Source organism: Flavobacterium sp. S87F.05.LMB.W.Kidney.N (assembly GCF_004366435.1).
GTDB lineage: Bacteria > Bacteroidota > Bacteroidia > Flavobacteriales > Flavobacteriaceae > Flavobacterium.
This window is the reverse complement of sequence record NZ_SODX01000004.1, coordinates 461,372-519,042: the sequence shown is the minus strand read 5'-3', so window position 1 is coordinate 519,042 and position 57,671 is coordinate 461,372. Positions and strand designations below refer to the sequence as shown.

Here is a 57,671-nt window from a genome sequence, read left to right as displayed (position 1 = left end):
GATTTCCTCTTGTAATACCGCTCACTCCTAAATCTGCATAAGAACCATCAGCGTTGTAAACTGCAAGAGTTGGTAAATAGGCAAAACTAGCAAAAATGTTTGGAGCATCTTTTTGTACATAACTTGGGTTTAACATCAAATTTGCACTCCATTTGCCAGAATTGAAACCTAAATTAATACCTGCATTTAATTGTTTGGTATCGTTACCCAATTGCGGCTCATCAATTTTTGTATAACTTACGTTTGTACGGTATGAAAATTTTGAAGTAGCACCAGAAACATTAAAATTATACTTGTTATAGATTCCAGATCTGTTTAAAACCTCAAACCAATCTGTGTTTATACCATTGTAGGCAACAGGAACATAACCTGTTGTGGTGTTTTTCATGTATTCGTTTCTAAGCTCGGTAAATTGCTCACCATTTAGATACTTAATTCGGTTAATAGCCGATGAAACTCCAAGCTGATTAGAGAAACCAAATTGTGTTTTTCCTTTTCTTCCTTTTTTAGTAGTGATTAAAATAACACCATTTGCTCCGTCAGCACCATAAATACCAACTGCCGCAGCATCTTTTAAAACCGATATTGTTTCGATATTTTCTGGAGCAATTTTCATCAGCGGATTGGCTAAATTTTCTGCAGTATCGCCACTTCCATCAAAAAAAGAACTATCAATACCGTACTCTTCGCTCATTACCACACCATCTACAATTATTAAAGGCTGAGTAGAAGTTCCCGTTTTTGCTCCTGTTAAAGATGATAATGTTCCCTGACCACGAATATTAATTTTTACCGGACCACCAACACCAGAAGTATTTTCAACCATTACCCCGGCAATTTGCCCTGTAATCATTTTATCGATGCTTTCTGAAGCTTGTTCTACCGCAATATCTTTGGCATTTAAAGTCGAAATACTTCCTACAATTTCCTCTTTTAATTTTGTAGTTCCATAAGATGAAGTAATAACAACAGGATTTAATTCGTCTGTAGTTTCCTGAAGATAGAAAACAAAATCTTTATTATTTCCTGCTATTTTTGACTGAGATTCCATTCCTAAAAAACCAACTTCAAGTATAAGATTCTGGATGTTATTTCCTTTTAACTGATAAACAAATTTCCCGTTAAAGTCAGTTATAGCACCCATTCCAGTTCCTTTTATACGTATAGTTGCGCCTGGAAGCGGTTGTTTGTCTGTGGCATTATAAACCGTTCCGCTGATGAATCGTTCGGTTTCCTGCGGTGTGCCAGAATCATTTGTAGAACTTGCACTGGTCAGTAAGACCTGCTTTTTCTGAATGTAAAAAGAGATATTTTTTCCGTTAAATAGCTTTGTTAAAGTGGTTTCCAATGATGCGTTATCAACATTAATATCAGCTAATTGTTCCACATCAATTTTTCGGGCATTGTAAATAATCCTATAATCGGTCTGCTGTTCAATCGATTTGATAATTAGGCTTATAGGTTTGTTTTTTACATGTAATGTAATAGTTTTATTTTGAGAAAAAGCTGAAAAACAGGATAATAGGAAGCCTAAGAAAAATAGAATTTTTCTTAAATTGGAATGTATCGTAGATGTCATGTTTTATTTAGTTATGGGAAATTGGTGTTATGGTTATGGTGTTTTGTTTAATAGAATAATTGAATGGCGTGTCACGTTTTAGGAGTTCTAAAATATTGGCGACACTAGACTCACTAATTTTTATTGAACCTGTAAAATTCTGTCTGGCCAAAACAGTATTTTCGTTGATAATTTCAACGTCATAAGTACGTTCAATAATTTTTGCAATAGTAGAAAATGGGGTATTTTGAAATACAAGTTCGCCTTGAGTCCAAGCTTCATAAACAGCTGTGTCAACTGTTTGTGTTACGATTTTTTTTGACTCATTCTGCCAGACTGCCATTTGGGACGGTTTAAGCAAAACGGCGTTCAAAGGATTGTCTTTTTCAGACATTTGGATACTTCCTTCAACCAAAACACTACTCACAGTTTTGTCTTCGGGATATGCAGTCACATTAAATTTTGTTCCGAGAACCTCAATATCAATTTTATCAGAATGTACAATAAACGGATGCTGTTTATCTTTGGCAACTTCAAAAAAGGCTTCACCAGTTAAATAAACATTCCTTTTTCCGTTTATTCCAAATTGCTCTGGATAGCGTAGAGTAGTTCCAGAATTTAAACTTACAAAGGTACCATCTGAAAGTGTAAGCTTAAATCTTTTTCCATACGGCACTGTCAGAGTATGGTAAGAAACTTCTTTATCGAGAACTTTTCCGAAATAAACAATTCGGTCTGAAAATTTTCGGGCGATTAATTCGCCTTTACTATTGACTAAATTATTCTCATTTTTCTGCGTGAAATATTCAAAACTTCCATCGCTTAATTCCAGAACAATTTCTTTAGAAGCTGTTGTTCTTTCATTAAAATAAAAAGCGAGCCCTGCTAAACCAATTAAAACCACAAGAACGGCCGCGTAACTAAAATACTTTCTTGCATTGTTTTTTGGTTTCAATGCCATTACGGAAGCAGTATTAGGTGAAATAGTTCCACTAATTGCTGTTAAAGTCCAAGTCTTTTTTAAAGTTATAAATTGACTTTTGTTTTCTTCTGAAGCATCAATCCAATCAAAAAGTTCTTGAACTTCTTGTTCTGAAGCTTCATTAGATAAGTATTTATAAATTAGTTCCGATGTCATAAATGCGTTTTTAAACTTGTCGCTATAGTTAGTACACCTCAGAATTAAAATACCCTACCTTTTATTCTTAATTATTATAAATAAGGATAAAAATTAGAAATAAATAGTCGGATAATTTTGTTTTTAAAATCTTCAAAGCCTTTGTCATATGGGCTTCTACAGCTTTTAAGCTAACATTCATTTCTTCGGCTATTTCTGCATTTTTTTTATTCTCAAAGCGTTTTTTTATAAAAACTTCGCGGGTTTTGGGCGGTAATTCGTTAATCGATTCCTGAATAATACGCTCCAATTCTGTTAATTCTAGTGTGTCGAACTGAATTGAATTTAAAACCTCAATATCCAATTCTCGTTCTTTGTGGTTAAGCAGGTCATTCTTAAATTTGTCCTTCACTTTATTGTGGCGGATTAAATTCAGACATTTTGATTTGGCGTAGGTAAATAAGAAAGCTTGAATACCGTTAATAGATTCTACGTTTTCTCTATTTTGCCATAAGTGTAGTAAGGCTTCTTGAGCAAGGTTTTCAGCTTCGTCCTGATCGTAAATAAACTGAACGTTGAAAGATTGGATTCTCCTAAAATATTTATCGTAAAAAAACTTAAATGCAGTTTCGTCTCCTTCCTTAAAGGATTTGAAGAGATTTAATTCGAAACTGTTATTGTGGTTCATGAAACGAAATTTACTTAGGATAAGCAATATTAAGTAAATTTTAAAAACTACTCAGATTTGCTCAGAAAGCGGCAAATATAAAAGTTTATTTATATTAGTTCTAAATAAAATAAAATTATTAATTGTTTGCAGAAATTTTATTCAGAATAGGTTTAGAAACAAGAATTTGCTTGTGTTTTTCTAATGCAAAATTGTTTGATAGGCTGATATTTTTAACGCAATCCCGAAGCCTCAGGACGCAAAGGTTTTTTGATAGACTTGATATTTTTAACGCAAAGAGTGCAAAGATTTTTTGACATGCTGAGTTTTATAAAAACACAAAGTTCGCAAAGCTTTGTAAGAACTTTGCGAACTCTGTGTAAAACCTCTGTTTTCTCTGTGGTTAAAAACGTTTTACCTATCCAAAGCTAAAAACTTAGCGTCCCGAGGCTTCGGGATTGCGTAAATCTTAGCGTTCTTTGCGGTGAAATTATGCGGTTAAAAAATTAAATTGCTTCACGTTTAAAATTCCTCCATCCAAAACCAATCATAACTAAATTGAAAAGCAGTAATGGTAAAAATGCTTTTGCAAAACTTATTTGTGTTGGATCATTAAACGTTTCGACTTTAAACTTATCCCATTTTTCTGCATTTACGGGAGCTTCTGAGAATATTTTTGGATAAAAATACAATCTCATTTTTTCATGAAAATGCTTCGTTTCTTTCAAAAATAAAAGCTGATTTCCTAAATCGGCGTGGGCGATTTCGTTTAGTTGCAGCTGCGTATGAAGCGTGGGTATAAATTGTGCAATTCTCTGACTGGCAACGTTTCGCTGCTGTAATTTGGTTTCCAATTCGCGGGATTCTGCTGCCGACTCATCGTCGCCCATTTGCTGCATCGCGTAATACCAAAGCCAGCTGAATTCTTTTTCTGGTAAAACATAACTTTTAAACTGCGGGTAGTGTTTGTAAAATTTCTCCACAGTCTCATTTTTATCCATGTCCCATTTTTCGTGATACGCATTTCGCTGTTTCAAAGTCAGTTCTAAAGCTTCTGGAACTTTGTATTGATTAACGATGTAAGCATTAATTCCGGCAGGAACAACGATTATTAAAAACAACCAGACCGTCAATAATAGAACAGCATTAAAATTAGAATGTTTTTGAAGTGAAACAATAAAAAAGCATACCGAAAACCAAAACAAAATATACAGAATCCCTAGTCCGTAAAAGAGGATAAAAGTCTGATCCAGTGGAATATTCAAGAATAAAACAGCTGTCAAAAGTAAAATAGTAAACAATGCGATTAAACTCAAAATTCTAACGTAAAATAACTGTAGAATGTAAATGAAGGTATTCTGACTTTGCGTTGCTACAATTTTCCAAGTACCGCTTTCTTTTTCTTCTGAAATAAGATTGTACGAAAAGGAAATAATTAAAAGCGGAAAAAGATAAATCAGTACAAAACTGAAATCGATATTTCCTGCCAGAAGATTATTAGGGTTATTGAGTTCTGAATCGTATTTCTGACCTTCCAATCCACGAATCGTAACACTTTGAATAGAAGGATTAACATCGCGTTGTCCGATCGCTAAACTGTTTATAGGCAGTGTTTTATTAACTAAGGAAAACTTGATGTAATACAGTAAAAGTCCGATTTCATCTTTATGAAATGCGGCATTTCTGGCGATATGTTCTTTCTGGTAAACGGCAGCTTGTTCGATATTACTCTGCTGTTTGTCCTGAAATTGTTTTCCAATTAAAAGACTTATAAAACCAATGCACAACAAGAAAAGCAGCCCAATTTTGGTTCCTTTTGACCGAATGAAATTTTTATATAATAATGCTAACATATTAAATGGCTTTAAGTTTTTTGGATGCAATTCGAACTAAAATGAAAAGCAGTGAAATCCAGAGAATAATTGAAATAATCGAGATAATTTCGTTTTTAAGAACCGTTCCGATTTTTTTAGGTTCGTAGTGAAATTCTTCTACATCGGCCCAATGTTCTTTACCAATCGTAAGCGGTTTATCATTTGGTCCAGGTTTTTTATTGCTGATGTATTTAATCTGAAGTCCATTCATTTTCTGCGCCATTGCATAACGATAATCTTCGGCTTGTTTTTGAAAATCTACATACGATTCGTAATCGGTATTGGATAAACCCATCGATAAGTTTTTCATCGCGATATACGGATTCAAAAAGGAAACTGTCTTTGAAAAGCTATTTTGCTTTTTGTAAATTTTTAAAAGCTCTGCTAAATGCTCATTGTAAATTCTGGAACTAATTTTTTCTCCTTCGGTCATAATATAACCAGAGTAATTAAAGGGAAGTTTTTGCACAGAATCGACTTTGTAAGCGCGCAGCAGTGAATCTTTTATGGCTTTATAATGCGGATCATTCGGATTATGGCTGTCTCCCTGCTTCAGAATATCTTTTTCGATCTCACTCTGAAACTGAATTTTAGACGGCGCTTCGTAGATATAAGCCCCAATTGCCTGAGTTGTTCGGGGTAAAATAATCGTAAAAACCAGCCAAATTCCGATTAATGAAATCAAAGCTTTTTTTGATGTTTTGGCTGAAGCCGAAATTAAAACGGCAATCACACAAAAGAAGATCAGATAAATAAAATGAAAAAGAATGAATAAGACCATTTTAATCGTTTCATCTGAAGAAATGGTAAAATTCTGAAGCAACAGCCAGATAAAAACAAGTACCAAAATCGTCGGAATAAAAAGCATCATAATCACACTTGCAATTCCTAAAATTTTACCCCTTAAAAGTTGTTTCCAACTGATTCCCTGACTCAAAAGCAGTTTTAAAGTTCCGTTTTCTCTTTCGGCTGCGACCGCATTAAATCCGAGGAAAAAAATAAGAAGCGGTAACAAAACCTGCAGCACCATCGCAATACTGATTTCGCCAAAACGAAGCATACTGTTCGAAAATCCAGCTTCAGAGAAATTGGCTGTATTTTGTTTGTGGGCTTCCAAGAAAATTGCATTTCCAAAAAACGGTTCCATTCCAAATTCGAAAACACTTAATGGTGTACTTTTTCTAAAAGCAAAGTTTCCATAATGCGCCATTCTATGCGGATTCTTATCTGGATTTTTCAGCCAGTCTTCTCGAGATTCATGCTGATATTTTTCGCTGGTTTCATTTTGACTCTTGTAATTGTCCCAGCCTGTGAATGCGGCATATAAGAGCAAAATTCCAATAAAAATGGTAATAATATAAACTGCCTGATTTTTAAAAATCGAGTTTTTAAAATGTCTGGCTATAAGGAGTTCTGTGTGAAGTAATTTCATATAAATTAAAATTTATAAGTTATGGTGAGGCTTACGTTTGTTGGACTTCCCGGAAACAAACGCAGGTAATTCTGCGCGCCCAGCCAATAGGTTTTATTCAAAAGATTGCCTGCGTTTACAGCAATCTGCATATTACTATTATTAGGTTTGTAATAAAGAGCAGCATCAAAAATGGTAAAATCTGGAAGTATAAAATCTCTTGTAAACCAAGGTACTTTACTGCTTTGATACTGCATTCCAAAACCAATTCCGAAATCATCCAGAGCAGAGTCAGAAGCAAAATTGTAGCGTGTCCAAAGATTGGCGCTGTTTTTTGGTGTATTCTGTTTTCGCTGTCCAATTAATGAGGAATTGGCATCATTTGTAATTTCCGCATCAATGTAACTGTATGAAGCATTAATCTGCCAGTCTGGAGTAATATATCCAGCCAAATCACATTCAAAACCACGGCTTCTTTCAGAACCTCTCGTTACCAATAAATCTGGGTTAGCAGGATCATTGGCGTTCATTAATATATTACGCTGATTGATTTCGTAAACAGCAGCATTAAAACTTACGGTATTATTGAAGAAAACAGCTTTTAGACCAACCTCTTTTAAATCACTTTCCAAAGGTTTGAAGAGACTTCCCGCAGGTAAACTTCCTGTCTGAGGCATTAAAGTAGTTGTATTGGACTGAGGCTGATAACCCTCCAAGTAAGTGGTGTATAGATTAATAGCATTATTAACAGCATACGTAACGCCAATTCTAGGCAGTAATGCAGATTTTTTAACTGTTATCTCGTTGTTCGTTTCATAATTGGTAATATCTTCGAACCATTCGTTTCTCAATCCTAATAAAAAAGTAAATTTTTCCCATTGAATCTGATCTTGAATGTAAACTGCGTTTGTTGTTGTAAGTGCAGACGGAAGCGCTGTACGAACATTTAAAACATAATCCTGTGTATTTCTTAAAGCGTAAGAAGGATTGTTTAAATCAAAGAAATTGACGTTTGGTTTGGGTAAAACAACACCGTTTACAGTTACAGTTTGGTAATTTGATGCATTTGCAGGAACAAAAGTACTCGCCACAGTTCCGTCATTTAATAAATAACCTCTCGCAGCATTTTGCCCGCCGCCGATGTTCTTGTTCCAGCTGCTTAAATCGTAACCACTTAATAGTTTATGATTGAGTTTGCCTGTTTTAAAATCAAAATTTAAATAAGCGCTTAGATTATCGATATCCCAATATTGCTGGCGCTGCACAAACTGCATCATTGCCAGACTCGTAACTGGCTGATTGTTCATGTCTACAGCAAAACCATTGGTGGTACGATGTTCTTGCAGGTTCTCTGTCCAGGTTTGTTTCATATACGAAGCATTGAAACCAATTTTTGATGTGAATTTATGAGCAAAATTGGTCATCAAAATCATTTCTTTCGATTTAAAAAAGTCTCCTGAATCGCCTAGATTGAGACTTATTGGCGTTGTAAGTAAATTGGTTTTACCTGCAACAGCTCCAAAAATCGGTTGTCCGCGGTCTAGAACTCCAGTCATGTCGCTTAAAATCAGCTCCGTATTGATTGCTGTTTTTTCATTCGGAATATAACTAAAAGAAGGAGAAATCAAAAAGGACTTATTATTGACTAAATCCCGAAATGATTTGGCTTCCTGATACGCTCCGTTGACACGATACAAAAGTGTTTTCGATTCGTTTAACGGACCTGTGAAATCAAGTGTTCCTCGTAAAGTACTAAAACTACCAACAGTTAGACTAACTTCCTTTCGGTCTACTGCCAAAGGTTTCTTGGTCACCATATTAATACTTCCGCCAGGATCGACAGAAGAAAATGTAGCACTCGACGGACCTTTGATTATTTCAACTCTTTCAATATTACTAGTTAAAGGTTGTAAAAAATAGTATTGTCTGGTTCGCATTCCGTTTATAATCTGTCCTTCTTCATTTTGACTTATACCGCGAATCGTATATTGATTGTAATAACTGGCCGGAATTACACCGCTGGCCATTTTTACTACATCAGCAAGATAAATCGCTCCCTTATCGGCAATTAATTCTTTGGTAATAGTCGAAATAGACTGCGGAATATCTTTATTTAAGGCAGCAGTTTTGGTTGCCGAAAAAGAGTAGTCGCTATTGTATTTTCGCGTTGAGCGTCCTACAATCTCAACAGTCTGCAATTCGTTTCGCTTGGTTTCCAGTTCAAGAGAATCCTTAATGATGCTGTCTCTAACTTTTTGATTGCTTTGCGAATGGACAATAGAAAAAGTGCTTACTAAAAATAGTAAGGAAAGTAAATGTTTCATTTTTATCGAGATGGAAATCAGTATTTCCTTTTAAACAGTTTGTAAATACAAATCTTCCAATTCGTTTGCAGAGATTTTTGAGGCTTCAATTACGGTAACTAGATTTCCCTGCTTCATAATTCCGATATGAGACGCCACTTCGCGCGCTCTGAAAATGTCGTGAGTTGCCATTAAAATTGCCGTTCCATCTGCAGAAAGCTCTTTTAAAATTTGAGAAAATTCATTAGAAGCTTTTGGATCTAAACCGCTTGTGGGTTCGTCCAATAAAAGCACTTTAGCTTTTTTAGCAATTGCAATTGCAATTCCGACTTTTTGACGCATTCCTTTAGAATAACCGCTGAGATTTTGGTCGTGTGCTTTGGTCTGAAGTCCAGCTTTGTTTAAAAAATATTCCAGTTCACCTTTTGAATATTTGAAACCTGCCAGCGAGGAGAAAAATTTAAGATTTTCTATACCCGTTAAATTCGGATAAAGCATGACAGTTTCTGGAATATAGGCGACAAATTCTTTAGTAGTTTTTGCGTTTAATGTAACGGGAATATTATTGATAGTTAAAGATCCTTCTGAAGGTTCTATAAACCCTAGAAATAAATTAATAGTAGTTGTCTTTCCGGCACCATTCTGCCCTAAAAGAGCAAATATTTCACCTTCATTAATAGTTAAGTTTAAAGCATTTAAAGCAGTGTAATCACCATATTTTTTGGTTAGATTTTCGGCTGTAAGCATAATTATATTATTTGGATTTGGATATATTTTGAAAATGACAGCATTCTAAGCTATAGGAATAGGCTAGAATTCTGAATAGTTTTAAATGAGGGAAATTTACAGCGGTTTATTCGCGAAAGCGCAGATAGAGAAAGGAGCAAATAAGATCTCTTTGCACTAATCTTTAATTTGAAAACAAAGATTTGACTCGATAAAATAAAACTAGTAAACTAAAATAGAGCAGGAGGAGCTCGTAAAGCAAATAAGCTTCCTTTGAAGAATGTTGAAACTGATTTGGTATAAGTAAATACCAGTTTAGTTTCTACATATGTTTTTTGAAAAATGACAGTCTGAAAAGCATTTGGAATGAATGTGCTGAAAGAAAAATGACAAACATGACATTTTGTATCAGTAGAATGACTGTGTGTTATTTGTTTCTGATTGGCACTTGAATGATGCTGACAAGGTCTTTCTGAAAGTTGTTTAAAAAAATGTTCATAAGAGTGCACAGTTTGAAACAGCATTGCGCACAATACTGCAAAAGATGCTATGAAATTTACAACTACGATTCTCCTTTTCATTCAGTGGTATTTCTGTGCAAAACTAAGTATCTAATACTGAAATAAGTAATTGCAACAATGTTGCAAATATAGATATCTTATTTTTAAATATTCCAAAAAGCTGTTATTTTTTATACAAATTTAAAGTCAAAGCCTTTAAATACAACCAATTTACAGGTTATTGTACAACAGCTGAAGTGTATGAAAATCAGACGATCCATCAAAATATTTATGCAGAACTTCTTGAAAGATAGGTTCTGAATTTTGAACACTTGCAAAAAGTGTCATGGAGGATTGCAGTCTTTCGGCATCAGTACTTCCGAATATATCGTTTACCTTTTCTTTTTCTTTTTTGATTAATTCGGCTGTAATTTCAACCAAATGTTTACCTAAAATTGGATGTTCAAGAAAAGCAATTGCTTCGTCGGCATTTTTAATTTCATAAAATTTAGAAGTATCACTTGAACCCATTCCTTTTATTTGTGGAAAGATAAACCACATCCATGGAGATTCTTTTTTGCCTTTTTTTATTTCGTCTAGAGCTGTTAAATACAATTTGTTCTGAGCATCTAAAAATCGGACTAATTCATTTTTATTGTAAGCCATTATTTACTGATATTAACTTGGGGTACCAGGCTGTAAATCTACTGAAAATATGTTTAGTTGTATATTACCAAATCCTTTTTTTAAGGTATTTTTTATGTATGAAATTAGCTTAAAAAAGATACTTTTCAGTGAGAAAAATTACTTCAAATTATCTCATCAAAAAAATTTCATTAGTAATAAAAAACCGACTAACAACTTCATTTTTTGTTATAAAATCTAAATTTCGTTGGCAGTTCTGTTATGATTTTCCTATTTTTACTCAAATAGCAGTTTGAAAACTGTTTTTATGAATTAAAATTCGAATTGATATTTACCACTTTACAGTATCAATTTTTTCTAACGAGCCCTTCGCTCATCAAAAACAAATGCTTATGAAAATAGGATTAATCGGATTCGGAAAAACTGGAAAATCAGTAGCTTCAATATTATTAGAAAATAAAAAATTCTGCTTAGAATGGGTTTTAAGACAAAGTACAACTTTAGAACACAGATCGGTGCCTGAATTTTTTGGAGTGCAGTCAGACGAACCCGGCTTAATCTATTCTAGTTTCAAAACGCCTATTGAAGAATTGCTGGAAAGCCATCCAGTAGATGTCATTATAGATTTCTCTTCTCATCAGGGAATTTACACATATGGTGAAGCCGCCGCAAAAAAGAACATCAAAATAATTTCGGCAATTTCACATTATAAAGACAAGGAATTGCAGTTTCTAAAAAAGTTAGGTCAGAAAACAACTGTTTTTTGGTCGCCGAATATTACTCTCGGCGTTAACTATTTATTATTTGCCGCTAAATTTTTGAAGAAAATTGCGCCGTGGGTTGATATTGAAGTAAATGAAGAACATTTTAAAGCTAAAGAAGGAACTTCGGGAACTGCCATTAAAATTGCAGAAGCGCTCGATGTAGATAAAGAGAACATCAATTCTGTGAGAGCTGGAGGTATAGTTGGAAAACATGAAGTAATTTTTGGTTTTCCTTTTCAAACGGTTCGAATTATACACGAATCAATTTCTAGGGAAGCTTTTGGAAACGGAGTAATTTTCGTAGCAGAAAACATCAAAGAAAAAGAAAACGGATTGTACAATTTTGAAGATATCTTGACACCTTATTTTGTGGTTTAAGATTTTTGGTTTGCCACAAAGACACTAAGGGAGAAAGTTTTCTCTCATTTTTGTCATTTCGATCCCGAGGCTTCGGGAGAGAAATCCCCGCAAGTGACTCCGCAAAGTTAATCCAATTTGTAGGGCTTCTAACGGAGATTTCTCTCCCGAAGCCTCGGGATCGAAATGACAATTAATACGTTTTATTTTAAATAATAAATTGACAAATTTATTTCCTAAAAGCTAAAGCTTTCATATATTCCAGATTCATTTTAGCAATTGAAAGCACCGAAATTCCCTGTGGGCATTCGATTTCACAAGCGCGTGTATCAGAGCAGGCTCCAAAGCCTTCTTCATCCATTTTCTTTACCATTGTAATGGCACGTTTAGAAGCCTCTACTTTTCCTTGTGGAAGCAAAGCTAAGTGTGTTATTTTGGCACCTACAAATAAAGCGGCGCTGGCATTTTTGCATGAAGCCACACATGCCCCGCATCCAATACAAGCAGCGGCATCAAAAGCTTCTTCTGCAGTTTCATAAGAAATCGGAATACTGTTAGCCTCAGGCGCCTGACCTGTAGATGCGCTAATAAAACCTCCAGCTGCTATAATAGAGTCAAAAGCTTTTCGGTCTATTTTTAAGTCTCTTAAAACAGGAAATGCTTTGGCGCGAAAAGGTTCAATATAAATGGTATCGCCATCTTTAAAACTTCTCATGTGAAGCTGGCAGGTTGTAGTATTTTTTAAAGGACCATGAGCTCGTCCGTTAATCATCACACCACACTGACCGCAGATACCTTCACGACAGTCGTGATCAAATTCGATAACACGCTCACCTTGCTGAATAAGAGATTCGTTTAAAAGATCCAGCATTTCTAAAAAAGACATATGTTCAGACACTTCATCAATTTCATAATCTATCATTTCTCCTTTTGATGAAGTATCAAATTGACGCCAAATTTTAAGATACAGCTTCATGTTTTTTTGTTTTTTAGTTTTCAGTCTCGGTTTTCAGTCTCAGTTTTCAGTCTCAGTTTTCAGTCTCAGTTTTCAGTCTCGGTTTTCAGTCTCGGTTTTCAGTCTCGGTTTTCAGTCTCGGTTTTCAGTCTCGGTTTTCAGTCTCGGTTTTCAGTCTCAGTTTTCAGTCTCAGTTTTCAGTCTCGGTTGCAGTTACAATTTCACAATTCACAACTCACAACTCACAATTTACAATTCACAATTCACAATTATTTATAGCTTCTCACAGCCAGTTCAACCGATTCAAATACCAAAGGTTCTTTGTGTAACTCAGGCTCTTGATTATTTCCTTTCCATTCCCAAGCCGAAACGTAACAGAAATCTTCATCATTGCGAACAGCTTCGCCATCTGGAGTTTGGTATTCTTCCCTAAAATGTGCGCCGCAGGATTCTTCACGTTGTAAGGCATCGTAACACATTAATTCAGCCAATTCAATATAATCGGCGATTCGTCCTGCTTTTTCCAATTCGCTGTTTAAAGTATTATCGCCGGTAATTCGAAGATCTTTTTCAAAAGAAGATTTGAGTTCTCTAATTTCAATTATCGCTTCTTCAAGTTTTTCCCTGCTTCTCGAAAGTCCGCATTTCTCGTATAATAAACGTCCGATTTTTTTATGAAAGTAATCTGCAGAAAGCGTTCCGTTGGTATGTAAAAAACGATCTAATTGTCTTCTAACGCTTTTTTCCGCTTCATCAAAAGCAGGATGGGAGATGTCAAATTTTGGCGCGTTTAATTCGCCAGCCAAATAGTTCGGAATCGTATAAGGCGCAATAAAATAGCCATCTACACAGGCTTGAAGTAACGAATTTGCTCCAAGACGATTAGCACCATGATCTGCAAAGTTCGCTTCGCCTAAAGCAAATAATCCAGGAATGGTGGTCATTAATTCATAATCAACCCAAAGTCCGCCCATTGTAAAATGCGCCGCCGGCGAAATCAGCATGGGTTCTTTATAGGCGTTAATGCCGGTAATTTTTTCATACATCGCAAAAAGATTGCTGTATTTGGCTTCTATTTTATCTTTTCCCTGGGCATTAATGGCATCAGAAAAATCGAGATAAATCGCATTTTTCATTGGACCCACGCCATGACCTGCATCGATTCTTTCTTTTGCAGCTCTTGACGAAATATCTCTTGGAGCCAGGTTTCCAAATGAAGGATAACGGCGCTCTAAATAATAATCTCGTTCTTCTTCTGGAATTAGATTTGGATCACGGTCATCGGCAGCCTTTTTAGGAACCCAGATTCGCCCGTCATTTCGAAGCGATTCTGACATCAAAGTCAATTTGGACTGATTTGCTCCGTGCTGCGGCAATGAAGTAGGATGGAACTGAATCCAGCTTACACCTGCCATAAAAGCGCCTTTTTTATGTGCACGCCAAATTGCTGAACTATTGCAGCCCATTGCCAAAGTAGACAAATAATATACTTTTCCGTAACCTCCAGAAGCTAAAACTACCACGTCTGCAGCATGGCGTTCTAAAATTCCTGTTTCAAGATTTCTTGCAATTATACCTTTGGCTTTGCCTTCAATAACTACTAGTTCAAGCATTTCATGGCGTGTGTACAAAGCTACTTTTCCCAAAGAGGCCTGCCGTTCTAATGCTTGATAAGCACCCAGTAAAAGCTGCTGTCCCGTTTGACCTCTGGCATAAAAAGTCCGTGAAACTTGAACGCCTCCAAAAGATCTATTATTCAAATAACCAGCATATTCTCTTGCAAATGGAACGCCCTGAGCGACTGCATGATCGATGAGAGCAGCAGAACATTCCGCTAAACGATACACATTGGCTTCTCGGGATCTAAAATCTCCGCCTTTAATGGTATCATAAAACATTCTAAAAGTGCTGTCACCGTCATTTTTGTAGTTTTTAGCCGCATTTACACCACCTTGTGCGGCGACAGAATGCGCACGTCTAGGAGAATCCTGAAAACAAAAAGACTTTACATTATAACCTTGTTCAGCCAGCGATGCGGCACACGAAGCGCCTGCAAGTCCAGTTCCGACTACAATAACATTCAGTTTTTTTCTATTTGCAGGATTTACAAGCTTTGCTTTTGCCTTGTAATTATTCCATTTTTCTGCAAGTGGACCTTCTGGTATTTTTGAGTCTATCATTTTTTTTACGGTTTAAAATGAACTTGTCTTTTAGAAGCTGTAATTTACTACAAAAAAATGAATTTTTAAGGCTGATTTTATTGTTTACTGATAGAAATTGCTTTAGAAGCAGCATTTGTTTTTACAAAATAGATTCCCGTTGGATGTTCTGAAATAGAAATTAAATTTCCTTTTCCTTGTTTTACCTTAGTTCCTAAAGGCGAATAAACAGTCCATTCTAATTCTTTAGATAAGTGGAATATTCCTGTTGAAGGATTTGGAAAAACAATGATTTTATTGGATTCTCCATTTGGATTTTCAACACCAAGACTGCAATTATGCACCATGTAAGCAATTTCTTTTTTATTGTTTCCAATGGTATTGCTAACCGTTAATGAAACGGTTTTTGTTCCTTCGGTTGAATAAATTACGCTGTGAGGACCAATTCCTGTTGCAGTTGCGGGTGTCGCATTTTCACCAAAATTCCACACATAATTATCAACAGTTCCAACCGAAACAGAAGTAAAAGTAACGGCAGTATTAAGGCATCCCATTTGGGTATTAACTTCAAAATCTGCAATTGGTGCAGTTGTGCTTCCCGTTAATACAAATTCCATTTTATTAACGTTGATGTCGCCTTCTTCAAAAAATAAAGTAATCACACGCGCCCCCTGCGTTAAAGGAATGTTTGGAATGGTAACTGTCTGCCAAGCCTGAAAGCCAGTAGTATTTGGAATATTTACCGTTCCAGTTACATTTACACCATCGACTTCAAGATGTAATTTTCGGGTATTATAAGGCGATGCGACTCTTAGATTGATATTATAATTTCCTGTTGTATTTACTCTTGCAGTGTATTTTAGCCATTCGTTTTTAGCCACATACGCAAGATTAAATCCGCCTTCGCTGCAAGCTTCAGTTCCTACGCCATCGCCAGCTCTGTAAGCTGTGTCACCGCCGCCATTGCTGTCAAAATAAGCACTTGGACCAACGTCATAATTTTCAGCTTCGATAATGCCTGGAATTTGAGCTATTATTCCTAAATAAGGTGCGTTTGGAAGTGTTGTTGCCGTATAAACAGCTGTGTAAACTGCGGTTCCTATTGCAGGTGCTTTGAAGGTTTGATTAGCCGCTCCGCCATGATCCCAATGATCAAAGTCATATCTAATGTTTCCAACATATTGCGGAGTTGGAGCATTTAATGTCTGCAAAGAGGCATTGGCTACAACTTGTTTTGTTGATGGTGCTGTAACTGGTTTTTGGTTGAATTCTAAAGCCAATAGAGCAGGAGAGCTTGTTACAGTTACATCGACTAAATTTGGTTTAATGTCTACAAAGGTTGATGCTGTTAAGCCATTGCTGTCGGTTACTTTTACTGTAAAGCGATACCAAACATTTGGTGTTTTTTCGCCTTGATTAGATGCTGTAAAATCACCAGATTTTACGCCTTGCGGACTTGCACCAGGATGTGAATGCCCAGCTCCTGGAATATCTTCGTGGAAAAGATCAATATTCCATGAAAATGCACTTGCTGGTAATGTTCCATCTTCAATATCTGTTGCTGTTGCTTCAAAATGAACTACATCATCGGCATTCCATTTTAAAGTTGGTAAAGGAGAAACAATCGTAACTGTTGGAGCATTACTAAATGGTGTTACTGTTAACGTTGCAGGATTACTGGTTACATTGCCTGCAGTATTGCTAACTATCACTCTATAAGCACCTGCATTTGCTGTTGTAACATTCGAAATGGTATAAGAAGCAGCATTTGCTCCCGAAATATTTACATTATTAAACTGCCATTGATAGGAAAGCCCAACGCCGCTTGCAGAAACCGTAAAAGTTACAGGAGTAGTCTGCATAATACTTTGAGAAACAGGATGATTTACTATTGTTGGCGCAGCAGTTTCTATATAATCGAGTTTAATTAGCGAACCATTATTTCCGTAAGCGCAATAATAAATATAACCATCGTTGCCTAACATCATTCCGAGTGCTTGCTGGTGTGGTGCGGTATAAAACTCAGTTGAAACTGGATCTGGAATATTAGGATCGAAAGATCGAATAGCATTTCGAAGAAAATCTTTTATAATAAATTTTCCCTGAAGATCAGGATAACGAGGCGTTGTTGGATTGTATAATAAGCCATTGGTCAAAGCATTTCCGATACTTCCGGTTGCATAAGTAAATATCGGATTGGTAAATAAATTGGTTTCTGTTTGTTTTCCATCGCCGCCTTGTGGGTGTCCCCAGGCATAATTGCGAATTGCTGGATTGCTGATTTCGTTTACTTCTTCCCATGAAGTTCCAACATCCAGTACAAATAATTTATTGGCTGTAGTATTGGCAACTAATCTCCAAGGATTTCTAAATCCATAAACCCAGATGCTTTGTCTTTGTACAGAACCAGTTCCATAATATGGATTTCCAGGCGCGGGCAGACCGTCTTCTGTTAGCCGAAGAATTTTTCCTTTATAAGTATCAAGATCTTGTGAGTTTGTATTTTGCTGACTATCTCCAACGGTTACATATAGAAATCCGTTAAAGAACTTTAAATCACCACCATTATGAAATCCGCCGCCAATAGGTTCTAAAAGTAGAATTTCCTGTCTGCTAACTACTTGATTAGCATTGTCGATTTTGACTCTCTCAATACGATGTCGGATTACACCGCCGTCGTTAATGGCGTAGAATACATAAATGTAACCATTTGTGGTAAAGTTTGGATGCAGGGTTAATCCAAGTAAACCTTGTTCATTGTCCGTTACAGTAGTTACGGTAAAAACAGTCGAGACAGCATTGTTTTGAAATACTTTGACAATTCCGCCTCTTTCTGCAATAAAAATTCTTCCATCAGAAGATTGTTCCAGTGCGAGCCCTTCTTTAATGACCGCTGTAGGAGCTAGGTTTTGGGTAATATATTGTGAATAGGATTGCAGCGAAAGTAATAAAGCAAAAATTGATAAGAAATAATTGAACAATCGCTTTTTGATATTAAAGGGTAGATTTTTTCTCATAATTATTCAGAATTTAGATGATTTGGGTATTTCAAATTTAATCTTTTTCTGTACAATATATTGATCTTCAAATGTTATGTTTTTTACATATTGAGTATCATAATGTCAAAACACGAGAAACGCTGCGATGACAAATTTGCTGTAAAGTTTTTGTAGTGTTTTAGTTTTTAGCCAAAAGGTTCCACAGAAGGAACTACAATTCCTGATTTCACAGAAAATGTATTGGCGAAAGCCTTATCTTCTGTTGAAGAATTTGCTTTTTAAAAATTTAGTAAGATTCTTTTTTACATATTAAACCCGGCAGGTTTTTAAAACCTGTCGGGTTTATTTTATCTATCATCAATTTCTCTTAATGCTTTTTATAAATATTCATTTATTTATTTATTTATTTCTCAATTATCATAGTAACTCCTTGTCCGCCGGCTGCACAAATAGAGACAAAACCTCTTCCAGAACCTTTTTCGTTCAGCAATTTTGCCATTACACCAATAATTCTTCCGCCAGTTGCAGCAAAGGGATGAGCGGCTGCTAAGCTGCTTCCTTTTACGTTTAATTTATTTCGATCGATAGCTCCTAAAGCTTTTTTTAAACCAATCGATTCGCTGAGTTCTGGACTTTCCCAAATTTTTAAAGTAGCTAAAACCTGTGCGGCAAAAGCTTCGTGAATTTCATAGTAATCAAAGTCCTGAAGATTTAATCCTGCTTTTTCGAGCATTCTGGAAGCAGCAAATAGTGGAGCTAATAAAAGATTCTGCTGATTTTTAACGTATTCGATAGCAGCAATTTCTGCAAACGTAATGTAAGCCAAAATAGGAAGCCCTTGTTCTTTTGCCCATTCTTCGCTTGCTAGAAGAATACAAGAAGCCCCATCTGTTAAAGGCGTAGAATTTCCTGCTGTCAAAGTGCCGTTTACTTTATCGAAAGCTGGATTTAGCTTGGCTAATTTTTCAATTGTACTGTCTTTTCTTAAATTATTATCTTTTTCTAATCCGTTGAAAGGCGTAATCATATCATTAAAAAATCCCTCATCATAAGCTTTTGCCATATTCAAGTGACTTTTTAAAGCAAATTGATCTTGATCTTCTCTTGAAATTTTATAATGTTTGGCAGTGATTTCAGTATGCCCGCCCATTGAAAGTCCAGTTTGCGATTCTTCATTTTTAGGAACTAACGGACTGAAATCTTTTGGGCGAAGTTTTAGAAATAATTTGATTTTTTCTCCCAATGATTTTGCTTTTCTAGCATCTAATAATATTTTTCTAAGCTTTTCGCTGACAGCAATCGGCATATCACTAATAGAATCGACACCACCTGCAATTCCAGATTCAATTTGTCCCAGGGCAATTTTATTAGCGATATAAACTGCGCTTTCAATTCCAGTGTCACATGCCTGCTGTAAATCGCACGCAGGAGTTGCAGGATCAAGACTAGTCTGCATCACACATTCGCGGATCAAATTATTGTCATAGGTATGTTTAATAACCGCTCCGCCAGCAACTTCGCCTAATAATTTTCCTTTCAGCCCGTATTTATCAATAAGACCAGTGAGTGCTGCGGTCATCATTTCTTTATTGCCAACATTCGAATAAGCCGTATTGGCTCTTGCAAAAGGTATTCTATTGTAACCTACAATGGCTACTTTTCTTATTGTATCTGGCTTCATGTCAATATTTTATTAAGTGAATTTTGTGTTGAATTTGGAATCATAAAGATAAAAAGAGATTCTGTTATAAATACTTAACCTAGATTAATTTATCAGGAAATAACTTAATAAGGCTGTTTGAATCTAATTTTACTGCTGATTTTTTATAAATTGTTATATTTATTTAGAACGGATAAAAATAATTTGGAAAACCGAATATTTGAAATTACTTTTGCCCAGCAATTTAAAATCAAACCAAAATGAAAATAATTTTTAATAAAGGAGTTTACATTTTTGCGCTTCTATTATGTTCGATAACTATGATGGGACAGGACTTTGGAAAAGTAGCAGGTAAAATTTCTTTAGGTGGTAACACTGCTGCCGAAAATATAGCTGTAACACTAAAAGGGACTAAATATTCTGATGTTACGACTGTTTCAGGACAATATGAAATTACGAGAGTAAAACCAGGAAATTATACTATTGTAGTTCGTGCGGTGGGAATTGCTCCAGTGGAAGCCAATATTGTAGTGACAGCAAAACAAACTACGACTAAAAACTTTTCGTTAAACGAAAGTCAGGAAGATCTTCAGGAAGTTGTAATTACGAAAAACAAATACAAACAGGATAAACCATCAATGTCTTTGCGTCTTCAGACACCAGTGCTTGAAATTCCGCAAAACATACAAATTGTAAGTGCTCAAACTTTAAAAGATCAGCAAATTACAAGTATGAGCGATGGAGTAATCCGTAACGTGAGCGGTGCTGTGCGTTTGGAACATTGGGGAGATTTGTATACCAATATTACCATGAGAGGTTCACAGATTCAGGCATTTAGAAACGGATTTAATGTTGTTTCTTCTTTCTGGGGACCATTGACAGAAGATATGAGTTTTGTAGATCATATCGAATTTGTGAAAGGGCCGGCTGGATTTATGCTTTCGAGCGGAGATCCAAGCGGACTTTATAATGTGGTGACTAAAAAACCAACAGGCGTTACAAAAGGAGAAGTTAGTGCTTTGGTTGGAAGCTATGATTTTTACAGAGTAAGTGTAGACCTTGACGGAAAATTAGATAAAAAAGGAAAATTATTATACCGTTTTAATGGAGCTGCACAAAAGAAAGGTTCATTCCGTCCGTTTGAGCATAATGACCGTTACGTAATTGCTCCAGTAATTTCGTACCAATTTGATGACAAAACAAAATTGACATTTGAATACAATTTTCAATATGCAAACATGACAGAAGTTGGCTCTTATTATGTTTTTGGACCTAAAGATGGTGGTTATGCTACACTGCCGCGTGATTTCACTATGACAGCGCCAGGTTTACCAGATACCAACATACAAGATCACAGCGGGTATTTGCAGTTTGAACATAAATTTGATGATAACTGGAAGTTAACGGCTCAGACGTCTTATTTTAAATACATTCAACAAGGTTATAGCTCATGGCCAAGTACTGTTGGTTCTGACGAAAATGCGCTTGGAGCAGGGAATATTATTAGAAATGTTGGTATTTGGGATGCAGAAAGTAATATGTATTTAGGACAGATTTTCGTTAATGGAAAATTCAATACAGGTAGCGTTTCGCACAAAATATTAGGAGGAATAGATTTAGGAAGTAAAGATTACATGGCAGATTGGGGACAATCTCATGATTTAGATACTGCTGCAAGTCCTTTCAATGTATATAATCCAAATTATGGCACACCTTCTAACGGTTATCCTGCTTTCGATCATGAAACTCCTTTAAGCCAGAGAGCAGGAGGACTTTATGGTTCAGAATATGCAGCTGGATATATTCAGGATGAACTTGGTTTTTTTCAAAATAAATTAAGATTGACTCTTGCTGCAAGATACACTTGGATTAGCCAGACTAGCGCCTATGATGTACCTCAAGAAGACAGCCACATTACACCTCGAGCAGGTTTAAGTTATTCTATTACTGATGATTTTGCGGTTTATGGGCTATATGATCAAGCCTTTACACCTCAATCTGGAATTACTCAGAATGGAGATCCTATAAAACCGCTCACAGGTAATAACATTGAATTTGGTATCAAAAAAGACTGGTTTGATGGCTCATGGAATACTACTTTGTCTGCTTACAGAATTATAAAGAAAAATGAGCTCACTGCCGATCCAACAAATGGACCGAATGATATTTATAAAGTTATCTTGGGAGAAAAAAGGGCAGAAGGTTTGGAGTTTGATATTAGAGGAAAACTTTTTGACGGTCTTAATTTAATTGCCAACTATGCTTTTACAGAATCTATTGTAACAGAATCAAGATTAACTAGTATTACTGTTGGAAGTACAGTTCCGGGATATGCTAAACATACAGCAAACGCCTGGTTAAATTATACAGTCCAAAACGGAAAATTAAAAGGTTTTGGCGCTTCTATTGGAGGAACTTTCCTTGACGGCCGCCAGACAGATACTTGGAGTGAAGGTCTTCAAAAACTGCCATCTTATTTTAAACTTGATGGAGGTTTATCTTATGAAACAGGGAAAGTTAAAGTTACAGCAAACGTATTTAATATCTTAGACAAATACTTATACAGCGGTTCGTACTACAAATGGCTAGAGGCTTATTATTGGCAGGCAGAACCTGGAAGAAACTTTAGAGTGGGGGTTACTTATAAGTTCTAGGATTTAGTTATAAGTTATGAGTTATGAGTTAGGATTGAAGTTATTAGTTTCAATTCATAACTCATAATTCATAATTCACAATTCACAATTCAAAACTATCCCTTTCTAATTAAAGGAATTAATTTTGTTCCAATTAATTCTATGGCATTCATTAATTGTTTGTGTGTTAATCCGGCGTTGTCCATTTGAAAAGTAAATCGATCTACACCTCCAAGTGCTTCACTGTGGCGCAGGATTTTCTCTGCAGCTCTTTCTGGACTTCCAACAATTAAAACACCTAAGTCATCAATTAATCCGTCAAATTTATCTTTTGTAACTGGAGGCCAGCCGCGTTCTCTTCCTAATTTAGTCCATAACTCCGCATAACCTGGATAATAATCTGCAATGGCACTTTCTGTTGTTGAACCAATATATCCTGGCGAATGCAATCCCACTTTTAATTCTTCTGGTTTATATCCTGCAGCTTGTCCAGCCTGACGGTATAAATCAATTAAAGGTTTAAAACGATGTGTTTGTCCGCCGATAATGGCAACCATTAGCGGAAGTCCAAGCGAACCTGCCCTAATAAAAGATTCAGGTGTTCCGCCAACTCCAAGCCAAATCGGTAATTTTTCTTGTAAAGCTCTCGGATAAACAGGAAGATTATTAATTGCCGGGCGAAATTTTCCTTCCCAAGTCACAAATTCATTATCGCGAATCTGTAAAAGTAAATCTAATTTTTCGCTGAAAAGCGCATCATAGTCATTTAGATTATATCCAAAAAGGGGATAAGCTTCAATAGAAGAACCACGGCCTACGACAATTTCTGCTCTTCCCTTTGAAACCAAATCCAAAGTTGCAAAACTCTGGTACACCCGTACAGGATCTGCAGCACTCAAAACCGAAACAGCACTTGCCAAACGTATATTTTTTGTTCTGGCTGCCGCCGCACTTAAAATTACTGCTGTTGCAGAATCTAAAAACTCTTTTTTATGATGTTCTCCAATTCCGAAAACATCAAGGCCAACCTGATCTGCAAATTCAATTCTTTGTAATAACTGCTCCATAGCATCAACACTCCTCAAAGTGTTATTATCTCCATACATTGCCGAAGCAAAACTGTCTATTCCTATTTCCATATATTTTTTGATTTTGCTTTAGGCAATAAGCTTTAAGCATTTTAGGAAGGCCTACAGCCTATAGCTTAAAGCCTATTGCGAATATTAATGTGAGAATCCGAATGAAATACTGATAATGATGATCGTAATTACAATTAATGTTATCCCCACATATAGATAATCCTTTTCTACTAAAAATGAAAATAACGAAAGTAATACACGTAAAACGGGTGTCATGAACAGCAAAATAATTCCTGTAAAAATCAATGATTCTCCATTTCCTTGAATTGCTCCATTGTAAATATCTGCGATTACTTCAAATATATTGCGGTCGTTTTCCTTGAAAACAGAGTAATCTTCTATTTGGCTTCCATTATGCATTAAATACACAATTCCTCCCATAAAAGCTACGGCTAACGAAATCCAGACCCCATAACGAAGTAAGTTTCCTATGATTGACTGAAAGTCTTTTTCTCCAAATTTTTCTTCTTGTACCATATTAGATTTTTCCATTTAGTCCGTTATAAATCATATTTACTGCCAAAACGAAAATCAGACAGGCAAAGAAGATTCTCAATTTTTTTGGATTGGTACGCACTAATATTTTAGCACCTGCCATAGCTCCAAACAAAACACCAATTACAACCGGCATACAAATCCCAGGTTCAATATATCCTTTTTGAATATAAATGACAGAACTCGCCATTGCTGTAACACCCATCATAAAGTTACTGGTTGTGGTGGAAACCTTAAACGGAACTCTCATAATATTATCCATTGCAATTACTTTAAAAGCACCAGAACCAATTCCGAGTAAACCAGACATCATTCCTGCAATTCCCATCATGCTGAAACCTCCTAAAACATTTTTGGTTCCGTAGTGAATAATTTCTCCGTCATGAGAAGGATAAGTACCGTCTAATTTTAATTTTTTAGCCAGCGGACTAGATTCTAAAACAATATGTTCTTCTTTTTTTCGAAGTGAATTAATAGCCGAAAAAATCAAGGTTAAACCAAACAAAACAGCTATAAAAGAAGTAGGAGCGATAGTAGAAAGCAGCGCGCCACAAACAGCACCAATAGTGGTTGCGATTTCGAGAAAAATCCCCATTCGCATATTGGTAATTCCTTCTTTTACATAAGCTGCCGCAGAACCTGAAGAAGTTGCAATAACGGAGACCAAAGCGGCTCCAATAGCATAATGAATGTCGACTCCGAGAATAATAGTAAGAAGCGGAATAATTATAATGCCGCCTCCCAAGCCTGATAATGAACCGATAAAGCCTGCTAAAAAAGCACCTAGAATCATTATAAGCGTAAAGGTAAGTATTGTCATTAAGATATGTTTTTGTATCTGCTAATTTACGAATACAAATTTGTTCGAAACAGCATTATGACCTTAAATATACCTTAAAAATGTTTTTTTAGTTTATGGTTTATGGTTTATAGTTGATGGTTGATGGTTGATGGTTGATGGTTAATAGTTTATAGTTTATAGTTTATAGTTTATAGTTTATAGTTTATAGTTTATAGTTTATAGTTGATAGTGTTAAGTCCTTAGTCCTTAGTTTGAGTGTATGGTTTTAGTTTTATTTGGATTAGCAATCATCAACAATTAATAAATTGACCATCAACCATCAACAATTAACCATTAACCATTAACCATTAACCATTAACCATTAACCATTAACTCTAAATTCTATTATCAACTGCGTAAGATGTTTTACCAATATTAGCCAGCAGTAAAGCTGAGGCAGCGCTTGTCCAAACCGAATAATCGAAAGGTGCTTTTACCGAAACCGAAACAGCCATAGCAAAACCAAAGAAAAACAGTAAAAAAGCAGTTCCTAAAGCCGCAATTCGAGTTTTAAAACCAAAAATCAATAAGAGACTTAATATGACTTCGAAGAAAGTGGCCGCAATGCCTAAAATTTCCGCTGTCGCTTTGTTGGTATAAGGATTTAAGGTCTGGGTATAAATAACGAAGTTGTCCCAATTTCCCCAGGCTACTGCATTGGAGCCAGGTGCGCCCCAAAGTCCAAATCGATCAGCTACGGCTGAAAGCATTGTGATTGCTAAAACTATTCTTAAAATTAAACCTGCTTCTAATAGGGTTATGTTTTTCATTCTATTACTAATTTATTTCAATATCATTCAACGAATTTCTTTTTAAAAATTAAAAAAAGATCGCCTGGTTATTTTTTAATAACGGCAGAATCAACGTCAAATTGTTCGAAATAATCGTTAAAATGCATAAAAAAGGATAGAGGTTACTCTATCCTAACTTATTTGAAGATGCTCAAGCCTCTTGCCAACTAAAGTTTTTTCTCCCACGATCTTAAAACCGAGTTTTAAATAAAGGTTCTTTGCCAGCGGATTATCTTCTTCAACCAATAAACCCAATGTTTGTTGTTTGGTATAAACATATTCTTTAATTAGAAACTGAAGTATTTTAGAACCAATTCCTTTTCCTTGATGATTCGGATTAACGCCTAGCGAATCAATGTAGAATTCTCCTGCGCGGGTTTCAAACTCTGGATCAAATATCGGGTTATAATGATTTCTAACGTATTCAATTATTGGAATTCTTAATATTTCTAAATCTGTACCATCATAAACATTTACCGCGCCAATGATTTCATTATGCTCTTCTGCTACGTAACAATTTTGATAAGAATACTGATTGTTTTCCCTTTCAATAAAGTGCAGCAGAAAATCTTTCGCGGAAGCGTAATCTTCTTTTGCAATAAACTTATAAATGATATCCTCCATTGCTAATAATAAAATTGGAGCAATATTTTCTGCATCTGATTTTTCGGCTTTTCTGATATTCATTTTGAAAGAATTTTAATAAGCAAATTTAAGGCTTTATTTAAATACATAGAAGCATAGTCTTCTTTTCTGTTCCCAAATTTGAGTGAAACAAAATCCTTATTGCAGAAATTTTACCGATATTGTATCAAAATATACCAATTATACATTTTTAACTAGACCTATCTTTGTATTATACTTTAATTAAAAAAAATTAAGTCATGAAAGCAATTGGATTCAAGTCATCACTACCCATAGAAAATCAAGAAAGTTTTATCGAATTTGAAGCGTCAAAGCCAATACCTGGTGATCGCGATTTATTAATAAAAATCGATGCAGTTTCGGTAAATCCAGTAGATTTTAAAATTCGTCAGAGCAGTGCAAAAGATACAGTTCTAGAAACACCCAAAATTATTGGCTGGGATGCTGTTGGTATTGTACAGGCAGTTGGAGAAAAAGTTACACTATTTGAAATTGGAGATCTAGTATATTACGCAGGAGATATTACCAAACAAGGTAGTAATGCGGAATATCAAATAATCGACGAAAGAATTGTTGGCAAAAAGCCACAATCACTAAGTATCGAGGAAGCGGCTGTAATTCCGCTGACAGCTTTAACGGCTTGGGAAATTTTATTTGACAGAGTTAGAATTAGCGAAGAAAAAGACAAAGGGAAATCAATTTTAATCATTGGAGGAGCAGGAGGAGTAGGTTCGATTGCAATTCAACTGGCCAAGAAAATTGCAGGTTTAACCGTTATTGCAACAGCGTCTCGTCCAGAAACAATTGACTGGTGCAAACAGCAGGGCGCCGATTTTGTAGTAAATCACAAAGACTTGGTTTCTTCTGTCCGTGAAGCTGGTTTTGAAAATGTAGATTTTATTTTAGACTTTGTAGACACCAACGCCTATTGGGATACAATGGTAGAATTGATCAAACCACAAGGACATATCGCTTCGATTACTGGAAGCAGTGATCCTGTTGTGTTAAACAAATTGAAAAGTAAAAGTGCCTCTTTTTCTTGGGAACTAATGTATACACGCTCGATGTACCAAACAGAAGACATGATCGAACAGCATCATATTTTAAATAAAGTTGCTGATTTATTAGATGAAGGCGTGCTAAAAACAACTTTAAATTTAACACTAAACGGACTAACTGCTGACAATTTTAAAAAAGCACATCAGCTTTTAGAATCGGGTAAAACGATTGGAAAAATTGCAATTAAATTTTAAAAAATAAGCACTAAGATAGCTGGAGATAGTTATGTAGAATGTTTTAAATAATAAATTTGAAACCTAACAAAATTTTGTATTTTAGTTGTCTTGCAAGTCAAAAATGCAGGTAAATTTTAAACCAAAACTAAATTGTTATGATTTCAAAAAACACAGACTTAGGATTATTAGTATTACGTATCAGCATCGGTGGATTAATGCTTTTTCACGGAGTTTCAAAAATCCTTCATGGAATTTCTTTCCTTGTAGAAAACATGGGAACATTTGCATATGCTGTTTATATTGGTGAAGTTTTAGCTCCGATTGCTATCTTAGTAGGATTTAGAACTAGAATTGCAGCGGTTATTTTTGCCATCAATTGTATAACAGCCATTGCAGTAGCACATGCACAAGATATTTTCTCTATAAGTGATCATGGAGGTTATGCTAATGAACTATTAATGCTTTATCTTTTAGGTGCAATCGCATTATTTTTTACTGGGGCTGGCAAATACGCCGTTTCGAAAACCAATAATTGGGACTAAACTCAAACAAAATATATAAAAAGCTCTAAATTAAAGTTTAGGGCTTTTTTTGTGAATTAAAAATTATGAATTTAAAAATTAAAGATCACTATCAACCACAAACCACAAACTACGAACCGCAAACTACAAACTACGAACCCCAAACTACGAACCCCCAACCATCAACCACCAACCATCAACCATCAACCATTATCTCTTATCGTATGAAAGAATGTTTTCACGGAGAAAAGTACTATTTCTACCGATCAGACTTTTAGTTGATATACTCTCGATATACTTTTGATTAAAATTAAAACCTTAAAAATCAAAATTATGTCACCATTATCACCGCTTCTCTGGATCTTATTAATTTCTCCTTTTGTTGTTATTGCACATTTCAAAACAGAAAAAACAAATTATAAATACTTAGCGTTTTTTGTTCTTTATTTTCTTAGCGATATGCTATTGCAGCATTACGGAAAAGAGCTGTTGCCCTTAGATTTCCTTGGATTAAAGTTCAATTGGTCAGGAAAAATTTTGAGTTTAGTTTTATCTTTAATTATACTATTTTCAGTTTCAAAAGAAGAAAGAATCAAAATCGGATTTACTGCTCAAACCAATCCAAAAACCACTTTAAAATTTGGTTTACTGATGTTTATTGGCTTTACATTATTTGACATAGTTTTTAAACTGATATTGTTTCCAAAAGGAGGAACATTCGATTTAGAAACTTTTATTTTTCAAGCGACAATGCCTGGATTAACAGAAGAAATTGCTCTTAGAGGAATATCGCTATGGCTTTTAAATAAGGCTTTTGCTCCAAAATGGAATTACCGTGGTGTCGAATTGGGCTGGTCATTTATAATTATTACCATTTTATTTGGCGTTTCGCACGGCGCGGTTTTAGATCAGGATTTTCATTTAAAGTTTGACATCATTACAATTGTGTATCTTACTTTAATCTCTTCTTTTAGTTTAGGAGTTCTTAGGGTTTTTTCAGGGAATTTAATCTTTTCAATCCTTGGCCACAACATAATTAATTTAATCAATGCAGTTATTAGAATTTTATAAAAAGTTATATTTGAAACTGCTTTACAATTATGCCAAATACCACAACAACTTCAGGATATTTTTTAGACAAACTTGTGTCTTTAAACTTTGATCAGTTTTTTACTAAAAGAAATCGGGTTTTAATGCACATTTGCATGTGGCTGGGGTTTTCTATTTTACTTTTTTTGAGTTATGTAATTGGATACCATTTGGTTTATTTTGATGCTATTCTTCTAACTTTCCGAATGGCAGCAGTAAATATCATTGTATTTTATATGCTATTTTATCTGCTGCTCCCCAAGATTTTTTCGGGAAACAAAACCAGAATTATAATTCTTTTATTAATGCTTTTTCCGCTTTCGATTTTTGTCTGGATGGCAGCAACATACTTTTTCTCCTTGTTTTATTATACCCTAGGTCTGGAAATTACTTTTGGGGAATTAAAAGGAGTAATTAAAATGAGCGCAGAACAGACCTTTTTGGAGGCAGTTTCATTAAAAAGAATGCTTTCGCAGACAATCATTATTATTTCGCTTCTTTCGCCTTTTTGTTTTGCTAAAATTTTAGTTGAAATTACGAGGCTTTACAATAAAAAATTTCAAATTCAGAAAGAAAAAACAGCTTTAGAAATTCAGAATATTCAAATTGAAAAAGATTTTTTGAAAGCACAGCTTAATCCGCATTTTTTGTTTAATACCTTGAATAATTTGTATGGACTTACAGTTAGAAAAGACAATCTCGCTCCAGAATTAATTCTGAATTTGTCTGATATTATGAGTTATACTTTGTATGAATCTAATACAGATATCGTTCGTCTGGAAAAAGAATTGGATTTTATAAAAAATTACATCGCTTTAGAAAAAATGCGTTATGCCGATGATAAAGATATTCAGGTAAATATTGAAGGAGAAAACCAAACAGCAGGACTTTTTATCGCACCGCTTTTGACTTTTACTTTCATTGAAAATGCTTTTAAATATGGCTTAAAAAGCACTAAAAAGGCATTTGTAAAGCTGGATATAAAAATTGAAAACAATACCTTTTGGTTTTCTTTAGAAAATGATTTTGAAGAAAGTCCTGCGGTTAATAATTTTGGTGGAATAGGAGTAGAGAATTCCCGTAAACGATTAGAGCTCCTATATTCGAACCATTATAAATTAGAAATTAAAAAACAAGATTCGTCTTTTAAGGTCGATCTAAAAATAGTTTTAAGAAAGTAATGGAAAACTTAAAATGCATTGTCGTTGATGACGAACCAATTGCGAGAGATATTATAGAATCTTTTATCAGCGAAATTCCATTTTTGGAGCTGCAGGCTTCATTTGGCGAAGCTTCTAAAGCCTTAATATATCTGGAGGAAAATACTATTGATATTATTTTTAGTGATATCGAAATGCCCAAATTCACAGGTTTAGAATTGGTACGATCGCTTACAAATCCACCAGTCCTTATATTTATAACGGCACATCGCAATTTTGCTTTAGACGGATTTGAAACCGGCGCAGCAGATTATTTGGTAAAACCCGTTCGTTTTGATCGTTTTTTAAAAGCGGTCAATCGTGCAAAAGAATATCTTTCGTTAAAGAAAACAACCTCAGTGCATCAAATCAATTCTGATCGTATTTTTATAAAATCAGAAGGAAAACTGATCAAGATTCTGCTCAATGAAATTCTTTATGTAGAGGCGCAGGGCGATTATTTAAAATTTGTAATTAATGGCGCTTCTTACATCACTTTAGGAACATTAAAAGCAATGGAAGACGTTTTGAAGCTTCCAGCCTTCTTTCGCGTACAGCGTTCTTTTATTTTAAATCTCGAAGCTGTAAGAAGCCTCAACGGAAATGTAGTGGAGTTAATCGACGGAAAAACAATTTCGACTGCTCTGAATAAAAAAGACGATCTATATCAATTATTGGGAATTAAAACCATAAAGTAAAGCAGCTAGACATATATTTATATCTTACATAACGCAAAAAATGTTGATTTATCTAAATTAAATTTATTGTAATGTTTTTGTTTAAATAAGTTTATTTAATTTATTGGTAATTAGATTTTTGGTTTTTAAATTTAATAAGATATTTTGTTTTAAAATATATGCCAATAGAAGGTTTAGCATTGGAGCTGATTACGAAGTTTATATTCTTTTAGCATGTAAAAATTATTAAACAAGCATTTTTTTAGTTTTGAAGTGGTTTTTAAAACTGACAGAAGGTTTATTGTATAATTTATTACTGTAATTTATTGCTGAATGATGGGGAGGGAATAGCTTGGATTAATGCCGTAGATTAGTTTCTTTTTCTAAGATCAAAAAATGAACTTATAATAGAAAAATCACTTTTTATAAATGATTTTCCGCTATAAATTTTATCTATAATGTTTGTTTAAGTATCTAATTATTAAACGTTAAATAATGATTATTTAATTTAAAAGTTTAATATTCAAAATACCGATGCTAACGCTGATGTTAATTCCCTTTTGGTGCCAAAATTGTTAACTTAAGTTCAATTAATGCTAAAATTCAATTAGATTTTTCTGTTTTTTTTGGAAGTTTTGCCGGCGATTTTAATTGGTATTAAAAGGAGATATAATTTAAAAAATTGTCTATTTCAGATCAGATTCGTAAATTGTTGAAAATTACAAATTATGAGTCGAAATATTGAAGATCTAATTCCACACAGAGCCCCATTTTTATTTGTTGATGAAATTATATCTTACACACCTGAAACAATTATCGGATTAAATACTTTTACCCAGAAAGACAACTGGCTTCAAGGGAGTTTTCCAGACTTTAATTTTGTTCCTGGAACTATTTTAATAGAGGCAATGGCACAATGCGGAGGTGCAGGTGTAAAGCTGTTAGGTCTTGCTGATGGTGTTTTTGGTTTAGTTAGTATGGATCATATAGAATTTTTTGCAGGTGTTGAATTTGGAAAACTCGTTAAATTTGTAGTAAAAAACATTCGTGTAAGTGAAAAAATCATAAAACAATCTGGAGAGGCGTTTTCAGATGGGAAATTGATTTTAAAAGGCGAATGGATGTGTGTTAAACTTCAATAATTATAAAGTATATAACTTGAGTACAACAGAATTCTTAACACGGCTTGTGGTGGCTGCAATTGCGGGATTAGCCATTGGTTTTGAAAGACAATGGCATCACAAAGAAACAGGAGTAAAAACAAATACGCTTGTTGCTATTGGGGCAGCAGTTTTTGTGCTTTTGTCTATCAAAGTTGCAGAAACAGAACCAAACATCGATGTTACTCGTATCACTGCTCAGGTGGTTATGGGAGTTGGTTTTCTAGGTGCGGGAGTTATTTTTAGAGAAGGTGATAATGTACATGGCTTGAATTCTGCAGCTACAATTTGGTGCAGCGCCGCTATAGGAAGTACCGCTGCATCTGGTTATTTTATTGAAGCTTTAATTTGCACGCTCTTAGTTATTCTGATAAATACCGCTATTGAATCAATAGATAATTGGTTGAAAAATAGGAAAGGGTGATCTTTTAATTAAATTAAAGCTTCAAGTCTGTATTAGTACAAGAGATTATAAATTTGCTCCTTTGAATATTGAAATCAATTTACCCAAAGCTTCTTTAGAGTGTATTTGTTCTCCATTTTCTAGAGTTTCTTTCGTGGCTATGGCAGCTCTTTCCAGCATTCGTTTTTCAAAACTAGAAATAGCAGTTTTGATATCTATAAATTCATCATTCGTTAAAAAATCTGCCAGATCCAGGGCATCAAGCATGGCGAGATTGGCTCCCTTACCGGCAAACGGAGGCATACGATGTGCCGCATCTCCAATCAGTGTTAGGTTTGCTTGGGTTTTCCAAGCTTGATTTAAAGGGAAATAATATTGCGGACGCGGTATAAAATACAATTCATTACTCTTAAAAAGTTCGTGCCACTTCGGACTCCATTCTTTATAAACTTCATTGAACCATTCAAAAATCTTTTCATTGTCTTTAAAGTTTAAATCACTTTTTTTAATCCAATTTTCAGGAATTTTACTGCTTAATAAAAACATAAGCGAGCCATCTCCTTTTGTGCCGTACATTATTGTTTGTTCGTTACCGAGAGCCAGAACTTTTCCGCCTTTAGAAAACTCAAAAAGGTTTGGTGCGTTTTCTTTTGCGTTGTAAATGGTTCCTTCGATCATGGTAATTCCAGAATAAATGGGTTTTTCTGAAGATAGATACTGACGAACTTTAGAATTGGCGCCATCCGCAGCAATGACTAAATCGGCATAAGTGCTCGTTCCGTTTTTGAAATGCAGTCTCCATCCATTATTTTCTCTTTTCATCCAACTAAATTGACTATTCCAGCTAATTGTTTCTGACTGAAGAGAGTTCAATAAAACGTTTCGAAGCGCCGAGCGATCTATTTCAGGACGTGGTTTTGAAATGTCTTGCAGTGAATTTTTGCCAGTACCTAAAATTTGTGTTGCAGCAGTTTTTTGAATAGTATGTTCGTCAAAATGCAATTGAAAATCTTTATCTAGAATTCGAGCTTTGTTGGCGTTTGGACGAATATTGGCATAAAATTCATCTAGTAGATTCGCGTGTTTCATGGCTTTTAATCCAGAATCTTCATGTAAATCTAAAGGAGAGCCTTGCACTCGAACTTCTTGATTAAGATCTCTTTCGTAAACTTTTACATCTACATTTTTCATTTGTAAAAGTCGGGCAAGTAATAGTCCGCCTATTCCGCCGCCAATAATGGCAGCTTGTTTATCTTGTAACAGCATAGTTTGATTTTTTAAAATCTATACCGCAAAATTATTTTGTAGAAAGAGCTGATAATAGTATAAATCGGTCATTTTTGTTTTGGAATAATTCTTTAGGAAGAGAACCAGAAATTTTTTTGACCTCTCTAATAAAATGCGTCTGGTCTGAAAAGTTTTCTTCGGGAAAAAGTTTTCCTTTTGCAATATGTTCCAGCGAAGCACGGAAACGAAGGATAGAGCAGAAGCCTTTTAATGAAATTCCAAAATACGTATTAAAATAACGGTTAATCTGGCGGCTGCTCCAGCTGGATTTTTCAGATAATTCTTTTACCGTCATTGCGCCATGTGTTTGATAGATAAGGCTGAATAGTTTCTGTTTTCGAGTTTCTATTTCTTTTAATAATAAAGACTCAATTTTAAGAGAGGCTTTTTCACAGAACAATTCAAAATCTTCTAAATCATTTTCATTGAATTCCCAAAAATTGTTTTCTAATTTTTTTCCAGAATTTAAAAGATCTGAAATAGATTCATGAAAAACATATTCGACAGCAGGAAGTTTGAAGCTGATAACAAAGGTAAGGCTGTTGGCAGGAATTCTTCCTTTTTCATATTGTTTCGTCCCTAATCCAAGAAGCATAATTCTAAAAGATTCCTCAGGAGATTGAAGTAAAGATAGATCAATACGGCCGTCGGGCAGACCAATTGTTTCCAGAGTTTTATCAGAGGCATTACGAATACACCAAAAGCTATCCACAAAATACGAAAGATCTTGTTTAGGCTGAATTGATTTGTATTCTAATTTGTCGTGCATTTCAATAGAAACAATGATTATAGATATTTTTTTAGTATCGAAAGACGAAATTATACAAATTGTTCTTCAATTTTATAAATAGAACAGGCTTTTAATGGCCTGTAAAAGCTTGTTTGTCTTTTAAAATTTATACATAAAAAACTTAACATTGGGTAATGTATTGATTGTTAGTTATTTGTGGTTTATTTTTGGTTTGGATGAAAAACTTAACATTGGCGAATGTCTTTTTCAATCTATCTTTGGTTATTATTTTTTAATGTTAATTTAACAGTTTAGTAACATTGAAAATTAGTATAATTCAAAATTGATTAAAATAAATTTTAAAAATTAAGATAATAATGACGAAAAATGTACTTACGAATGAAGTCGATCAAGAGGTAGATGTTAATCCAGTTATCTCTAATGATGAAAACGAGCAAAATCCCACTCTAAATTCAGAAAATGAATCAGTTTCTATAGAAGGTGATTCCGAGTCAAAAACCAAAACTAAAAGATCTTCAAAAAAAACAGCACAAACTGTTGAAGTCATTGAAGAACAGAAAAAAGAAGAAGAGATAACAGATGATGCAGTATCATCAGAAACTGATGAAGAATCAGTTGAAGAAAGTGGAGATAAATCTAAAACCAAAAAGAAGAATAAAAAGATGAAAGAAAAAGAGAAAAAGCAGTTAGCTGAGAAAAAAGAAAAACTGAAAAAGAAAAAAGCAGCAGTTGCTAAAAGAAAAGAAAAAGCGAAAGATAAAAAGAAAGAAAAGGCTAAAAAAGCAAAACTAAAAGCTAAAGCTAAAAAGAAAGACAAAGCCAAAAAAGCCAAGGATAAAGCTAAAGCGAAAAAAATCGCGAAGAAGAAAGCGAAAAGATCTAAAGCAAAAAAGAATAAGAAAAAATAGGGCTGAGTTAATGGTTAATTGTTAATGGTTGATTGTTAATGGTTGACATTGATTGACATTGACATTGAAAAAACAAAAAGCGCTTAAGATTAGGCGCTTTTTGTTTTTTTCTTCTCTATAGTCATTTTGTCAATTTTCTGAAGGAATTCTGGGTCGAATTCAGAGTAGGCTCTTAATCTGTACTTTTCATCCCTGATTTTCATTACCAAACGAATTTTCTGCACCATCAGCCAGATGGGCTCGTATCTTTTGTGTCCTAACAAATATTGAATTTTAAGAATGGAAATTTTTCGATGCGTCAGCGTCATTAATTCGATGCAGATCATCCAGTATCTAATGGGTAAGTTAGAGTTTTCCATCACAGTTCCAGAGCGCAGACTAATGCGATTGCCACACTTTCGGCACTGAAATTTAAGATCATTTCTTCTAAAAGAATGAACATCATGACTGCATTTTCTGCAAGTCAGTCCGTTTTCTAAACGTTTATTTTTAAGCTCTTCTATACAAGTGGCTTCATCTGGGTATTTTTCAAAATAGGCGCGCAGCTCCATGTTTTCAGCTTCTTTTTTTGTCTAAATATATTAACTTTTATACAAGTTCGAAATCTGACGTAAAAAAAAAGGAATATTCAGAGTGAATATTCCTTTTAGGGCAAAAAATTACAGGTACTACAGTTTTGTCGCGATCTCTTTTTTATATTTATTTAAAATAGATTTAGTCATTCCTAAATTGGCTTTAGTAGAGTCTACTGCTAGATAAATAAAATAAAGCTGATTGTCAGATACGTCAATAATGTGTATTTGAGAACTTAGCGTAATCATGATGTTATCAACAACCTGACCTTGTAGATTTAAAGCCTTAATTGCATTCATTTTTGCTTTAACCACTTCTAGGTTATAAGCCGATGCTAATTCTGGATCAAAATCTGCAACAACAGATTGAGAGTAATATGACATACCACTTGCGATTTCAGCTACCGAAACTGCGATAAAACCTGGGACGTTTTTTTTTAGGTCTTCACCAAATTGGGTTAAAAAATCTGACATAATGTAGGACTTTAATGTGTTGTAATTAAGATTGAATTGTTTTGGATTCCACAAAAATAATTATAACATATTATTTAATTATCCGCTTTCTGTACCTATTTTTGTTTGGAATACAAAAAATGTACTTTGTAAAAAGTGGTTTTTACAGATTTGTTGAATTGAAATTTATTTTTGACTCAAAATGGTTAAAATAAAAATGCTTCTGAAAAAGCATATATGCAATTTCAGAAGCAATATTAACAAACTAAAAAATATTTTTTTACTTGATTTCTGTAATAAATTCGTCTTTTGCTGTTCTCACTTTTTTCAAGTTTACCAGCCAGTCGTTAGCTTCATCTCTATATCCAAGAGGTAAAATTACAACGCTTTTAAGACCTTGTTCGCTCAAACCTAAAAGTTTATCCACTTCAGCAGGAATAAAACCTTCCATTGGTGTTGCATCTACGTGTTGTTCTGCAGCAGCGGCAATAGCTACACCAAATGAAATATAAGCTTGTTTTGCAGCATGGTTTGCGTGCCATTCTTGTCCAAGAGGTTCGTACATTCCCCAAAGTCTCTCTTTGTACTCATCCATCGCGTTAGCAGGAATTCCTCTTTCTGCTATAGTTTTATCAAATACAGCAGAAATTTTATCTAAGCTATAACCGTCCCAAGCTGCCCAGATCAATACGTGAGACGCATCAGTAACTTGGCTTTGGTCAAAACTAACCCCTCTTAATTTTTCTTTTAACTCTTGGTTTGTTACTACAAAAACCTTGTAAGGCTGTAATCCAGACGAAGAAGGAGCCAATTGAGCAGCTTCAAGAATATAATCTACTTTTTCTTGCGGAACCACTTGTCCGTTCATTTTTTTAGTAGCATAACGCCACTTTAGTGCATCTATTAAGGCCATTTTTTTTCAATTGATTAAAATTTCATTCAAATGTAAAAACTTTAAGTGTATTTTTGTCATCTGATTACCAAAAGTAACTGTAACATCGAGGTAACTTACTAACATATTATGATAAAAGAGCCAGAACACGATCGAAAAGCATGCAATCAAAACATTATGGCAGTGCACGATGCAATGGATATTTTGAACGGAAGATGGAAAATTTCTATTATTGCATCCCTTTGTTTTAATACTTTAAGATTTACCGATTTGCTGCGAGAAGTAGAAGGAATTTCGGGAAAAATGCTGAGCAGGGAATTAAAAAATCTGGAAGAAAACCAATTGGTTACGCGTACTGTTTTAAAAACTCAACCCATAACTGTCGAGTATCAACTGACAGAATATGGGCATACATTAAAAGACGTAATAGATTCTTTAGCAAAATGGGGAGTTAATCACCGAAAAAAGATTACGGGAAGAGGATAATGTCAGCTTTTGAGTTCAGATATTCTTTGAAAAAATCCTTGATTGGCTAATTTTTGTTCAGCTTCTTCGATGGCTTTCAAAAGATTATTTTGATTATCTGCAATTTCGTTTAAGGTATTTTTCATAAGATCCCATACCGGCTGCATTTTTAAAATCAACTCTTTTCCTTTCCCAGTAAGTACAATCAATCTTTTTCGTTCGTCTAATTTATCTTTTCTAGAACTGATTATTTTTTGCTTTTCCAATTCTTTAAGCAGACTAATTGTTGACGGATGGCTGTAGCCAATTTCACTGGCAATTTCTACAACGCTGAGCATTTCTTTTATATGAAGCGTATAAATAACAGGAAACCATTTAGGCTCAAAATCAATATCAAAAGATTTGTATACAAGTGCTCCATCTTTGCGTAATTGTTCACTAAGACGCTGAAGTCGTGTAGATAGGGCTAATATGCCAATTTCGTCAATTATATTCATTACTTCGAGTTTAGCTGTAAATGGCGGAATACATTATCTGGTTTCATTAATGGAAAATCGACTGGCAGCGCTTCTTTAGAAATCTTTACAAAATTGTTTTTCTCATAAAAACGCAAAGCCGCCTGCAATATAGAAACAGTCCCTAAATATAAGTTTTTAATCCCATTTTCTTCACTGTAGGCAATTAATTGCTCTAATAAATGCTGCGCAATTGCAAATTCTTTTCCTCTGAATTCTTTCTTAACAAACATTTTTCTAATCGCACCAGCTTCAGAATTGAATTTTACCAAAGCAATAGTTCCAACTAATTTCTCCTCTATAAAAGCACCTAAAAATGTTCCTCCAGGTTTATAGTAAAAATTCTCAATCTCTAATAAATCCGGCTGATCTTCTATTGTAATAGGAACGTTGAACTCTTTTTGCTGAATGTTTAAAATCAAATCTACGATTTCATTTTCGTACTCATTTTGTATAGGCTTAATATGCATTGTATTTCAAAATTTAATATAGGTACAAAACTACGTAGTTAACTACATATATACAAATAAAAAACTGCTGAAGTCAGCAGTTTTAAGTGTTTTTTATGATTTTGAATTGTAGTCGAGTGAAGATTTTATTCTTTAACTAAAACAATTACAGCTTTATAACCCGTTCCGACATTCCATTCGCTGGCAGAAATAACAGCACCTTTGTCATCGATAACTTTAAATTCGGCAGTATTTGGAGAAGCGAATCCTTCGTTTAAAGCTTCAATATCAATTTTATTGATTCCTTTAACCAAATTTATTTTAACGCTTTTGAATTCGCCATCCAAAGAAACTTCAGGTTCAATAACTTTATCGTTTAAATATACTTTTACTTTATCGCCATCTACAAAAGCAGCATCTCGATACATAACAGTAGAAGTAACCGCATTGGTATTAAAGTTTCCTAAAAACTGGTTTCTTCTATAAAAAATCCCATCGACATTCGATTCCTGTTTATATAGATTGGTGTCTTTGAACAATTCGTCTGGATTAACCTGTAGTGGAGCAGGTTTTTCTACGACTGCCGGCGGATTTTCTTTTGGAGAAACTTCTTTCGGCGGAATAACTTCTTTAACGGCAGGATCTTTTGCCGGAATTGATTTGAACTTATTGTTTAATTCCTGAGCATAAATCTGCGTTGAAAACGAAGCAATAGCAGTTATCAAAAATATTTTTTTCATACTTTGTAAATATTAATCTTGGGGTAATAATTATTAAAAAATGACCAATTAGGTCTTTCTATATAAACATTTTATGAGGCTAATTATTGTATTATTACCAATTAATTGTCGAAAATTTAACTTCCATCTCATTCAGGATTTGACATTTTATCGCTGAAACTGGCTTATCTTTATGTATGAAATCAGAATCTGTTTTGCAAGATTCGTTTTCATACAAAAATCAAATATTATGGAATGGAAAAATAATTTAACCAACTTGTTTAAAATTGATTATCCAATTATACAAGCGCCGATGTTTGGTGTTACAACTCCAGAAATGACTGCTGCAGCTTCTAATGCAGGTGCTTTAGGATCGCTGGCACTTGGAGATCTTCCGGCAGACAACTGTATCGAATTGATTAAAGCCACAAAAGAATTAACGAACAAACCTTTCGCAGTAAATATTTTTCTAAATAAAATTGATGCGATTTCACCAAAACTCCAGGCCGATTACGATAAAACAAAAGCATTTTTGAAAGATTTTAGTCAAAAATCAGGAGTAGTGGCTGATTTTCCGCTTTTAAGCGAAATTAAACTGACCGATTATCACGATCAAATTGAAGTGATTCTGAAAGAAAACTGCCGTATTGTTAGTTTCACTTTTGGGAATTTGGATGCTGCAAGTATTTCCAAATTAAAAGAAAATAATGTGCTTTTAATAGGAACTTGTACATCTGTTGAAGAGGCTGTTGTATTGGAAAATAGCGGTATTGACATCATTTGTGTACAAGGAATTGAAGCTGGCGGACATCGAGGAAGTTTTTTAGACGAAACTATTCCGCAGATAGGAGGAATGCCATTGTTGTCTCAAGTAACAGAAACTGTAAAAATACCTATTATTTATGCAGGCGGTATTTACAATGCTAAAACCTTATTGGCTGCTAAATTGCTCGGTGCCGATGGTTTTCAAATTGGAAGCTTATTTTTAGGTTCTGCCGAAAGTGCTTTACATGATTTTGAAAAACAACGTCTTAGAAATTTAAAAGAAAACGAAATTGTGTTAACTAAAAGTTTTTCTGGCAGATACGCCCGAGGTATTAGAAATGCTTTTATCGAAGAAGTTGAAAATACGGAATTTGTTCTCCCATATCCTTATCAAAATAAATTGACTGCCGAATTGAGAAAGGCTTCTAAACTGGTAAAAAATCCAGATTTTGTAGGTATTTGGGCGGGCCAGTCAATTACTGATTACAGCGAAATTTCAACAGGAAATCTTATCAAGAATTTAATCGAAGAGGCAGAAAAGTTTAGTGTAAAGTAGCAGTAAGATAGTCGAGTTATTTATTTTTGATATATTTTAAAATATTGATTATTAATGTTTTATATTTGAATATCAATTAAAAAGAACTGGATATGATCAAATTTAGTTTTACCTTTTTTCTTTTTGCATTGGGAGTTTTTGCACAAGAAAATAAAATAGATTCGAATGTTCGCAAGCAAATAGAAAGTTACAATTCTTCTTTTGCAGCAGACTTTACTGGAGGAAATAAAGAAGCTTTACTAAAAGCCTATACAGAACAAACCATTTTAATGCCCGAGCACAGCAGGCAAAGAACTGGAAATAAAAGCATTGCTGATTTCTATAAACAATGGCTGGATCAGGCAAAAGTTATTTCTTATCAAAGAACTATTCTTGAACTTCAGGATTTTGGAAGCTATGTTTTGGAAATTGGAAATTTTACGGAACATTTGGATAAGCAAAACTTAAAACCCTATACGTATTCAGGAAAATATATGGTTTTATGGAAGAAAGCTTCCAAAAATAAACCAATGACCATTGCTGCAGAAATATGGGGATCAGACAGTTATTTTGACGACAGATTTATTCCTGAAATTGATGATGCATTAGTTCCTCCCACAAAAGAATTTGTTACATCTGATAAATTAAATTTGGAAGTAATAGAAAGGAACAATTCAATAAAAAAATTGGTGCAAAATAGGTTAGGTGGCGAACATGCAAAAATGTTTTTGCCTGATGCCATGTATTTAACCTATTACACTCCGATTTTATCTGGCGAAAAAGATATCACAGCTTATTTTATAGAACATGAAAAACCAGGAACTTTAAGTATCGATCAAATTTCGATTCGCACTTCTGGAGTTATTAATGCCCAAAAAGCAATTGTAGAATTTGGTTATTACAGTGTCGATTGGAGCGATGGAGATAAAAAAGGAAATGTAAAAGGAAAAAGTATAAATGTTTGGAAAAGAAATAGTAACGGAGAGTTAATGCTTTTTCGCCAAATGGTAAATCATGATTAAAACTAAAACCATTCTTGTTTAAAAGAATGGTTTTAGTAAATAAATTTTAGGCTAAATTTTTTGCAGCAAAATCTCTGCAATAATCTTTTATTAATTCTCGTACAGTTCTAAACTGTTCTTCGATTTCGACATCTGTTCCAGCTGCTTTGGCTGGATCTGGGAAATTATAATGAAATTTTTGTGCTTTTGTTGGAAAAAATGGACAGCGTTCTTTAGCATTATCGCAGACCGTAATCACAAAATCAAAATCAATATTAGTGTATTCATCAATATTGTTTGAAGTATGATTTGAAATGTCAATTCCATCTTCTTTCATTATAAAAACAGCCTTCGGATTTACGCCGTGGGTTTCTACGCCAGCACTGTAAACTACAGCTTTATTTTTGGCAAAATGTCTCATGTAACCCTCTGCAATCTGGCTTCGGCAGCTGTTTCCTGTACAAAGTATAAGTATTTTCTTTTCCATGTTTAAACGAATAACCAAATGATATTAATGATGCAAAATTTGGGTTCAAAGCCAAAAATAAGTTGCAGCACAACAACGGAAGTGGTAATAATAATAGGTTTTTTATATTTAATAATTAGTGCTTTCATTATTAGCAGCATCCAGAATTTGGTGTACAGCAAGAACTGTTATCGATTGATTCTCTTAGAATTATTTTTTGTTTTTCAGATGGAATACCGCACGCATCTTGTGCTAAACAAGCTGTTGTTTTATTTTTAAGAACAAAGTTTTTCCCATTAAAATCCAAATCATATTTTCCAATAGTTGCGTTTTGATATTCTACTTCGATTTCAAGATCCTTAATATGTAACTTATCTTCCGAAAGCTGGATGATATGCAGTAGTTTATTTGGTTTTAATCGATGTTCAAAATCATTGGCATTCCAAAGCTGGAAGTTTACCACTTCCTCATTTCGTACAACACCTCCGCAGTCTATAAAGTTCTTTTTGATAATTCCTACTTCGGTTACATGGAAATGTTCTGGAACAAAGGTTCCATTTTCTAACTGAAATTCAACATTTTGTAATGTTGGTAAAAGCTGTTTGATTTCTGATAGTTTCATAATTTTTTATTTGTTTAATGCAATATTACGATAGAGTTTTTCAAAAAAATGTTTAGCAGCATTTAGATTGTGAAAGGCTTTGTGTGATTTTTAAGAAATAAGTATTTAAGATAGCAATAGCTTTTTCATCAATACAATAGCAAATTGAGTTTCCTGAAATATTTCCTTTAATGATACCCGCATTCTTAAGTTCTTTTAAATGCTGCGAAACTGTTGGCTGTGCAAGCGGAAGTTCGTTTACAATATCACCGCAAATGCATTCATTCACCTTAAGCAAATATTCTAGAATTGCGATTCTGGCAGGATGTCCCAATGCTTTAGCAATTGTAGCAATCTGGTTTTGTGCATCTGTAAAATGTTCTGTTTTAGTTGCTCCCATTTTTTTTTTTTTTTTTTTTTGTAATTTAATATTGCAATATTACGATAATAATTAATTACAATATAATTTTTAAAGTTAAATTTCTTCGAATGAAATAACGAGACAATAATTACATTTGTATATTAATTCTATAGATAATATCAAATAGTGCCAAAAAATACAATTGCAGCATTTTCCATTTTCTGTTTTTTTACCGCAATTGGTAATCACGTCAACGCACAGCAAATCGATACTATAGCCAGGCAGTTTATATTAAATATAGAAGTTCGTCCAAGAGCAGAATATACTTCAAACTACATACTGCCTCCAAACGATTCTATTGATCCTTATTTTTATATTACACAGCGAAATAGGATTTCAATGCAGTATTCCCAAGAAAAATGGCTCTTAAAGGCTGACGTCCAAGAAATTCATCTTTGGGATAATGAAAATTCTAATTCTAAAGTCGGAAGTATTAATTTTTATCAATTGTTTTTAGAAACTAAATTTAAGAATGTAAATTTTCGTTTAGGAAGGCAAAGTGTTTTATTGGATAATGGGAGATTGTTTTCTGATGCTCCTTGGGCACAGCAGGGAAGATCGCATGAAGGAATTCGAATCATGAAATATTCTAAACATTTTATGAATGATCTTTTCTTTTTGTTTACACGAAATTACAATACTAGTTTTGAGGCAGCTTATTCGCCTGTTGCATCCAATAAATATAAGTACATGCTGGTGTATAATTTTAGTTATAACTCACATCAAAACTTCTCTTTCAACTCGAGTAGTACGGTTGATTTTTTAGAAAAAACAAATGGAGAAACTTTGTACGCACGGGCAACCACAGGAGGGAGAATTGAGTTTAAAAAGAATCAGTGGTATTATACTTTAAACGGTTATCTGCAATTTGGACAAAATCAGAAAGGACAGCATTTGCTGGCATACTATTTTCAGCCGGAGGTTAAATTGTCACTGCAAAAATCAACATGGCGTTTGGGTGCAGAAATTATAAGCGGCAGTAGTGCTGCTTTAAATATTGATAGAACCGCAGATTTTGATGTTTTATATGGCGTTACCTGGAAATTTAATGGAAATATGAATGTGTTTACCCGCTTTCCCGCTGATGTAGGAGGAAAAGGTTTGGTAAATCCTTATCTATTTGCTTCTTTTCCTTTAAACACAAAATTATCGTTTCGTAACGATTTTCATCTTTTTTATACCCAATATCCATTAGTAGACGGTTTAAATCAGGATATGTCTAGATTTCTGGGATTTGAGAATGATTTTTCAGTAAGATATATTCCATTAAAAGAGCTGGAAATTAACGCCGCATTTTCATTTTATAAAGCAACGGATTCAATGAAAAACCTTCCAAAAGTGCAGGATGAAAACAAATTATCATTTTGGAGTTACTTGATGGTTTCTTATTCTTTTAATGCTGTTAATTGGAGAAGAGCAAAAAAATAATAAAATAAACCCCATTACATGAGTAATCAATAAAACCTCTTTCTTAAGGTAGTAAAAGAGGTTTCGATTAAAAAGATCATTATATTTACTTTTAAAACTATTTAGTTATGAAAGCATTGATAATTGGTGCAACGGGCGCAACAGGAAAACAACTGGTTGATAGGCTTTTAGGGGGTAATAATTATGCCTCGGTTTCAGTTTTTGTGAGAAGGCCATTCGGGAAATCGCACCCAAAACTTACGGAGCATATTGTTGATTTTTCAGATGTAAATTCGTTTCAGGATTTAATTAATGGAGACGTTCTTTTCTCCTGCCTCGGCACCACATTAAAAGATGCAGGTTCAAAAGATAATCAATGGAAAATAGATTTTGATATTCCGGCAGCATTTGCAGTTGCTGCAAGAAAAAACAATGTAAATTCTTTGGTCTTGGTTTCCTCTTATGGTGCATCAGCAAAAAGCAGTGTTTTTTATTCTAAAATGAAAGGAAAGCTTGAAGAATATATAGACGATCTTAATTTTTCACAATATATAATTTTCAGACCTGGACCTTTAATTCGTCAAAATACGGATCGATTGGGCGAAAAAATTTCAATTAAAGTTATTAAATTATTCAATGCCATAGGCCTTTTCAAAAACGTAAAACCTATTTCGACCTCATTTCTAGCAGATAAGTTACTAAAAGCTCCAACAGCACTTTCAAGAGGAACAACAATACTAGAATTGGATCGTATTATTGCGCTTTGATTTTTTATCAATTTCCAGAATTATAATTCCGTATATTTATAATGTTATTTATTTGATTTTTAATAACTTATAATTAGGAATGTAAATGGAGACGAATAAAAATACTTTACCGACAGAGTCTGATGATGTGTTTTTAACAGATGGAGGACTTGAAACAACCTTAATTTTTCTGGAAGGATTTGATCTGCCTTGTTTTGCTGCTTTTGATTTATTGAAGCATCAGCCGGGTTATAAAGCAATCAAAAACTATTACAAACGATATTTAAATATTGCCAAAAAATACAAAACCAATTTTATTTTAGAAACTCCAACATGGCGTGCAAACCCAGATTGGATTCAAAGAATTGGTTATCCTAGGGATGAGTTATCGGCCTTAAATAAAAAAGCAGTAGTATTGCTTGCTGAGTTAAAAACAATATTTGAAAAAGATATACATTCTATTCTTATAAGCGGTTGTATTGGCCCTCGTGGCGATGGATACGTACCTGAAAATTGTATGAGTATTGAAGAAGCAGAAGCGTATCATTCTGACCAAATTAAGGCATTAAATATCGCTCCAGTCGATTTTGTTTCTGCACTTACTATGAATTATGTAGAAGAGGTTATTGGTATCGTGAAGGCTGCAGAAAACGTGAACACCCCTGTTGTTATTTCATTTACAGTTGAAACAGATGGAAAATTGCCAACTGGCATGAGTCTAAAAGAAGCAATACAAAAAGTAGATAAAAGTGTATCAGTTCCGCCTTTGTATTACATGATTAACTGTGCACATCCAGCCCATTTTTTTAAAGAATTGAAAGAAGATGAAAATTGGATCAAACGAATAAAAGGTATTAGGGCAAATGCGTCTTGCAAAAGCCACGCAGAACTAGACGAATCCACAGTATTAGATCGTGGAATTCCCAAAGAACTAGGAAAAGAATATAAAAAATTGAAAGATTCCTTTGATCACTTAAACGTTTTTGGAGGCTGCTGTGGCACAGATGAAGAACATTTGGTAGAAATTATTGAGCAAATAAGGAGTTAAGTTTTATAAGAAATTAATAGCTAGGTAAATGTCATATTTTAAATTAGCTTATCTTTGTATGCTTTACCTATTAATAAAATGAATAACGATTTCCCCATACCAGAAAACGAATTACAACGTTTAGCAGCTTTAAAACGCTATAATATATTAGATACACTTCCCGACCACGCTTTTGACGATGCAACAAAGCTTGTTTCTTACATCTGCGGTGTTCCCATTGCTCATATTTCGTTTATAGATGAAAACAGACAATGGTTTAAGTCTGAAATTGGAATTGGAGCATCTGAAGTGCCTCGAGAAATCTCTTTTTGCCGCTATACGATTATGGAATCGAAAATGGTCGAAATAAATGATACCCATTTAAATGATAGATTTAAAAACGATCCTAATGTTACCGGCGGTTTTAATGTTAGATTCTACGCAGGAGTTCCCCTTACAACGCCTGATGGCTACAATATAGGAACTTTGTGTGCTATAGACCATGTTACTAAAGAACTTAACGATAATCAGCGAAATGCACTTTCAATTATTGCTAAGCACGTAATTGCTCAATTAGAATTAGGCACAAAGAATGCCCAGTTAGACGCCCAGAAAAAAATTGCTGAAAAAGCAGTATTAGCTAGAGATAGTTTTGTGGCCAATATGAGCCACGAAATCAGAACACCTTTAAATGCCGTAATTGGTTTTACTGATCTTCTTGCTCAGACTGATTTAGATGATGTTCAGCGCGAATATATTGAAAGCGTGCAGATAGCAGGAGAAAATCTGCTGTTGATTGTAAATGATATTTTAGATCTTTCTAAAATTGAATCGGGGAACCTGGCAATTGATTCGGAGCCATTTAATTTAAAAAAGACCCTTAAACATGTTTATGATTTATTAAAAGTAAAGAGGCAGAAAGAAGTAGAGTTCAATCTATTTTTAGATGCAGAAATGCCAGATGTTGTGGTTGGCGACCAAGGTAGACTCAACCAAATATTGGTTAATCTGATAGGCAATTCCCTTAAATTTACCAATGAAGGTGAAGTAACCGTTTCTGTCAAAAAAATTGAAGAAACAGAAGATAATTATACATTAAAGTTTTCAGTAAAAGATACCGGAATTGGTATCCAGAAAAACAAGCTGACAACTATTTTCGAACGATTTACTCAAGGAGAAGAAAGTACCACGAGAACTTACGGTGGTACAGGACTTGGTCTTAACATCGTAAAGCAGTTAATAGAATTGCAAAATGGAGAAATTAAGGTAAAAAGTGAACTGAACCGTGGTTCTGAATTTATCTTTATTCTTAGCTATAAAAAGGCACAAGTCATAGAAGCTCCAGTAAAATCAATGTCTAAAAATGACCTTGGTAATCTTAAAATACTTCTTTGCGAAGACAATGTTTTAAACCAAAAGCTGGCAAAAAGCGTAATTAATAATTTCGGATTTGATTTGGATATTGCGCATAATGGGGAAGAAGGAATAGAACTTTTGTCTCAAAAGGAATATGATTTGGTTTTGATGGATCTTCAAATGCCTCTTAAAGATGGTTATCAGACAACAGAATATATTCGTAACGAAATGAATTCGTCAATTCCGATTATTGCCATGACGGCGCATTCTTTAGTGGGAGAGCAGGAGCGCTGTTACAAAGTAGGCATGAATGCGTATGTGCCAAAACCATTTAAACAGTCAGTTCTTTTAAAAGCAATAAAAACGGTAATGAACCCAGATAATGACATTTCGCATAAAAGAGTTTTAAATCTTTCTTTTCTGGATGAAATGTCTTGCGGAGATCCCGATTTTAGAAAAGAAATGATCAATCTTTTTATAGAAAAGATACCAGCTCAAACAGCACAATTAGAAGAAGCATTTCATAATACTGATCACGATACCGTAAAAAAGCTAGCTCATAATATGAAATCGAGTTTAGATATTTTTATGCTTGAAGATCTTAGTAATTGTGTTAGTATAATTGAAGAAGAAGCAAAAGCGAATGAATTTACCAGCGAAACTCTTGATAAAGTGAATATTTTGCATTGTGGAATTGCAGAAGTCGTTAAAATTCTGAAAGCGCTATGATAAAAGAGAAATATATTCTAGCTTTACAATTATGATGTCATAATATAAAGTTTGCCCCAAAGATAAATATAAAAAAAATGAGAATTATTTTAGCAGAAGATAATGACATCCTACGCAAATCATTATCTTTTTTCTTAGAATCTAAAGGATTTAGTGTTGACCAATTTTCAGATGGAAAAGATGCATTGGAGGCAATAGAGGCCAATCATTACGATCTAATTCTGACAGATATAAACATGCCCGGAAAAAGCGGAATGGAAATCACGCAATATGTTAGAGAAAGCATTAACTCCGATGTTCCCATAATCATACTTACTTCTTCGGGTGTAGAACAAACCGAATTAGATTCTTTCGATATAGGCGCCAATGAATTTATTGCCAAACCAGTCAGTCCGGCTGTACTTTTGGTAAGGATTAATAAATTACTAAACAAACGTTTCTAATGAAGTTTATCTATTACTCCATTTTTATATTCTTTTTTTCGTCCATTGCAATTGGGCAGGAAGTCAATGTAGACGAGACTTTGGCAAATGTAAAACGAGAAGTAGAAAAAGAAAACTACGATAAAGCATTGTCGCTAATTGAACCATTACGAGCTAAGTTTCCAGAAAATGAAGATATTCAAGTCTACACCGGACGTATTTACAGCTGGAAAAAAGATTATAAAACAGCAGTAAAAATTTTGTCTCCAATGACAGACAGAGTTAATCCAAATCCAGAAGCACTGCAGGCTATTATTAATATTTATTTTTGGTCTGAAGATTATGAAAAGTGTATTACTTACTGCGATAAATATCTTGTAATTGATCCAAAATCCATTGATGTTTTAAAGATAAAAGCCACTTGTTTAGAGAAACTCAATCGTGACCAAGAAGCATTAGATTTAATAGAAAAAGCATCTTTTATTGATAACAGCACTCAGGCATTCAGTGGAATACGTACACTCATAGGACGCAAAGCAAAAAATACCGTTTCTGCTTCTTACTTGAATATTTCAACGTCAGAACCAGGACAATCTCCATTTCATTATGGTTATGTAGAATATTCACATAAATTCAGCAAATCTGCCATTGTCGGCCGTGCCAATGTGGGGCATATTAATGACGATACACAAATGTTGTTCGAAGCCGATTATTATCAGACTTTCTCCAACAAAAGTTATTTATATTCAAATGGTGGAATTTCTACAGGCGAAACAATATTTCCTGTCGCAAAAGCAGGTTTAGAATATTATTTTGCTCCGCATAAAAAGTTTGATTATTCTCTGGGAGCCAGATTTATGCATTTTGATACAGATGATATCACTTTACTAACGGGACAAATTGCGTATACAGCTGGAACTTATACTGTGGCATACAGACCGTATTATGATACTTCAAACGAGTTGTTTTCTCATGTTTTGAGCTTGCAGAAAGTAAATGAAGAAAAAGAACGTTTGATAAGATTTGAATTGCAATACGGAAATGTTCCGTATTTATATCTCTATAATAGTTTTACCCAGCCTTTAAAAGCTTACAGAGCAGGAATGCAATATCAGCATCGTTTTGGCGAATCTTTCTTTGTGCGTCCTATTTTCCTGTATGAGCGCGAAGAATATATTCCAGGAGAATACAGAAACAGGTATAATGTTCAGTTAATTGTAACTAAACGTTTTTAATATGACAGATATCTGGGAAATATATAAAAACGGCAGCTGGGAAATACCTTTCCTTACTTTTTCTATTTACGCATTTGTTTGCGTTTCATTTATTTTGTACTTGTTAATTGTAGCAAGCCGAAATAAGAAAATTAAAAGAGAAAGACTTAGAAATGAATATAGTGCAGAGATTGATCAATTGATGACATCAGTAATCTTTAACGATGTTTCATTTTCAAGCATCAAAGAAAATAAAAACTTTTTAGTGCTTTTTGATACTTCATTTTTCAAGGAAGTATTGACAGAATCAATTATAAATCTGCATAAGAATTACGAAGGTATTTATGCACAAAAGCTTGAACAATTTTATAAAGATTCTAATTTGATAAAAGGCTCTTTTAGAAAACTTAAAAGTCTAAAATGGGAAGTAAAATGCAAAGGAATCACAGAACTGGCAGAGTTTAATATTACAGAAGCTTTTGATGAAATCATAAGTTATTCAAAAGCTCGAAATAAAACTTTAAAAATTACTGCCATAAACGCCTGTATTAGACTTGCGGGCACAAAAAGCGTTGTATATCTTGTCGAACATTCAGATCCTATTGATGATTGGACTCAGCTGAATATTATCGCAGCGTTTAAAAAACACGATATAGGAGATACAAAGGGAATTGAGCTTTTATTAGAATCTCAGAATACAACTGTTATTACGCTGGGGTTAAAACTGATAAAAGAATTAAAACTGACTCAGAAAATTCCGTTTGTAGCGCAATTGGCTGCAAAAGCCCCAAACACAGTAATAAAATACGAAGCGCAAAGTATTCTGCAGACATTAACCGTTTAACTTTATAAGAAAATGACTTTTTTTACTACTGAAATAATATGGTTTTTGGATGTATACATACTTCTTATACTGGGTTACGCCATATTAATCATGTCTTCTTATTTACTACTCGCTTATCTTTCTACAAAAGAACTGCGAAGTTACCTTAAGAAAAATAGTTTTGTTGATTATGAAGTGCTTCTTACCAGTGAATTTGCACCAAAACTTTCGCTGATTGCTCCTGCATACAATGAAGGTTTAACTATTGAAGAAAATGTAAAATCACTCCTTTCTCTTAATTATAATCATTATCAAGTAATTTTAGTGAATGACGGAAGTAAGGACAATTCGATGGAAATCCTGATCAAAACCTATGATCTTGTTTTGACTGAATTAGATATTCATCCGCAAATTGAAACTAAAAAAATCAAAGGAATTTACACTTCAAGAAACGCGGCTTATAAAAAAATAATAGTTGTCGACAAAGAGAATGGAGGTAAAGCCGATGCTCTAAACGTTGGACTTAATATTGCCGAAAACCCTTATGTAGTTTGTATAGATGTTGATTGTATTCTCGATAAAGATTCGCTTTTAAAACTGGCAAAACCATTTTTAGAATCACACGGAAAACGTATTATCGCCACAGGCGGTGTTGTTCGAATTGCCAATCAGTGCATAATTAAAAACGGACGATTGGTTGAGGTTAATATTCCAGATCGTATGCTGCCAAGAATTCAGGTTTTAGAATATTTAAGGGCCTTTCTGTTAGGTAGAATGGCATGGGGAAGATTGGACGGTTTACTGCTTATAAGCGGAGCATTTGGTGCATTTGATAAAGAAGTAGCTATAATGTGTGGAGGTTATAGCACAAAAACGGTTGGGGAAGATATGGAACTCATTGTAAGAATGCGCCGTTATATGCTGGAGAACAAACTTCCGTATGCGGTGAGTTATATCCCAGATCCGCTTTGCTGGACAGAAGCTCCAGAAGATTTTAAGATTTTCAAAAAACAGCGCAGCCGATGGATGAGAGGAACAATCGAAACACTTAGTATTCACAAAAGAATGTTTTTGAATCCTAAATACAAATTATTAGGAATGTTAAGCGTACCATATTGGACTTTGTTTGAGTTTTTAGCTCCTGCAATTGAGTTTATTGGTCTTATAATAACTCTTTTCTTTATAATATTTGGCCTGCTAAACTGGCATTTTTTCTTTTTGCTTTTGTTATTTGTGTATTCATTTGCTGTTTTCTTCTCGGTTATTGCTTTGTATAGCGAAGAACGAACGTATCATAAATATCCCAAACAAATTGATTTCTTTAAGCTTCTTATGGCGGCTTTTATTGAACCGTTGTATTTTCATCCACTTACTGTTTATGCAGCTTTAGTGGGTTATAAAGAAAAAATTATGGGAACGAAAGGCTGGGGAGAAATGACGAGAAAAGGATTTACTAAGAAATAATGGTTGATTGTTGATGGTTAATTGTTGATGGTTGATTGTTAATTGTTAATGGTGATGCGATTGTTTTACCACTACAAAAGAAGGTGCGGGGATAGGTTTAACTTTATCTAAAAACATTATAGAAGCCCATGGAGTTTATATTCTCTAGAAAAATGAAAAGGAAAAAACTGTTTTTGAAATTTGTTTGATCGCAGAATAATAAAAAATAATACTTTGATCTTACAAACCTGTATTTTTAAAATTATTACTAATGTTTTTTTTCTAAATTTGTAGAGAGACTCTCCATAGATTCCTCCCAATAAGTAATAGTAAAATAATGAATACAAATTCAACTGCAGTAGCCTCAAGTTTTCTTAATGATTTGAAAACAAAGACTGCTGACTCACATAAAAAATTAGAAGAACTTCCTGTTTCCATGTCAATTATGTCACCAGATATGAAAATTGAGGAATACGCTAAATATCTAAATTTAATGCATGATGTTCATGCTGATACTGAACAAACGGTTTACCCATTATTTTCTGGACTTTTAGGTGATTTGGAACAAAGAAGAAAAAAACAACTTATTGAGGCTGATCTTGCTTTTCTAAACTATGATTTGAGTAACTCTGAGAAAGTTTTTAAAACTGAAAACATTTCAGTTCCTTTTGCTCTTGGAATTTTTTATGTCGTTGAAGGTTCTACGCTTGGCGGTAGATTTATTTTAAAAAATGTTTCACAAGTACCGCAACTTTCTGGAGATAAGGGTGTTTCTTATTTTAATGGTTACGGAGATAAAACAGGAAGTTTTTGGAAATCTTTCCTCAACTTTCTATCAGAATACGAACAACAGAATAATTGTGGAGATGCTATAATAGAAGGAGCTGTATTTGCTTTTGATAGTATTTATAATCACTTTGAGAGCAGATAAAAGAATGAAGATTAAAGATATAGTTAATCGGGATATTGTTACGTTGACCAATTGTGAGCATGAACCGATACATATACCAGGTAAAATTCAGCCTCACGGTTTTTTAATTGGCGTTACTTCCAATTGGAAAATAGATTTTTGTACAGAAAATATTGCTGCATATTTAAATTTACTTCATACTGAGGTATTAGGAAAAGACTTTAAAAGTGTTTTTGGTACCGAAGCAGAAAAACAGCTGTTAGAGTATATCAATGAAGATAAAATTCAAGATGTTTTTCCACTTGAAATAAGCCTTTTAGGAAAATTATTTCAAATTAGTATCCACAAAAGTTATGATATTTATGTTTTAGAAGCTGAACCACAGTTTCCAGATAAAGAAAAATTGGCGGACGTCTACACACAAACGATTCAGTTTGTAACGCAGATGAACAACACCAAGTCGCTTAAAGATCTGTGTGCATTAGTGGCTCAGGGAACACGTGAAATTACAGGCTACGATCGTGTAATGATTTATCGTTTTGATGAAGAATATAATGGGGAAGTCTTTGCCGAAAGCTGCAGGGAAGACCTAGAACCTTTTTTAGGACTCCATTATCCACATACCGATATTCCAGCTCAGGCAAGGGAATTGTATATTAAAAATCAGCTGAGATTAATTGTTGATATTAATTATGAGCCAGTTCCAATTTACACGGTGGACGATAAAGAAAATAAAAATCTTGATTTAAGTCTTTCGATATTGAGAAGTACATCGCCAATTCACGTAGAATATTTAAAAAATATGGGCGTTGGTGCAACATTAACAATTTCGCTTATCCATCATGACAGATTGTGGGGATTAATTGCCTGCCATCATTATTCAGAAAAAAATATTTCACCCGAAATTAGACTTGCTGCAAAACTTCAAGGACAATTTATTACCTCACAAATCGATATACGCCAATCTAATGATGAGAATATAAATGCTCACAAATCAATTTTAGCGCTGGAGCAATTAACAAGTATTGATCTTCCGATTAAACAAGAATCATTAGAAATAGTTAGTGAGGCACCGCAATTACTAGAACTTTGTAATGCAGCTGGTGTTTCTATTATATCTAGAGGAAAAATCTATAAAAGTGGAATAGTTCCTTCTGATGAACAAATTACGGAGCTGATTGAAGGTATAAATGCTAAGTTTTCCAACGAAATATTTACCACTCACAAAATCAGCGATGATTTCCCGGAACTAGCTCAAAATTCAAATTTTGCTGGAATTATCTATCATTCTCTTGGAAATAATGATCACATAATTTGGTACAGACCCGAAACTATTTCTGAAATTAATTGGGGTGGTGATCCTGAAAAAAGCATTATTAAAGACAGCAACGGACTTCATCCTAGAAATTCATTCAATATCTGGAAACAGATTGTCAAAAATAAAAGCAGTGTGTGGAAGCAGTATGAAATTAATGCAGCTATTCAATATGCACACGCCTTGCACAATCAGCTTATTTTGATTATGTTGAGTGAAGAAGAGGAAAAATATCGCAGTCAAAGCGAAATATTAAAAGAAACAAATTCAGAACTCGAAAATATTAACTGGATCAGTACGCATGATTTGCAGGAACCATTGCGTAAAATTCAGCTTATCACCTCAAAAATGTTATCTGAATTGGATGTTATTTCAACCGATTCAATTTCAAATTCCCTACAACGTGTTTCGAAATCTGCCAATAGAATGAGCGGTTTATTGGAAGATATTTTAAAATATACCCGAATAAAAAACACCAGGGATACTCTTCATGAAGTAGATTTAAATGAAATTTTAGAATCTACAATTAAAGAAATGTCTGAAGCACTTTCAGAAAGTAATGCAGTAATTGAGTCTGAAAATCTTCCAAAAATTCATGCTATTGGGTTTTTAATGAGACAATTATTTATTAATATTCTTCAGAATTCATTAAAATACGCTTCAGTTGAAAGACAGCCAAAAATTAAAATAACAGCTTCTCAAGAACCTGTAATCATACATGACAAGTATAAAGTGTATTGTCATTGGGTCCGATTTTCTGATAACGGAATTGGTTTTGAGCAAAAATATGCCGAATCTATTTTTAAGGTTTTTACAAGACTTCATACCCAGGAACATTATACTGGCTCGGGTGTTGGTCTGGCATTATGTAAAAAAATCATGCAGGCCGTTGGAGGTGATATTCATGCAGAAGGAAAACCTGGCGAAGGAACTGATATAGTTATTTATTTTCCATGTGACCCAGAAGATACACTTTTACCTATATAATGGATAAAAAAAACTCTTATTTAGAAATTAAAATAAGAGTTTTTTTTTGACTGTTTTTCTTGTAAATCTCACAGACTACGCAGATCTAATGAGAAAAAATCTTCCTAATCTGCTAAATCTTCGAGAACCATTTTTATGTGTAGATTTTTCTAATCTTTCTTAGCCAAAAAGCTAATTTTAGAACTTTTAAAATTTACTTCAGAAATTATAGTTGCGGCAAAAATGAGAGTTCCTCCCAATAGCAGACGCCAAGAAAGATTTTCTCCCAAAATAAAAAAAGCGCCAATTGCACCAAAAACAGGCTCAAATAAATAGATTACCGCGACACGTTCGGCAGATAAATAACGCTGTGAAATATTCGAAACCGTATACATATATGCAGTAGAAAAAAGTGCGCAATAAACAACACCAAGCCAAAATGTATCATTTTTTGGAAACCAAACCGCTTGAGAATCTGTAATAGCCAGACAAAAAGTAAACAGTGCGCAAAATGCAAACATGGGAACAATCGAATACAGCAGATTCTTTAAAACCGAATGTTTTTCGACACTAATCAAATAAACCGCAAAAGCAAAAGCACCCGCGATTGTAAATAGATCGCCTATATTTATTGTAAATTTATCTTGTATGGCTATAATAAATAAACCAGCTAAAGCAGTTAAAGCGGCAATCCATATTTTTAACGATGCATTGGTTTTATAGACCGCGAGTTTCATTAACGGAATGATGATAACCGTTAATCCAGCGATAAAAGAACATTGCGAAGCATCGCTGTATTTAAGTCCAACTGTTTGAAGCTGAATTCCTAAAAACATTGGAAAAGCTAAAATTGCACCTGTTTTAACTGCCTCTAAATTTGTTTTTCTAACGTATTTCCAAAAAATAATAGTTAAAACTATAACAGCCAAAAGGAAACGATAAAACAAAAAAGTGTTAGGAGAATAATCTCCAATTGCCATTTTAGTAACTGAATAGGAGATACCCCAAAATGCAGTGCCAATGATTAGTAAAATCAGTAAAAATTGTTTTCTTTCCATTAAGTTATAATTCGTAAAAATTGCCTTTTTAATTGATTTATAAAACTTTCTTCATCAATAAATCAGTTTGTTCGTCGTCGCCCAATTTGAAAATATGAGTATCAAACTGAATAAAACCATTTTTAGTATAAAAGCTAACTGCCCTAAGATTATTTTCCCAAACGCCAAGCCAAATATATCCAGCTTTGAGTTCGGCAGCAGTTTGTAAAGCCTGAGCATATAGTGCCTGTGCAACTTTTTTACCATGAAATTCTTTTGCGACGTAAATGCGTTCTATTTCAAGAGCGTTGAGATCTTGTTTTTCGGTTTGTGCACCGCCGGTATTTAATTTTAAGTAGCCAATAATTTTGTTGTCAAGTTCGGCTAAGTAAAAGTGGGAATCTGGATGATTGAGTTCAGCAGTTAATTTTTCGTCGGCAAAACTTTCTTCCAAATATTTAATCATATTTTCTGCGCTGTTTACCTCTGCGAAAGTTTCTGAAAAAGTTTGTCTTCCAATTAATTGAAGAGCTTCTAAATCTTTAACAGCTGCTTTTTTTATTTCTAGTGTGCTCATTATTTTATTCTTTAATGCATTAAAACCTATTTTTTGTTTTTAATAAATGCGTAAATTGCATCAATGGATTTACAGCAAATTAAATATTTTCTAGCTTTATCTCGTGAACTTCATTTTTGGAATACCGCCGGCAAAATGAATATTACCCAATCTGCATTGAGCCGTCAGATTCAGTCTCTCGAAAATCAGCTTGGCGTTCAGTTGTTTGAACGTAACAAACGCAATGTTAAACTCACAGCAGCCGGCCAGTTTTTAAAAGAAAAATGGGAAGTCGAAATGAGTAAACTCGAATTCATTCATCAGTCGGCACGCCAGATTCAGTTAGGCGAGAGCGGTACTATTACTATTTCGCATCCCGATTCTATTTCGGCTTCGC

The 57,671-nt window shown here is 34.1% G+C and carries 54 protein-coding genes and 1 pseudogene (2 of these 55 running past the window's edge); 24 read left to right on the top strand and 31 right to left on the bottom strand.

The features are described from left to right. The 9 genes from EDB96_RS14825 to EDB96_RS14785 form a co-directional block, all read right to left on the bottom strand. Window positions 1-1,579, bottom strand: partial view of a SusC/RagA family TonB-linked outer membrane protein gene (locus tag EDB96_RS14825; RefSeq protein WP_134141675.1) — the 5' portion only. 1,781 nt of this gene lie to the left of the window's left edge; 1,579 of the gene's 3,360 nt are visible here — the first part of the coding sequence; the start codon lies at window positions 1,577-1,579; its stop codon lies off the left edge, out of view. Between the two features lie 7 nt (window positions 1,580-1,586). Then, on the bottom strand, window positions 1,587-2,696 hold the full coding sequence (locus EDB96_RS14820; RefSeq protein WP_134141673.1) for a FecR family protein: 1,110 nt from the start codon (window positions 2,694-2,696) through the stop codon (window positions 1,587-1,589). 67 nt (window positions 2,697-2,763) lie between these two features. Beyond that, window positions 2,764-3,363 (bottom strand): RNA polymerase sigma-70 factor, encoded by a 600-nt coding sequence (locus EDB96_RS14815; protein ID WP_134141672.1) that lies wholly within the window; start codon window positions 3,361-3,363, stop codon window positions 2,764-2,766. 485 nt (window positions 3,364-3,848) lie between these two features. After that, entirely contained in the window at window positions 3,849-5,195 is a 1,347-nt protein-coding gene (locus tag EDB96_RS14810) for a DUF3526 domain-containing protein (RefSeq protein WP_134141671.1), read from the bottom strand. Between the two features lies 1 nt (window position 5,196). After that, window positions 5,197-6,648, bottom strand: coding sequence for an ABC transporter permease (locus tag EDB96_RS14805; protein WP_134141669.1), 1,452 nt, complete (start codon window positions 6,646-6,648; stop codon window positions 5,197-5,199). Window positions 6,649-6,653: 5 nt separating this feature from the next. Then, a complete protein-coding gene (locus tag EDB96_RS14800) occupies window positions 6,654-8,951 on the bottom strand; it encodes a TonB-dependent siderophore receptor (RefSeq protein WP_134141668.1) in 2,298 nt (765 codons plus the stop codon). Between the two features lie 30 nt (window positions 8,952-8,981). Then, the gene (locus EDB96_RS14795; protein WP_134141667.1) at window positions 8,982-9,677 is read right to left on the bottom strand and encodes an ABC transporter ATP-binding protein; all 696 of its coding nucleotides are present in this window, start codon (window positions 9,675-9,677) and stop codon (window positions 8,982-8,984) included. A gap of 209 nt (window positions 9,678-9,886) precedes the next feature. Further along, on the bottom strand, window positions 9,887-10,237 hold the full coding sequence (locus EDB96_RS14790) for a hypothetical protein (RefSeq protein ID WP_134141665.1): 351 nt from the start codon (window positions 10,235-10,237) through the stop codon (window positions 9,887-9,889). A gap of 150 nt (window positions 10,238-10,387) precedes the next feature. Beyond that, window positions 10,388-10,822: a DUF1810 domain-containing protein gene (locus tag EDB96_RS14785; RefSeq protein WP_057118335.1), complete on the bottom strand. Its 435-nt coding sequence runs from the start codon at window positions 10,820-10,822 to the stop codon at window positions 10,388-10,390. 371 nt (window positions 10,823-11,193) lie between these two features. Here EDB96_RS14785 and EDB96_RS14780 point away from each other — a divergent pair, with 371 nt between their 5' ends. Next, a complete protein-coding gene (locus EDB96_RS14780; RefSeq protein ID WP_134141664.1) occupies window positions 11,194-11,943 on the top strand; it encodes a 4-hydroxy-tetrahydrodipicolinate reductase in 750 nt (249 codons plus the stop codon). Between the two features lie 208 nt (window positions 11,944-12,151). Here EDB96_RS14780 and EDB96_RS14775 read toward each other — a convergent pair whose 3' ends face one another. From EDB96_RS14775 to EDB96_RS14755, 4 genes are all read right to left on the bottom strand, one after another. Further along, a complete protein-coding gene (locus EDB96_RS14775; RefSeq protein ID WP_134141663.1) occupies window positions 12,152-12,898 on the bottom strand; it encodes a succinate dehydrogenase/fumarate reductase iron-sulfur subunit in 747 nt (248 codons plus the stop codon). A gap of 248 nt (window positions 12,899-13,146) precedes the next feature. Continuing rightward, window positions 13,147-15,057 (bottom strand): fumarate reductase/succinate dehydrogenase flavoprotein subunit, encoded by a 1,911-nt coding sequence (locus EDB96_RS14770; RefSeq protein ID WP_134141662.1) that lies wholly within the window; start codon window positions 15,055-15,057, stop codon window positions 13,147-13,149. 77 nt (window positions 15,058-15,134) lie between these two features. Beyond that, window positions 15,135-18,053, bottom strand: coding sequence for a PQQ-dependent sugar dehydrogenase (locus EDB96_RS14765; RefSeq protein WP_134141660.1), 2,919 nt, complete (start codon window positions 18,051-18,053; stop codon window positions 15,135-15,137). 385 nt (window positions 18,054-18,438) lie between these two features. Continuing rightward, on the bottom strand, window positions 18,439-19,716 hold the full coding sequence (locus tag EDB96_RS14755) for an acetyl-CoA C-acetyltransferase (protein WP_134141659.1): 1,278 nt from the start codon (window positions 19,714-19,716) through the stop codon (window positions 18,439-18,441). Window positions 19,717-19,955: 239 nt separating this feature from the next. Here EDB96_RS14755 and EDB96_RS14750 point away from each other — a divergent pair, with 239 nt between their 5' ends. Then, on the top strand, window positions 19,956-22,349 hold the full coding sequence (locus EDB96_RS14750; protein ID WP_134141658.1) for a TonB-dependent receptor: 2,394 nt from the start codon (window positions 19,956-19,958) through the stop codon (window positions 22,347-22,349). 95 nt (window positions 22,350-22,444) lie between these two features. Here EDB96_RS14750 and EDB96_RS14745 read toward each other — a convergent pair whose 3' ends face one another. The 5 genes from EDB96_RS14745 to EDB96_RS14725 all read right to left on the bottom strand — a co-directional run bounded on the left by EDB96_RS14745 (window position 22,445) and on the right by EDB96_RS14725 (window position 26,281). After that, a complete protein-coding gene (locus EDB96_RS14745; RefSeq protein ID WP_134141657.1) occupies window positions 22,445-23,467 on the bottom strand; it encodes an LLM class flavin-dependent oxidoreductase in 1,023 nt (340 codons plus the stop codon). A gap of 84 nt (window positions 23,468-23,551) precedes the next feature. Further along, entirely contained in the window at window positions 23,552-23,959 is a 408-nt protein-coding gene (locus EDB96_RS14740) for a DUF1634 domain-containing protein (protein WP_057118328.1), read from the bottom strand. Then, entirely contained in the window at window positions 23,946-24,782 is an 837-nt protein-coding gene (locus tag EDB96_RS14735; RefSeq protein ID WP_134141655.1) for a sulfite exporter TauE/SafE family protein, read from the bottom strand. Before EDB96_RS14735 ends, EDB96_RS14740 begins: the two co-directional genes overlap by 14 nt. A 356-nt stretch (window positions 24,783-25,138) precedes the next feature. After that, a complete protein-coding gene (locus tag EDB96_RS14730) occupies window positions 25,139-25,573 on the bottom strand; it encodes a DoxX family membrane protein (RefSeq protein ID WP_134141653.1) in 435 nt (144 codons plus the stop codon). 153 nt (window positions 25,574-25,726) lie between these two features. Beyond that, the gene (locus EDB96_RS14725) at window positions 25,727-26,281 is read right to left on the bottom strand and encodes a GNAT family N-acetyltransferase (RefSeq protein WP_134141651.1); all 555 of its coding nucleotides are present in this window, start codon (window positions 26,279-26,281) and stop codon (window positions 25,727-25,729) included. A 197-nt stretch (window positions 26,282-26,478) separates the two neighbouring features. Here EDB96_RS14725 and EDB96_RS14720 point away from each other — a divergent pair, with 197 nt between their 5' ends. The 7 genes from EDB96_RS14720 to EDB96_RS14685 all read left to right on the top strand — a co-directional run bounded on the left by EDB96_RS14720 (window position 26,479) and on the right by EDB96_RS14685 (window position 32,544). Further along, window positions 26,479-27,492 carry a zinc-binding alcohol dehydrogenase family protein gene (locus tag EDB96_RS14720; protein ID WP_134141649.1) on the top strand — a complete coding sequence of 338 codons (1,014 nt, stop codon included), beginning with the start codon at window positions 26,479-26,481 and terminating at the stop codon, window positions 27,490-27,492. Window positions 27,493-27,629: 137 nt separating this feature from the next. Further along, window positions 27,630-28,016, top strand: coding sequence for a DoxX family protein (locus EDB96_RS14715; RefSeq protein WP_057118323.1), 387 nt, complete (start codon window positions 27,630-27,632; stop codon window positions 28,014-28,016). 312 nt (window positions 28,017-28,328) lie between these two features. Beyond that, entirely contained in the window at window positions 28,329-29,066 is a 738-nt protein-coding gene (locus tag EDB96_RS14705) for a type II CAAX prenyl endopeptidase Rce1 family protein (protein ID WP_134141645.1), read from the top strand. A gap of 29 nt (window positions 29,067-29,095) precedes the next feature. Next, entirely contained in the window at window positions 29,096-30,265 is a 1,170-nt protein-coding gene (locus EDB96_RS14700) for a sensor histidine kinase (RefSeq protein ID WP_134141643.1), read from the top strand. Beyond that, entirely contained in the window at window positions 30,265-30,981 is a 717-nt protein-coding gene (locus EDB96_RS14695; protein ID WP_057118320.1) for a LytR/AlgR family response regulator transcription factor, read from the top strand. Before EDB96_RS14700 ends, EDB96_RS14695 begins: the two co-directional genes overlap by 1 nt. Before the next feature lie 707 nt (window positions 30,982-31,688). Beyond that, the gene (locus EDB96_RS14690) at window positions 31,689-32,102 is read left to right on the top strand and encodes a 3-hydroxyacyl-ACP dehydratase FabZ family protein (protein ID WP_057118319.1); all 414 of its coding nucleotides are present in this window, start codon (window positions 31,689-31,691) and stop codon (window positions 32,100-32,102) included. A gap of 16 nt (window positions 32,103-32,118) precedes the next feature. Beyond that, complete coding sequence (locus EDB96_RS14685) at window positions 32,119-32,544, top strand: MgtC/SapB family protein (protein WP_134141641.1); 426 nt, start codon at window positions 32,119-32,121, stop codon at window positions 32,542-32,544. A gap of 45 nt (window positions 32,545-32,589) precedes the next feature. Here EDB96_RS14685 and EDB96_RS14680 read toward each other — a convergent pair whose 3' ends face one another. Both EDB96_RS14680 and EDB96_RS14675 read right to left on the bottom strand, forming a co-directional pair. Then, complete coding sequence (locus EDB96_RS14680; protein ID WP_134141639.1) at window positions 32,590-33,789, bottom strand: FAD-dependent oxidoreductase; 1,200 nt, start codon at window positions 33,787-33,789, stop codon at window positions 32,590-32,592. A 31-nt stretch (window positions 33,790-33,820) separates the two neighbouring features. Beyond that, a complete protein-coding gene (locus EDB96_RS14675; protein ID WP_134141637.1) occupies window positions 33,821-34,579 on the bottom strand; it encodes a helix-turn-helix domain-containing protein in 759 nt (252 codons plus the stop codon). A gap of 338 nt (window positions 34,580-34,917) precedes the next feature. Here EDB96_RS14675 and EDB96_RS21155 point away from each other — a divergent pair, with 338 nt between their 5' ends. Then, window positions 34,918-35,469, top strand: a complete 552-nt coding sequence (locus EDB96_RS21155; protein WP_208326198.1) for a hypothetical protein — start codon at window positions 34,918-34,920, stop codon at window positions 35,467-35,469. A 104-nt stretch (window positions 35,470-35,573) separates the two neighbouring features. Here EDB96_RS21155 and EDB96_RS14665 read toward each other — a convergent pair. The 3 genes and pseudogenes from EDB96_RS14665 to EDB96_RS14655 all read right to left on the bottom strand — a co-directional run. After that, window positions 35,574-36,020: pseudogene (locus EDB96_RS14665) on the bottom strand (transposase); the annotation flags it as partial. A gap of 117 nt (window positions 36,021-36,137) precedes the next feature. Further along, the gene (locus EDB96_RS14660; RefSeq protein ID WP_057118314.1) at window positions 36,138-36,515 is read right to left on the bottom strand and encodes a hypothetical protein; all 378 of its coding nucleotides are present in this window, start codon (window positions 36,513-36,515) and stop codon (window positions 36,138-36,140) included. A 259-nt stretch (window positions 36,516-36,774) separates the two neighbouring features. Next, window positions 36,775-37,407 (bottom strand): nitroreductase family protein, encoded by a 633-nt coding sequence (locus tag EDB96_RS14655; protein ID WP_134141635.1) that lies wholly within the window; start codon window positions 37,405-37,407, stop codon window positions 36,775-36,777. A gap of 108 nt (window positions 37,408-37,515) precedes the next feature. On the opposite strand from EDB96_RS14655, the gene EDB96_RS14650 reads away from it, so the two are divergent. Beyond that, window positions 37,516-37,872: a winged helix-turn-helix transcriptional regulator gene (locus EDB96_RS14650; RefSeq protein WP_057119821.1), complete on the top strand. Its 357-nt coding sequence runs from the start codon at window positions 37,516-37,518 to the stop codon at window positions 37,870-37,872. 2 nt (window positions 37,873-37,874) lie between these two features. Here EDB96_RS14650 and EDB96_RS14645 read toward each other — a convergent pair whose 3' ends face one another. The 3 genes from EDB96_RS14645 to EDB96_RS14635 all read right to left on the bottom strand — a co-directional run bounded on the left by EDB96_RS14645 (window position 37,875) and on the right by EDB96_RS14635 (window position 39,555). Further along, window positions 37,875-38,348 carry a MarR family winged helix-turn-helix transcriptional regulator gene (locus EDB96_RS14645; RefSeq protein WP_134141633.1) on the bottom strand — a complete coding sequence of 158 codons (474 nt, stop codon included), beginning with the start codon at window positions 38,346-38,348 and terminating at the stop codon, window positions 37,875-37,877. Continuing rightward, the gene (locus EDB96_RS14640; protein ID WP_134141631.1) at window positions 38,348-38,836 is read right to left on the bottom strand and encodes a GNAT family N-acetyltransferase; all 489 of its coding nucleotides are present in this window, start codon (window positions 38,834-38,836) and stop codon (window positions 38,348-38,350) included. Before EDB96_RS14640 ends, EDB96_RS14645 begins: the two co-directional genes overlap by 1 nt. Before the next feature lie 125 nt (window positions 38,837-38,961). Next, complete coding sequence (locus EDB96_RS14635; protein ID WP_057118310.1) at window positions 38,962-39,555, bottom strand: hypothetical protein; 594 nt, start codon at window positions 39,553-39,555, stop codon at window positions 38,962-38,964. 229 nt (window positions 39,556-39,784) lie between these two features. Here EDB96_RS14635 and EDB96_RS14630 point away from each other — a divergent pair, with 229 nt between their 5' ends. Together EDB96_RS14630 and EDB96_RS14625 are read left to right on the top strand one after the other, a co-directional pair. Next, window positions 39,785-40,855, top strand: coding sequence for an NAD(P)H-dependent flavin oxidoreductase (locus EDB96_RS14630; RefSeq protein ID WP_134141629.1), 1,071 nt, complete (start codon window positions 39,785-39,787; stop codon window positions 40,853-40,855). Window positions 40,856-40,947: 92 nt separating this feature from the next. Next, window positions 40,948-41,856, top strand: a complete 909-nt coding sequence (locus EDB96_RS14625) for a nuclear transport factor 2 family protein (RefSeq protein WP_134141627.1) — start codon at window positions 40,948-40,950, stop codon at window positions 41,854-41,856. A 46-nt stretch (window positions 41,857-41,902) separates the two neighbouring features. Here EDB96_RS14625 and EDB96_RS14620 read toward each other — a convergent pair whose 3' ends face one another. The 3 genes from EDB96_RS14620 to EDB96_RS14610 all read right to left on the bottom strand — a co-directional run bounded on the left by EDB96_RS14620 (window position 41,903) and on the right by EDB96_RS14610 (window position 43,302). Continuing rightward, the gene (locus tag EDB96_RS14620) at window positions 41,903-42,322 is read right to left on the bottom strand and encodes an arsenate reductase ArsC (protein ID WP_134141625.1); all 420 of its coding nucleotides are present in this window, start codon (window positions 42,320-42,322) and stop codon (window positions 41,903-41,905) included. A gap of 130 nt (window positions 42,323-42,452) precedes the next feature. Continuing rightward, on the bottom strand, window positions 42,453-42,923 hold the full coding sequence (locus tag EDB96_RS14615; RefSeq protein WP_134141622.1) for a DUF6428 family protein: 471 nt from the start codon (window positions 42,921-42,923) through the stop codon (window positions 42,453-42,455). A 52-nt stretch (window positions 42,924-42,975) separates the two neighbouring features. Continuing rightward, window positions 42,976-43,302, bottom strand: a complete 327-nt coding sequence (locus tag EDB96_RS14610) for an ArsR/SmtB family transcription factor (RefSeq protein WP_057118305.1) — start codon at window positions 43,300-43,302, stop codon at window positions 42,976-42,978. Window positions 43,303-43,449: 147 nt separating this feature from the next. On the opposite strand from EDB96_RS14610, the gene EDB96_RS14605 reads away from it, so the two are divergent. From EDB96_RS14605 to EDB96_RS14560, 10 genes are all read left to right on the top strand, one after another. After that, complete coding sequence (locus EDB96_RS14605; protein ID WP_166669311.1) at window positions 43,450-44,751, top strand: alginate export family protein; 1,302 nt, start codon at window positions 43,450-43,452, stop codon at window positions 44,749-44,751. A 107-nt stretch (window positions 44,752-44,858) separates the two neighbouring features. Further along, entirely contained in the window at window positions 44,859-45,497 is a 639-nt protein-coding gene (locus EDB96_RS14600) for an NAD(P)H-binding protein (RefSeq protein WP_134141620.1), read from the top strand. Window positions 45,498-45,582: 85 nt separating this feature from the next. Continuing rightward, a complete protein-coding gene (locus EDB96_RS14595; RefSeq protein ID WP_134141618.1) occupies window positions 45,583-46,524 on the top strand; it encodes a homocysteine S-methyltransferase family protein in 942 nt (313 codons plus the stop codon). Between the two features lie 78 nt (window positions 46,525-46,602). After that, window positions 46,603-48,588: a GAF domain-containing hybrid sensor histidine kinase/response regulator gene (locus EDB96_RS14590; protein ID WP_134141616.1), complete on the top strand. Its 1,986-nt coding sequence runs from the start codon at window positions 46,603-46,605 to the stop codon at window positions 48,586-48,588. Between the two features lie 77 nt (window positions 48,589-48,665). Beyond that, entirely contained in the window at window positions 48,666-49,031 is a 366-nt protein-coding gene (locus EDB96_RS14585) for a response regulator transcription factor (RefSeq protein ID WP_057118300.1), read from the top strand. Further along, window positions 49,031-50,245: a YaiO family outer membrane beta-barrel protein gene (locus EDB96_RS14580; protein ID WP_134141614.1), complete on the top strand. Its 1,215-nt coding sequence runs from the start codon at window positions 49,031-49,033 to the stop codon at window positions 50,243-50,245. The genes EDB96_RS14585 and EDB96_RS14580 overlap by 1 nt, the downstream gene beginning before the upstream one ends. A gap of 1 nt (window position 50,246) precedes the next feature. Continuing rightward, window positions 50,247-51,068, top strand: coding sequence for a hypothetical protein (locus EDB96_RS14575; RefSeq protein WP_134141611.1), 822 nt, complete (start codon window positions 50,247-50,249; stop codon window positions 51,066-51,068). A 12-nt stretch (window positions 51,069-51,080) separates the two neighbouring features. Beyond that, window positions 51,081-52,511, top strand: coding sequence for a glycosyltransferase family 2 protein (locus EDB96_RS14570; RefSeq protein WP_134141609.1), 1,431 nt, complete (start codon window positions 51,081-51,083; stop codon window positions 52,509-52,511). A 316-nt stretch (window positions 52,512-52,827) separates the two neighbouring features. Further along, entirely contained in the window at window positions 52,828-53,421 is a 594-nt protein-coding gene (locus EDB96_RS14565) for a biliverdin-producing heme oxygenase (protein ID WP_057118296.1), read from the top strand. 4 nt (window positions 53,422-53,425) lie between these two features. After that, window positions 53,426-55,702, top strand: a complete 2,277-nt coding sequence (locus EDB96_RS14560) for an ATP-binding protein (RefSeq protein ID WP_134141607.1) — start codon at window positions 53,426-53,428, stop codon at window positions 55,700-55,702. A 149-nt stretch (window positions 55,703-55,851) separates the two neighbouring features. On the opposite strand, the gene EDB96_RS14555 is transcribed toward EDB96_RS14560, so the two are convergent. Together EDB96_RS14555 and EDB96_RS14550 are read right to left on the bottom strand one after the other, a co-directional pair. After that, window positions 55,852-56,739: a DMT family transporter gene (locus tag EDB96_RS14555; RefSeq protein WP_134141604.1), complete on the bottom strand. Its 888-nt coding sequence runs from the start codon at window positions 56,737-56,739 to the stop codon at window positions 55,852-55,854. A gap of 37 nt (window positions 56,740-56,776) precedes the next feature. Then, window positions 56,777-57,295, bottom strand: a complete 519-nt coding sequence (locus tag EDB96_RS14550; protein ID WP_134141602.1) for a GNAT family N-acetyltransferase — start codon at window positions 57,293-57,295, stop codon at window positions 56,777-56,779. Window positions 57,296-57,358: 63 nt separating this feature from the next. Here EDB96_RS14550 and EDB96_RS14545 point away from each other — a divergent pair, with 63 nt between their 5' ends. Next, a protein-coding gene (locus EDB96_RS14545; protein WP_134141600.1) for a LysR family transcriptional regulator crosses the window boundary here: on the top strand, window positions 57,359-57,671 show its 5' end (the start). The gene runs 551 nt beyond the window's last position; only the first 313 of its 864 coding nucleotides appear in the window; the start codon lies at window positions 57,359-57,361; the stop codon falls past the right edge of the window.

Bases quoted from the DNA above. Each gene is read 5' to 3' on its own strand.
- EDB96_RS14645 (WP_134141633.1), bottom strand. From the start codon at position 38,348: ATGAATATAATTGACGAAATTGGCATATTAGCCCTATCTACACGACTT.
- EDB96_RS14735 (WP_134141655.1), bottom strand. From the start codon at position 24,782: ATGACAATACTTACCTTTACGCTTATAATGATTCTAGGTGCTTTTTTA.
- EDB96_RS14750 (WP_134141658.1), top strand. From the start codon at position 19,956: ATGAAAATAATTTTTAATAAAGGAGTTTACATTTTTGCGCTTCTATTA.
- EDB96_RS14600 (WP_134141620.1), top strand. From the start codon at position 44,859: ATGAAAGCATTGATAATTGGTGCAACGGGCGCAACAGGAAAACAACTG.
- EDB96_RS14785 (WP_057118335.1), bottom strand. From the start codon at position 10,822: ATGGCTTACAATAAAAATGAATTAGTCCGATTTTTAGATGCTCAGAAC.
- EDB96_RS14555 (WP_134141604.1), bottom strand. From the start codon at position 56,739: ATGGAAAGAAAACAATTTTTACTGATTTTACTAATCATTGGCACTGCA.
- EDB96_RS14655 (WP_134141635.1), bottom strand. From the start codon at position 37,407: ATGGCCTTAATAGATGCACTAAAGTGGCGTTATGCTACTAAAAAAATG.
- EDB96_RS14575 (WP_134141611.1), top strand. From the start codon at position 50,247: ATGACAGATATCTGGGAAATATATAAAAACGGCAGCTGGGAAATACCT.
- EDB96_RS14780 (WP_134141664.1), top strand. From the start codon at position 11,194: ATGAAAATAGGATTAATCGGATTCGGAAAAACTGGAAAATCAGTAGCT.
- EDB96_RS14775 (WP_134141663.1), bottom strand. From the start codon at position 12,898: ATGAAGCTGTATCTTAAAATTTGGCGTCAATTTGATACTTCATCAAAA.
- EDB96_RS14640 (WP_134141631.1), bottom strand. From the start codon at position 38,836: ATGCATATTAAGCCTATACAAAATGAGTACGAAAATGAAATCGTAGAT.
- EDB96_RS14740 (WP_057118328.1), bottom strand. From the start codon at position 23,959: ATGGAAAAATCTAATATGGTACAAGAAGAAAAATTTGGAGAAAAAGAC.
- EDB96_RS21155 (WP_208326198.1), top strand. From the start codon at position 34,918: ATGACGAAAAATGTACTTACGAATGAAGTCGATCAAGAGGTAGATGTT.
- EDB96_RS14805 (WP_134141669.1), bottom strand. From the start codon at position 6,648: ATGAAATTACTTCACACAGAACTCCTTATAGCCAGACATTTTAAAAAC.
- EDB96_RS14745 (WP_134141657.1), bottom strand. From the start codon at position 23,467: ATGGAAATAGGAATAGACAGTTTTGCTTCGGCAATGTATGGAGATAAT.
- EDB96_RS14770 (WP_134141662.1), bottom strand. From the start codon at position 15,057: ATGATAGACTCAAAAATACCAGAAGGTCCACTTGCAGAAAAATGGAAT.
- EDB96_RS14795 (WP_134141667.1), bottom strand. From the start codon at position 9,677: ATGCTTACAGCCGAAAATCTAACCAAAAAATATGGTGATTACACTGCT.
- EDB96_RS14720 (WP_134141649.1), top strand. From the start codon at position 26,479: ATGAAAGCAATTGGATTCAAGTCATCACTACCCATAGAAAATCAAGAA.
- EDB96_RS14675 (WP_134141637.1), bottom strand. From the start codon at position 34,579: ATGCACGACAAATTAGAATACAAATCAATTCAGCCTAAACAAGATCTT.
- EDB96_RS14820 (WP_134141673.1), bottom strand. From the start codon at position 2,696: ATGACATCGGAACTAATTTATAAATACTTATCTAATGAAGCTTCAGAA.
- EDB96_RS14580 (WP_134141614.1), top strand. From the start codon at position 49,031: ATGAAGTTTATCTATTACTCCATTTTTATATTCTTTTTTTCGTCCATT.
- EDB96_RS14595 (WP_134141618.1), top strand. From the start codon at position 45,583: ATGGAGACGAATAAAAATACTTTACCGACAGAGTCTGATGATGTGTTT.
- EDB96_RS14590 (WP_134141616.1), top strand. From the start codon at position 46,603: ATGAATAACGATTTCCCCATACCAGAAAACGAATTACAACGTTTAGCA.
- EDB96_RS14570 (WP_134141609.1), top strand. From the start codon at position 51,081: ATGACTTTTTTTACTACTGAAATAATATGGTTTTTGGATGTATACATA.
- EDB96_RS14800 (WP_134141668.1), bottom strand. From the start codon at position 8,951: ATGAAACATTTACTTTCCTTACTATTTTTAGTAAGCACTTTTTCTATT.
- EDB96_RS14610 (WP_057118305.1), bottom strand. From the start codon at position 43,302: ATGGGAGCAACTAAAACAGAACATTTTACAGATGCACAAAACCAGATT.
- EDB96_RS14550 (WP_134141602.1), bottom strand. From the start codon at position 57,295: ATGAGCACACTAGAAATAAAAAAAGCAGCTGTTAAAGATTTAGAAGCT.
- EDB96_RS14730 (WP_134141653.1), bottom strand. From the start codon at position 25,573: ATGAAAAACATAACCCTATTAGAAGCAGGTTTAATTTTAAGAATAGTT.
- EDB96_RS14810 (WP_134141671.1), bottom strand. From the start codon at position 5,195: ATGTTAGCATTATTATATAAAAATTTCATTCGGTCAAAAGGAACCAAA.
- EDB96_RS14585 (WP_057118300.1), top strand. From the start codon at position 48,666: ATGAGAATTATTTTAGCAGAAGATAATGACATCCTACGCAAATCATTA.
- EDB96_RS14620 (WP_134141625.1), bottom strand. From the start codon at position 42,322: ATGGAAAAGAAAATACTTATACTTTGTACAGGAAACAGCTGCCGAAGC.
- EDB96_RS14725 (WP_134141651.1), bottom strand. From the start codon at position 26,281: ATGAATATCAGAAAAGCCGAAAAATCAGATGCAGAAAATATTGCTCCA.
- EDB96_RS14705 (WP_134141645.1), top strand. From the start codon at position 28,329: ATGTCACCATTATCACCGCTTCTCTGGATCTTATTAATTTCTCCTTTT.
- EDB96_RS14630 (WP_134141629.1), top strand. From the start codon at position 39,785: ATGGAATGGAAAAATAATTTAACCAACTTGTTTAAAATTGATTATCCA.
- EDB96_RS14765 (WP_134141660.1), bottom strand. From the start codon at position 18,053: ATGAGAAAAAATCTACCCTTTAATATCAAAAAGCGATTGTTCAATTAT.
- EDB96_RS14565 (WP_057118296.1), top strand. From the start codon at position 52,828: ATGAATACAAATTCAACTGCAGTAGCCTCAAGTTTTCTTAATGATTTG.
- EDB96_RS14790 (WP_134141665.1), bottom strand. From the start codon at position 10,237: ATGAAAAGGAGAATCGTAGTTGTAAATTTCATAGCATCTTTTGCAGTA.
- EDB96_RS14615 (WP_134141622.1), bottom strand. From the start codon at position 42,923: ATGAAACTATCAGAAATCAAACAGCTTTTACCAACATTACAAAATGTT.
- EDB96_RS14715 (WP_057118323.1), top strand. From the start codon at position 27,630: ATGATTTCAAAAAACACAGACTTAGGATTATTAGTATTACGTATCAGC.
- EDB96_RS14625 (WP_134141627.1), top strand. From the start codon at position 40,948: ATGATCAAATTTAGTTTTACCTTTTTTCTTTTTGCATTGGGAGTTTTT.
- EDB96_RS14680 (WP_134141639.1), bottom strand. From the start codon at position 33,789: ATGCTGTTACAAGATAAACAAGCTGCCATTATTGGCGGCGGAATAGGC.
- EDB96_RS14690 (WP_057118319.1), top strand. From the start codon at position 31,689: ATGAGTCGAAATATTGAAGATCTAATTCCACACAGAGCCCCATTTTTA.
- EDB96_RS14755 (WP_134141659.1), bottom strand. From the start codon at position 19,716: ATGAAGCCAGATACAATAAGAAAAGTAGCCATTGTAGGTTACAATAGA.
- EDB96_RS14635 (WP_057118310.1), bottom strand. From the start codon at position 39,555: ATGAAAAAAATATTTTTGATAACTGCTATTGCTTCGTTTTCAACGCAG.
- EDB96_RS14650 (WP_057119821.1), top strand. From the start codon at position 37,516: ATGATAAAAGAGCCAGAACACGATCGAAAAGCATGCAATCAAAACATT.
- EDB96_RS14660 (WP_057118314.1), bottom strand. From the start codon at position 36,515: ATGTCAGATTTTTTAACCCAATTTGGTGAAGACCTAAAAAAAAACGTC.
- EDB96_RS14700 (WP_134141643.1), top strand. From the start codon at position 29,096: ATGCCAAATACCACAACAACTTCAGGATATTTTTTAGACAAACTTGTG.
- EDB96_RS14560 (WP_134141607.1), top strand. From the start codon at position 53,426: ATGAAGATTAAAGATATAGTTAATCGGGATATTGTTACGTTGACCAAT.
- EDB96_RS14695 (WP_057118320.1), top strand. From the start codon at position 30,265: ATGGAAAACTTAAAATGCATTGTCGTTGATGACGAACCAATTGCGAGA.
- EDB96_RS14815 (WP_134141672.1), bottom strand. From the start codon at position 3,363: ATGAACCACAATAACAGTTTCGAATTAAATCTCTTCAAATCCTTTAAG.